The sequence below is a fragment of the Phytoamicus setariae genome (assembly GCF_016722925.1).
Classification (GTDB): domain Bacteria; phylum Pseudomonadota; class Alphaproteobacteria; order Rhizobiales; family Rhizobiaceae; genus Rhizobium_E; species Rhizobium_E setariae.
The window spans coordinates 1-41,404 of record NZ_JAEQNC010000024.1 but is presented as its reverse complement, the minus strand read 5'-3'; the positions used below and the strand labels follow the sequence as shown (position 1 = coordinate 41,404).

The following is a 41,404-nucleotide window of genomic DNA, read 5'->3' as shown; positions in this document are numbered from 1 at the left end:
GGCCGGCGTTTCATATTCGACGTGCGCCGTCGAAATGGTGATGCCGCGTGCCTTTTCTTCCGGAGCGGCGTCGATCTGGTCATACGCCTTGAACTCGCCGAAATACTTGGTGATCGCGGCCGTCAGCGACGTCTTGCCGTGGTCGACGTGACCGATCGTGCCAATGTTGACGTGCGGCTTGTTCCGCTCAAACTTGCTCTTTGCCATTGTGACTACTACCTCAAGATCAAAGGACGGGCTTTGCCGGCGCGTTGCGCTGCCGGTTTGCGCAGCCGTTTAGAGCTTTCGCCCGGGATGCGCAAGAGAAATTGTTTGAAAAACGGTAAACGCCATAGGGTAGAGCAGTTTCCCGTCATCTGAACGCGCCCCCGAAATCGCAGCCGCAGCGGTAAAAGAGGGTTTCCTAATTTATAGACAAGCGGTTATTACCATTATTTAAGAACTTTCTTGAGGATCTTGCACATGGCTTTCGGAGGTTGCGATCGCTGCGAGTGTTGCCTTGCCCGGCAGATTGACGGCGCGGCTTGTCCTCACGTCAGCGAGATTGGCCGCATGATTCCTGTTTGCCGCGGCAGGACTGCCCGGCGCGCCGTTTGGGGTCGCGATGCCCCCCCACAAAGAACTGCTCGAATCGATGGAGGCTGCATGTTTGACGAAATCATAAGTCAAATATAGGGTTCATGACTTAGACTGGCAGAGCCAGCATTCTCCTCCTTTTTACTTTGCTGCAGAGGCGTTTCAGCTACAGAATGCAACCGAGGGATTGACTAACGCAATCTTCTGTCGGTGAATTGCATAAATGACCGGATGGCGGCGCCGGACAACGGGGGGAATTGCAGCTAGGGCTTCCAAAGCGTTCCAATTTGCTGGAAGTTCCAGTTGCTTGAGAGCATGATGTTTCCGGCGGGAGTTCCTTCTCCGGTGGGGACTTCCGGGAGCAGGTCCGGGTAGTGAGTGTTGGTTCGAGCGGCATATGTATCCGATACTTCCAAGGCGACGATGGCAAGCTGTTGATCTTGAAGGTTCCGGGTCAAAGCATCAGGGGGCGAATGATTTGTCTGAAGAAGCATTTAAAGCTACGTCTGATTTGCCGGAGGAACAACCGCAGATCCAGAAGGGAAATCCACTCCGGGGAATAGCGTTTTCCGTACTCATCATAACGGCGCTGCTGTTCGCGCTTTCCGTTTTCATGGAGCGCAGGACGCCGATCACGTCGCAGGCGACCATACAGGCCTATGTCGTTGGCATTGCGCCGGAAGTGAACGGCCGGGTTGTCGACGTACCCGTGAGTGACAACAGCAGGGTGAAAGCGGGCCAGGTGCTCTTTCGTATCGATCCCGAACAATTCGAGATAGCCGTGCGGGAAGCCGAATCCCGTCTTGGGCGCGTTGGACAGGAGATCGGCGTTTCGACAGCCAATGTCGATGCTGCACAAGCGAGGCTGGTAGAGGCCAACGCCACGCTGGACAATACCCGTGAACAGGCGAACCGTTCCGCGGAACTGCTCAAGAAAGGCGCGGTTACGGCCCAGAGAGCTGAATTAGACGCAACCCGCCTCAAAGAGATGCAAGCAACCGTGCTCGCCGCCGAAGCCGACCTGCGACGCGCGCGCGAAGAGCTAGGTCCCGCTGGCAATGACAATCCGCAGATACAGGAAGCCCTTGCAGCGCTCGGCCGCGCCCAACTGGACGTCATCCGTTCGACCGTCAAGGCGCCATCTGACGGTGTTGTGACTAACCTCCAGTTGTCGATCGGCAGTTTTGCTACCGCCGGCAAGAATGCGATCACTTTCATCGACACCCAAACCCTGTGGATCACTGCAGCATTCAAGGAAAACAGCCTCGAGAACGTCGCCCCCGGCAACAAGGCCGAAATCTTGTTCGACGCGCTTCCGGGCAAGTTGTACCCGGCTACGGTAGAAAGTGTCGGCTTGGGGGTCGCGCAAGGCAGCGTCGACCCAGAGACCGGACTGCCGAAAGTTTCAAACGAGAACGGCTGGATTCGGACACCGCAGAGTTTCCCCGTGCGCCTTATCCTGCAAGGTGAGCGGCCGAAGGGCGTTCGCTATGGAGCGCAGGCTCATGTGGTCATTTACACCGGTGAGCATCCGGTGACGAATCTGGTGGGCCAAGTCTGGATGAACGTTCTAAAGTATCTGACCTATCTCAACTAGACCGGACTGATATAGCGGGGCAAAATGACCAAATCGGCTTCCGGCGAGAAGATTGCAGGATATGCTTGGAATTCCGATGAAGGTCGGAAGGGCCTCCGGGCTGCTTTTGCTGCTGCCCTTGGCTTTACCGTAGCCGTTGCGGTGGGCTCCATCCTGCCATTTCTCGGGCCTTTGTTTGCCGCGCAGTTCCTCCTGTCGAGCAACCGCCCGATGCCGCTTGCGACGGCTATCGGAATGATCGTTCTGATTGTCGGGCTGGGTACATCGCTGGAATATCTTGTGGCGATTGCCGGTCAACGCCCGTTGGTGATCATGCCGTTGCTCGGCGGGCTGTATTTCTGCTGCTTTTACATTCAAGCGTCAGGAAAAGGCGGCACAGTGGCGTTGCTTGCCCTTATGGTCGGGGTCATGGTGCCGCTTTTCGGCATCCTGAACCGCGACCTTGGCGAGTCCATCCTGTCACTGTTGCTCAAGGGCGTGATAACAGGCCTGTTGCTGATGTGGCTTGCACATGCGCTATTGCCGGCGCGGGCGGAAAAAGATGTCACACCTGTTCCGTCGCCGAAATCACCTCGCCCCGTCGCTCATGCGCTGGCAAACACCACAATTCTACTGCTTGTCGTGCTGCTCTGCCTGACGAACGATCGGTTTTCCACCGCGATGGTGATCCCGCTCACCGTCGCATCGCTGCTGATGCAACTCGATGTCGCCGCAAGCGGAAAGGCTGCGACCGGCTTGATGCTTGTCAACTTTCTCGGCGGACTGGCCGCCTGCATCGCCTTCAGCTTCCTGGAAATGCGGCCGACACTGCCGTTTTTGTTTCTCACGGTGCTGACTGCCGGCCTCACGTTTGGAGGCCACGCCGCAAGGAACATTCCCGCGGCAAAAGTATTTGCCGGGGCGTTCACCATCTTCCTGCTGATATTGGGCATAGCCATTTCACCGATACCGGGGACAGCTGGGGAAACTTTTTCCACCCGGATATTCAGCATTGTGCTGGCAATCCTGATCGTACTTACACTGGCCCCGATCTTATGGCCAAGACATCGTCCGGAAGCGATGGCAGCCGAAGAGGATGCCGAGCATCCGGAGCTATCGAATTCATGACGTGAAAGTTACCCAAAACCAGGGTGCGTTTACCCAGATCTTGCCTACCAGTAACAGAGATCGCCACTTTCGCGGCGACCTCAATCTCTTACAGCGGCATCCACCTGCTTTTTTGGGTCAGCGCGCGCCCCAGGTGTCGGTCAACCGGTAGCCCTCGGGCCAGGGGTCGGACGGGTCGAGCATGTGCTGGTGTGTCCCGGTAATCCAGGCTCGGCCGGAGATTTCCGGCAGGATCGCCGGGCGGTCACCGACTGCAGTCGTACCAAGGATGCGACCCGAAAACGTCGAGCCGATCAACGATACTGCGGTTAGCCGGTCTTCCATGTTCATCTGTCCGCGCGCGTGCAGCACTGCCATACGGGCCGAAAGCGCTGTACCCGTCGGCGAACGGTCGACCTTGCCAGGCTGGATTGCAACTGCCGCACCTGCGCGCAAACCTTCGGCGGTACGCTCGACAGGACCAGCGAACAGGCAGAAGGAGAAATGCTTCCAGTCTGGATTTTCCGGATGGTGGAATCCCAGCGCAGCGTTAGCTGCATTGGTGATCCGAACGCCGAGACGCGCGATATCATGCGCCTCGTCCGGCTTCAGGCTGAAACCCATCGCGGCGGCATCGACAATCACGAAGCTGTCGCCGCCATAGGCGGTATCGACAGTCAAAGTCCCCAACCCCTCCACTTCGAGCTTCGCATCCAGCCGTTCGGCAAAGCTCGGCAGGTTCTGTACGAAGATCCGCTCGGCTTTGCCGTTGCGGCATTCGGCCCGCACGCGAACGAGACCGCCAGGGGCCTCAAGTGTAATTTCGGTTACCGGCTCCGTCATCGGCAGAATGCCACTGTCCAGCAGCACGGTGGAGACGCAAATCGAGTTCGATCCCGACATCGGCGGCGTATCTTCCGGCTCCATGATGATGAAGGCAGCATCGGCGTCCGGGTGCTTGGGTGGCACCAGCAGGTTGACATGGCGGAAGACCCCGCCGCGCGGCTCGTTCAAGACGAAATTGCGCAGGGTATTGTCCTTGGCGATCCAGCGGCTCTGTTCCCAGATCGTTTCTCCGGGTGGCGGCTTCACACCGCCGACGATGACGTCGCCGACCTCGCCTTCCGCATGCGCGGAAATCACATGAATGGTCTTGGTACTACGCATAGAAAGTTCCTCACGAAAGCCAGTCTGGGAGGCGAACCGGAACCCGGCCGGTCAACGCCGCAGTGACGCAGTCGGCAAGGTTGCCGAAGCGGACGGCACGGCCGGATAGGCCGGGACCGTAGTGGGCGTATTTGCCCGAATTTGTCATCAAGGCGCGGGTTTTTGTCGGAAACACCGGCTCGGAGATCGAGCACCAGCAGAGGTCTGGCAGCACTTGGACGCCGCATTCCTGCAACAGGGCCAAGGTGCCCTCGCCTTTTGCATCGGCAATAACCTGTTGCCCGGCAGTGACGATTACAGCGACATCCGGATGGCGCCGGCGTCCGGCCAAAGCACTCGCCAATCCGCGACACTCGGCCAACGAAGCGTGGGGGCTGCCGATCGCGACCAGTTCCACGTCCTCGGGCCCTTCGTTCAACACGGTCCATGCCGCGGCCATGTCTGAGCGGGAAATGGTCGCGTGGTCGGCAGTCTCGCCGATCGCGCCATCGGCCTCCGTGGTCACCCCTTCAATATGCAACATCGGCGCGGCAGAAGTGGTGCCGAAGGCCGCACAGAGCGCCTTGAGGTCGTCACGCGACGGCTGCGCCGAAGCAAGCCCGCGCAGAAGCGGAATACAGTCGGGCGCCGCACGTCCTGCGAGATAGCCTATCAGCGGCCAGAAGGCATCGTCCACACCCTCAGGCAGTTCCACGTCAATGACACGGCGCGCTTTGCGATGCTTGTCGAGATAGACTCCGGACAGCGGCGCACGTGCGGTCAGCGCGATGCAGAGATCCAGAAAATCGGGGTGCTTGGCCGTCCGCGCTCCGAGCACGGTATTGGCGAAAATCACTGCATTGGATTCCGCCCATGCGATGGATTCGCCCGCCGTGGGCGCAGTGTCGAGCAGATAGGGTGAGCAGGTAAAGGTCGGGCGGCATCCCATGCGGACATAGGCGTCGGCCAGACGCGCGGCCGGGTTGCCGAACGAGGCCGGCACGCCCTGTGCCTGCCAATTGGCGCGGTCCACGGAGATGGCGTTCATCGTCGCGGGCACACGGACGCGTGCTCCCATCTCGGCCATTTTCTCAGCAAAGGTCAGGTTCGCGGGGCTCGCATAGATACAGCCGTCGATATGCGCCTGTGTCACATCCACGAGTCCCAACGCGCCCTGTTGAGCAGCCATCGCGCAGATGATGCGCATGGCCTGCTGCACTGCGACGCCCTCGCGTCCGTCCAGCATGGCGCGGTCGGCCTCGGTGAGCTGGAGCGCGGTGGTGGCAGGCGGTGTGACAGGAATCGTCAAGCCCTCGGCCTCGATCGCTGTCTCGCTGATGCGAGCCGCCGTCGCACGCGACAGCGCCGCGAAAGCCTCCGGCGCCAGGCGCAGCACAGGCAAAGGCTTGTCGAACATTTCAGCCGCAATCAGCGCGCCAAGGGTCAGCACGTCTTCGGCTTCGGAAAACACCAGCGCCGCCGGCGCACGCCCCGTCAGCACGAGATCCAGAAGCACGCCCGAACCGGTGCAGGATCCGCGGCTCGACGGCATCAGCAGGATGCCGCCGGTAAGACAGACCCCATGTAGCGGATGGTGCACGTCAATCACGCATCCGGTGGCGGGATCGACCCCGCCCCAGAAGCTCAGGGCTTCCCGGGCGGCAATGATGGGACCATTGGCCGTGCCGCCAAGGATACTGCGAGCGGGCGCTAGGTGGCTCATTTCACAACAAAGCCATGCGCGAAGGGATCGCGGTCATCAATGAAGATCGTGTTGTAGCCGGTCATCCGCGCCCATCCTGCGATCGAAGGGATGATCGCGTCGCGATCGGCGACCTTCGTCGCTGCTTCGACGCGGCCCTTGAACAACGAGCCAATGATTGATTCATGCACAAACTCGTCGCCCACCTTCAGCTTGCCCTTGGCGGCTAACTGGGCCATGCGTGCAGACGTCCCGGTTCCGCAGGGCGAGCGGTCGATGGCTTTTTCGCCATAGAACACCGCATTGCGGGCGTGCGCCTCTGCTTGCGTGGGTTTACCCGTCCACTGGATGTGGCTGAGGCCACGGATTTCCGGATGCTCGGGATGGACAAACTCGTACTTGGCGTTCAGTGCGGCGCGAAGCTTCGGGCTCCAACCCACCAGTTCACCAGCAGTATGGTCGGCCATGTCGCGGAAATTCTTCTGCGGCTCGACGATGGCGTAGAAATTGCCGCCATAGGCAACGTCAACCACGATTTCTCCGAGACCTTCGACCTCGGCCGTCAGCCCTTCCGCATAGAGGAAGCCCGGAACGTTGGTCAGGCGGACTTCCTCGACGAAACGGCCCTCCTGACGGTAGGTGATGTCCACCTTGCCCGCAGGAGCGTCGATCGACAGCTTGCCGGGTTCGCGCGGGTTGATAAGTCCGTTTTCGATCGCCATCGTGATCGTGCCGATGGTCCCGTGTCCGCACATCGGCAAGCAGCCGGATGTCTCGATGAACAGCACCGCCACGTCACAGTCGGGCCGTGTCGGGGGATAGAGGATCGAGCCCGACATCATGTCATGCCCGCGCGGTTCGAACATGAGACCGGTGCGGATCCAGTCGAACTCCCGCAGGAAATGCGCCCGCTTTTCCAGCATGTTGTTGCCTTCGAGAAGCGGGCCGCCGCCCGAAACGAGGCGAACGGGGTTCCCGCAGGTGTGTCCGTCGATGCAGGAGAAGGTATGATTGGCCATGGTCGAAACCTTTGTCAGAATCTTTGAGGCGAGAAAGAAGCGATGTCGATGGCGGGGGTCTGGCCGGTCAAGAGATCGGCGACGATCCGGGCCGTGCCCGCCGATTGGGTCAGGCCGAGATGGCCGTGACCGAAAGCGTAAACCACCCGTGGAGTGGCGCGCGCGCGGCCGATGGCCGGCAGGCTGTCGGGCAGCGAGGGGCGGAAGCCCATCCACTGCACCCCGCCCTGGGATTTCAGCCCCGGCAGGAAGGCCTGCGCCTTCTGCAGCATGGCCTCCGACCGGCGGAAGTTCGGCGGCAATTTGAGCCCACCAAGTTCCACCGCCCCGCCGACGCGAATTCCGGTCGACAGGCGGGTGATGACGAAGCCGTGGCCGCCGAAGGTGACCTGCGTGCGCAGATCGAAAGCATCGGACGGAAGTGTCGTATTATAACCCCGTTCGGTCTCCAGCGGAATGCTCTCGCCGATGGTCCGGGAGATCTGGTGCGAAAATGCGCCTGCAGACAGTACAACCTGCGCGGCGCGGCGCACTTTGCCCTCAGCCGTCACGACGTCGACGCCACCCTCGACGGGACGCAATGCCGTCACTTCAGCGCGATCGATCTCGCCACCTGTGGCCTGGAATCGTTCCGCCAGGGCCAGAGTGTAGAGTTTCGGATCAGCGATGGAGAACCAGCCGGGGGTAAAGGTACCATGCGTGAAGCGCGGTGCGAGTCCGGGCTGAATTGCAGCCATGCCGGCGGCATCCAGGTGACGGAACTCGATCCCGTGCATCTCCCGCACCTTCCAGCCTGCGAGCGAGGCCTTGAACTCTGCCTCGCCTTCATAGACCTGAAGGTTGCCTTCCTTGCGCAGCATTGAAGCCGTTCCAGTTCGTTGCAGGAAGGGTTCCAGCTCCGCCTTCGATAGATCCATCAGTGCGGTTTGCGCCGACGTCGAGGCGGCAACGCGACCGGGCGAGCAGGCCCGCCAGAAACGGAGCATCCAGGGCGCGATCTGCAGCGCATAGGCGGGCGGCACCGACAGCGGCCCGAGCGGGTCGAGCAGCCACTTCGGCGCCTTTCTCAGGATACCCGGCGAAGCAAGCGGCTGAATATCGGTGAAGGCGAAAGCACCGGCATTGCCCGCCGATGCACCAGCGGCCGGACCTTCTCGGTCCAGCACCGTAACGGAAAGTCCCCGTGCCTGTAGGGCCAATGCCGCGGAAAGTCCCACGACACCGGCACCGATGACGATGACATCGGGCTGCGTCTTGTTCTGCATCATGGCCTCAATGCGTTGCCGAGAGGAACTTTTTCGTCTCGGCGTGCTGCGGCGCGTCGAACAGTTGCTCCGGCGGAGCAATCTCTGCCATGACACCTTGATGGAAGAACGCCACGCGGTCAGACACTTCACGCGCGAACTTCATCTCATGCGTCACGCAGATCATCGTCATGCCCTCGGAAGCCAGCATCCGCAGGGTGTCGAGCACTTCGCCGACCAACATCGGGTCCAGCGCCGAAGTCACCTCGTCGAACAGCATGTATTCCGGCTGCATGGCAAGCGCCCGGGCAATCGCCATGCGCTGTTGCTGGCCACCCGACATCCGGTTCGGATAGACTGACAGTTTCTCGCTGAGACCAACATGGGTCAGTTGCTTCACTGCAATCTCCTCGGCCTTTTCCTTCGACATGCCAAGCACCTTGCGCGGCGCAAGCATGACGTTTTCCACCACGGTCAGGTGCGGAAAAGCGTTCCACTGCTGAAACACGATGCCAACTTTGGTGCGCAGTTTGTTGAGGTCGGTGGCTTTCGCATGAACCTCGGTGCCATCGATCTTGATCCGACCGGAATCAATGGGCTCAAGCCCGTTGATACAAGTCAGCAGCGTCGATTTGCCGGAGCCGGAGCCGCCGATAATGGTGACCACCTCGCCCTTTTTCACGGTGAGGTCGATTCCTTTTAGAACCTGCAATGCACCGAAGGATTTATGGACGTTTTCAATCTCAATCATTGGGGGACCACCGTTTTTCGAGATACCCGCCAAGCCGGGCGACGGGGAAGCTGATGAGGAAGTAGACGGTACCGCAGATCAACAGGATGAACAGCGGCTCCTGCAGTCGGGTAACAAGGATCTGCGAGGCGCGCAGAAGCTCGATCAGGCCGAGCCAGAGCACGAGCGCGGAATCCTTCATGACGCCAAGCGTCAATCCGATCCAGGTCGGAAGCGACACGCGGGTGGCCAGAGGCGCTACGATATAGCGCATGTCCTGCCACCAGGTCATGCCGAGCGAGCGAGCCGCACGGCGGGTGGTCGGCGGCACCGAAGAAATGCCGCCACGCACGATCTCGGTGCAGTAAGCCGCCGTGTAGAGGGACAGCACCACGCAGGAGGTGGTAAAGGGGGCCCAGCCCAGCTTCAAGATGGACTGGAGGGCATTGCCGAGCACCAACTGGATCAACAGCGGTACCGAGCGGAACACGTCGAGCACGAAAGTCAGCGGCAGGGTCCAGTAGGACGGGAACTGGAATCGGATGACGCCGAAGAGTATCCCGAGGACAGTGCCGGCGGCCACAGAAACGGCAGTGACCGCAAGCGTCATCCCCGCGCCATGCGCAAGGAAAGCAAGATCGCTCCAGCTGAGGGCGGTATTGAACATCTCTCACCTCTCTCAGTAGCGGAACATACGCGAGGCGAGTGCCCGCGCTGCCAGCGTGACGGCTTTGGCGATGAGATAGTATATCACAGCGGCCAAAGCGAAGAATTCAAAGGTGCGGAAAGAGCGCGCATTCAGCTCCTGCGTAACACCGGCGAGGTCGGTATTCATGCCGACGGTGACACCCAGCGAAGTCATCAGGATCGCCCAGACCATCTGATTGATTATCGGCAGGAAGGCCACGCGCAACATCTGCGGAAGGACGATCAGCCGGAAAGCTTGCAGGGAGGTCATGCCGAGCGAACGGCCGGCCCGGGCCTGGGTGTCGGGGATGGCCTTGAGTGCGCCGCGGAAGTTCTCGGCCAGATAGCCAGCATTGTTGAAGGCAATACCGATCAGCAGCGAGGTGAACGGGCTCAGGTGAATGCCGAAATTGCCGAGGCCGAAATGGGCCATGTAGATCTGGAAGAGCGCTGGCGTGTTTCGCGCGACCTCGACCCAGGCTGTGGCGAAACCGCCGAGGATGCGGTTGCCTGACAGCCGAAACAAGGTCAAGGCCATGGCGCAAGCCAGTCCGATGGCCATGGATAGCAGCGCAATCTGCAGCGTGACCAGCGCTCCATCGAGCATCTGCGGCAGCGCCTTCAGTGCCTGGTTCCAGTGGAAGGTGTAGTTGAACATTGCCGTTTCACCTATCGGAAGGGGGACCAACGGCGCGAGAGGTTGTCTCGCGCCGTCAGGGAAACGGTTACATTAGCGGTAAACGCCGTTCACCGACAGAGCCGGCAGCTCGCCGCCAACCCATTTCTCGTAGAGTTCAGCATAACGGCCGGTGCGGACCTGCTGATTGATGAACAGGTTAAGGTAGTTGATGAAGCCGTATTCTTCGCGGTTGGTGAAGAGGGCCACATAGTCGATGTCAAACGGCGCCTTGCCGACGACCGAGACGCCGGGGAACTTGCCGGTCTTCACATTGGCCTGAGCAACGGTCGAGGTGGAGACGGTGGCATCGATCTGCCCCTGGCTCAGCGCCAGGAACACGTCAGCCTGCGTCTGATAAGGACGGAACTCGCCCGCACCCCATTCCTTGACCTGCTTTTCCAGCGCGATGGCTTCGAAGGTTCCGGCGGTGGCGCCCACGACCTTGCCCTTCATGTCTTCGAAAGTCTTGATACCCGTCTTGTCATTGGAAGTGACCGCCATTTCGAAGGCGAAGTACGGAATCGTCATGCCGACGGTCTTGGCGCGCTCAAGCGTGTCGGAGGTCGACGCGACGCCCACATCCACGCGACCCGACATCAGCGCGGGAATACGCTCGGGGAACGGGGTTTCCACAATCTCGGCAGTGACACCGAGTGACTTGGCCAGATCGTTGCAGTAATCCACGTCGAAGCCGACCGGATTGTTGTTCGCATCACGCGAGCCCATGGGCGGGAAGTCGAGCACCACGGCGCAACGCAGCGTGCCCGAGGAGATGACATCATCCAGCTTATCGGCGTAAGCCGTGCTGGTCAGTGCGGTGGCGGCAACGAGGCCGAATACGAATACCGAGGTTTTCATTTGTCTCTCTCCCAAAATTGGTCTTTCGTTTCACGACGGCATCACTATTCCGCTTTGGAAAGCACAAATCAACAGAAAAATACAAACAGTATACAAAAGGTATATAACAAAAAGGAATTATTCCTCCGTGGGAGGGCCTTACCCTGTGGAAAGCCCTCCCCAAATTAGCCGATAGAGAGATCAGCCGAGGAAATCCTCAGGCAGAAGACCTTCCGGCATGTTCTGATATGCCACGGGACGAAGGAAACGTCGAATCGACATCGTGCCGACGCTCGTTGCGCCGAAATTGGTCGAGGCCGGGTACGGCCCGCCATGCACCATTGAATCCACCACCTCAACGCCGGTTGGGAAGCCGTTAACAAGCACCCGGCCCGCCTTGCGTTCCAGCACCGGACGCAAGCGGCGTGCGGCTTCCAGATCGGCCGCGTCCATATGGATAGTCGCGGTCAGCTGACCCTCGAACCCGCGCGCGAGTTGCTCCATTTCGTCAAGCGAACCCACCCGGACCACGAGTCCGAGCGGCCCGAAGACTTCTTCGCCCAGCGCATGGTCGGAAAGGAACTGTGCACCTGTCGTTTCGAACAGGTTCGGGCTGGCAGCCCGACCAGAGGATTCAGTGACCAGCAGCGGCTTGAGTGTGTTGCGGGTGGCAAAGCGCGCCTGCCCAGCCTGATAGGCCTTGGCAATGCCATCCGTCAGCATTGTCTGCGGCGCCACCTTGCCCAGGGCCTCGACCGTGGCTGCGGTAAAGCGGTCGGCGGCTTCGCCTTCTACCACGACGGCGATGCCGGGATTGGTGCAGAACTGCCCCGCGCCCATGACGAGCGAACCGGCCCATCCCTGCCCCAGCGCCACGGAGCGCGCCTCAAGGGCCTCAGGCAACAGGAACATCGGATTGACCGAGCCAAGTTCACCGAAGAACGGGATCGGCTCCGGCCGAGCGGCACAAAGATCGAAGAGTGCACGGCCTCCGGCAAGCGATCCGGTAAAGCCAACTGCTTTGATGCGTGGATGCTGCACCAGTGCATGGCCGACCTCGCGATTGCCACCCTGGATCAGCGAGAAGACTCCCGGATGAACGCCGGTCTTGCGGATGGCGGCCTCAATGGCCTGCGCCACGATCTCGCCGGTGCCGGGATGAGCAGAATGCCCTTTCACCACCACCGGGCAGCCGGCAGCCAGTGCCGCCGCAGTGTCGCCACCCGCCGTCGAGAACGCGAGTGGGAAATTCGAGGCGCCGAAGACTGCCACGGGGCCAATCGGCCGCTGAATGAGCCGGATCTCCGGCCGGGCAGCCGGCTGGCGATCTGGCAGCGCGGCGTCAAAACGGCGATCGAGGTGTTCACCCTTCTCTATATGGTCGGCAAAGAGCCGCAGCTGGCCGGTCGTGCGGCCTCGCTCGCCCTGAAGCCGCGCCTCCGGCAGGCCGGTTTCCTGACTGCCGATTTCAGTAATCGCCTCTGCCCGGGATTCGATCTCATCGGCGATGGCACGCAGGAATGCGGCGCGCTCCGCGCGGGACGTATTGCCATAGCTCCAGGAGGCGTCCTCGGCGGCTTCACAGGCGCGCGCCACCAGATTCACGGTTCCGACAGCGAATTGATGCACAGGACCGTGCGCTGGGGCGGAAGCGAATGTTCCTGCCCCTTCGAGCCACTCGCCCGCGACGAGGTGTTTTCCATTGGGGATGAAGGCCATTTGACTTTCCTTTCTCTCGAACCCGGGGCGCACTTCGGTCAGAATAGACCCACGGGTGATTTGCACTCTTCGTATTTTTGTATACTCTATGTATGCAAAACATCAACCACCTTGGCCATTCGGCCAGGATGAGACGTGAGAGAATTTACAATGACACAAACCACGACCCTGACAATCACCGCGCTGCAGGAACGCGTTGAGGCAATTTTCCTCAAGGGCGGGCTGAACGCTGTTCAGGCCGGTGCCATTTCGCGGGTGATCGTGGCCGGTGAACGTGATGCCTGCAAATCGCATGGCATCTACCGAATTGAGGGCGCCCTGCGCACGGTGAAGGCTGGCAAGGTCAATCCGGATGCCGTGCCGGAACTTCTGCCGCAGGAAAACTCGGCCATCGTCAAGGTGAATGCCAAGGGCGGCTTCGCCAATCCGGCCTTCGAGCTCGGCCTTCCTGTGCTGGCGGATCGCGCCCGGTCCTGCGGCCTCGCCGCGCTGGTGATCAACGACTGCACCCATTTCTCGGCACTCTGGCCGGAGGTAGAAGGCGTCACGGACCAGGGCCTCGCCGCGCTGGTGATGTGTCCGAGCTACTCGACCGTTGCGCCCGCTGGCGGCAACAAGCCGCTGCTAGGCACCAATCCCTTCGCCTTCGGCTGGCCGCGCACTGGCAACCCGCCTTACGTCTTCGACTTCGCAACTTCCGTCGCTGCCCGAGGCGAAATCGAACTGCATCGCCGCGCCGGCAAACAGTTGCCAGAAGGCTGGGCGATCGACGCGGAAGGCAATCCGACGACCGATCCGGACGCTGCGCTCGCCGGGGCCATGCTGCCGTTCGGCAGTCATAAGGGTTCGGCCATCGGCACCATGATCGAACTGCTGGCGGGCATCATGATCGGCGACCTGACCAGCCCTGAAGTGCTTGACTATCTCGGCACCACGACGCTGGCGCCTTTCCACGGCGAACTCATTATCGCCTTTTCGCCGGAAGCTTTCGCCGCCGGACGGCCGGGCAATCCGTTCGCACGCGCCGAGGTGCTGTTCGAGGCAATCGTCGGCCAGGGTGCGCGCCTGCCCTCGCAACGCCGCTTTGTCGCCCGTCGCAAATCGGAAACGGAAGGCGTCACTCTGACAGCCGCAGAGATTGAACAGCTCGACCGTCTTCTCGCGCTCGGACTGGACGCGGTCGCCTGACGGATCCAATCCGACTTGCCGTGGCGAAGTGTTCGCCGCGGCCCTCAGCCCTTTTGCAAAGCGAGATGGGCACCAAGGCCGATCAGGATCGTTCCGCCCGCCTTGCGCACCAGTCTTTGCACCCCGCCAGACTGTTTCAGCCGTGAAAGGATTAGATCCGCGAGTAGCACTGAGACAACATCGGCCAAGGTGAAGATGAGGTTCACCACCGTTCCCAGAATAGCAAGTTGTACCCAGATCGGCAGACCGGCGCCGTCCTTCGCGAACTGCGGCAGGAAGGCGAGGAAGAAAATCGCCGTTTTGGGATTGAGGACTTCTACGGTGACGCTTTGCAGGAAAGCCCGCCGCCGATCCTTCGGCGCGTTGCCCACTGCGCTTTCCAAGCTTACATCCTTAGAACGGAAGAGCGAGAAACCAAGCCAGACGAGGTAGGCTGCGCCAGCGAACTTGACGACGGTATAGGCGACCGGCACGGCATGGAACAGCGCCGAAAGACCGGCAGCTGCCGCGATGATATGCGCATAGGCACCGAGATGGATGCCGAGGACGGCCATCAGGCCTGCTGAGCGACCGCCAGCCATCGTCCTGGCTGCGGCGTAGAGCATGGCGGGACCCGGAATGAAGGCGAAGATCGCCGTAGTGATGGCGAAGGCAAGCAGCACATTCAGGGAGGCCATCTCGATTTCTCTCGTTCCGGTTTACCGCGACACTCGCAAAATCGGACCGTTGCGGCAATGGCAAAAGAACGCCGCCCGCGGCATTGGCTACGGGCGGCGCAAATACTTCAAACTGGAAAGTCGGGCGTCAGGCCGTTAGGCCTTGCACTTCTGTACCGCGCCCGGCAGCTTGCTCCATTCGGCATACCAGGTGTCGAAGAGCTTGAGCTGGGCTTCGACGTAACCGCGCTGGCTGTCGGACAGTGCATCGGTCTCGTAGAAGTGCAGCGTGTATTCCTTGTCGCCCTTCAGCACCATCATGTGCTTGAAGTAGAGAACCAGATCCGGGCCTTCGTCGAAGGAGGAGAGAACGCCAAGCGCCTGCTCCAGTTCCAGCGCGCGCTGGCGGGCATCTGCATCGCCGGCACCGGCAGCCCGCGCCAGGTTGCACATATGCAGGACTTCCTTCGGCAGAACGCAGCCAATGCCCGTGATCGCGCCGGTCGCACCGCAATCGACGAAACCGGTGAAGACGCAGGTATCGACGCCGATCATCAGCGACACGTCGTCATCGCGGCTGGTGATGTTCTCGGCCGCATAGCGCATGTCAGCCGCGCCACCGAATTCCTTGAAGCCGATGAGGTTCGGATGCTCGGCGCGGAGTGCGAAGAACAGGTCCGCACGCGTGGCGAAGCCGTAATACGGGCTGTTGTAGATGACCGCCGGGAGGTCCGGGGCAGCAGCCAGAATTGCTTTGAAGTGGTTCTTCTGGGCAGCAATGACGGACGCACGCGACAGAACGCGCGGAATGACCATGAGGCCCTGAGCGCCAACCTTCTGGGCATGGGCAGCATGAGCCACTGCCGAAGCAGTGTTGACGGCGCCTGTACCGACGATAACCGGCACACCGGCCTTCACCAGACGTTCTACGCCTTCCATACGCTGCGCGTCGGTCAGAAGCGGCCAATCACCCATCGAGCCGCAATAGACAACCGCCGACATACCCTGGGCAATCAGTTCCTTACCCTTGCGGACAAGCGCATCGAAATCAGGGGTACGGTCTTCCTTGCATGGGGTCATCAGCGCGGGAATTACGCCGGAAAAAATCTGGGCTTTCATCACAAACTCCTATTGACCTATCGAACGGCCGGAGATCGCCACGCCTTCATAGACGGCAAATCCGTGCCTTCGTGAACTATAATACACCTTGCATTTTATTTGTCGACAAGAAATCGACAGAGATTCACGCAGAAATTCACAATGCGATATCCAACCGCTGCTCGCGGGTGAAAAGTTTTTGTATCTGGTGGACGATCTGCTCGGCGTGCGTCTTCGCCAAACGGTCGGCCGCCTCAGTATCGCGGGCGGCGATGACGGCGATTATCTCCTCATGCTCGTCGACATACTGTTGCGGCAGCCGGTCTTCATAAGACTGGTAGTAGAGCCGCAGGATTCGCCGCCCCTCATCGAGAATGCGGTTGAAGAGTGCGACAAAGTAAGGATTGCGGCCCGCCTCGGCGATCGCCGAATGGAAAGCGGCATTTGTGGCGATCATCGCCAACGCATCCTGCGCCTGGACTGCCGCAGCAAACTCGGCCTGATGAGCGCGGATCACCTGCAAATCCTCCGGGCGGTGGTACTGGGCCGCCAGACGTGTCGTAACGCGGTACATTAGCACCAACGCATCGAAGAAGGTATGCATATTCAGGAAGTCGATATTCGCCACCATGGTCGATCGATTGGGCAAGGTGTCAATCAGCCCCTCGCCCGCCAAACGCACCAGCGCCTCGCGGATGGGCGTGCGCGACATCTTGAAGCGTTCGGCCAGTTGGACCTCATCGATCGGGCTGCCTGGAGGGAGAACCAGATCGAGAATCTCGTCACGCAGAAGGTCGTAGACCATCTTCACGCCGGAGCCGCGCTTGCGTTCGGGGACGGAATTGGTTTCGGTGTCGGTCATTTGGAAATCCTCTTGTCGACAAGAGAAATACTTCCCTATGCCAATTAGATCAATAGCTTCCGCGATCTGGCGCGGCCAGAGATTAGAAAAATCCGCGCACAAGCGTCTCACAACGACACGCTCTGCCAATTTGAGCACGAACCGAACCACCTCTACGAACTACTTTGGCTGCCACATCTGTTCTTGCGTTGAGGCCGGGCAAACCAAGCTGAGCTTGATTCGCGGCAGTTATCAAGCGGACTTGCGAAGTTAAGAAAATCCTCACGCACCGTTATACGAAGGCTCGTTGGAACAGACACTACCCGCGACCCATCTGTACCATCCCGGTGCGCGACCCGTGTTACGGGCCGATCTGTCACGCATATCCGGTGCCGCCGTTTCCTAAGCAGTATCAACCTAAGCCGGGTCGTGAGGCCCAACTCGACCCAAGCGCGATGTATGACGCGCCATTTTTATCCGGGCTCGGCAAACTTGAGAACAAGGTGGCAATCATTACAGGCGGCGTTCCCGGTAACCGACTGAAAGAAATGTTACCGTGCTAGTTTGGAGCAACGCCCACTTTCCTTTATAATCCTCTGTCTCGGGTTCAGGCGCGAAAGAACCGACCGGCCGAAAGGCAATGGAACATTTCTGTGCGCTGGCTGGTTATCCGCAAGGCTGGAGGAATCGGACCGTGTCACCAAGGGCGAATTGGAAAGGCTATCTCAAAGTCGGCGAGCTCACCTGCGCAGTAGCGCTCTATACGGCAGCCTCCACATCCGACCGCGTTTCCTTCCATATGGTCAATCGCAAGACAGGAAACCGCCTCAATCGGGAGTTCGTCGATGTTCAGACGGGTACGATCGTACCGCACGACGAACAGGTGAAGGGCTACGAGGTGGCCGATGGCCGCTATGTCGAAATCGAGCCGGAAGAGATCGCCGCGGCGGTTCCGGAAAGCGATAAGACGTTGGACATCGACGTTTTTGTCGCCTGTTCGGATGTTGATGACACTTTTTTTGACAAGCCATACTACCTCGCGCCCGCCGACAGACAATCCATCGAGGTGTTCGCGTTAATCCGCGACCGGCTGTCCAAGGATAAAATGACGGCCATCGCCAGTACCGTTCTCTTTCGGCGTTTTCGCACCCTCCTGATCCGTGCTCTTGGAAACGGCCTCGTCGCGAGCACTTTGCACTACAATTACGAGATCCGAAGTGCCATCGAGGTCTTCCACGGCATTCCGAAGCTGAAGCTCGAAAAAGAGATGCTGGATCTGGCGGGACATATCATCCAGACAAAGATGGGTCACTTCGATCCAGCAAAGTTCGACGACCGTTATGAAGCGGCGCTCGCCGAACTCGTCAAGGCAAAGATCGAGGGCCGTAAGGTCGTCAAGATGAATCAGCCGAAAGAAACCAGGTCCGCCGACCTCCTCGAGGCCTTGCGGCGCAGCGCCAAGAGCCCTGAAAAGCCGGCCGTAGGCCGCAAAGGGGCAGGTTCGACGCGGAAGGCGGGCTGATCTATGGCGCTGGACGTCTACCACGCAAAACGCGACTTTAGCCGGACGCGAGAGCCACGCGGCCGAGTGGCCGTGCGCAAAAAGGGCCACGACAGTTTTGTCATCCAGCAACATGCAGCCACCCGTCTGCACTATGACTTCCGCCTGGAAATGGGCGGCGTGTTGAAAAGTTGGGCGGTGACACGCGGTCCCAGCCTCGTCCCCGGTGAGCGTCGTCTTGCGGTCCATGTGGAGGACCACCCGCTGGAATATGGCGGTTTCGAAGGAACAATCCCGAAGGGCGAATATGGCGGCGGCGAGGTCATTGTCTGGGATCGCGGCACCTGGACGCCGGTCGGCGATCTGGAAAAGGGCTACAAGAAAGGCCACCTCGAATTCGAGCTCCATGGCGAGAAGCTGCGCGGCCGCTGGCATCTGGTCCGCATGCAGACCAAGCCGCGGGAGAAGCACGAGAACTGGTTGTTGATCAAGGCCGATGACGAAGAGGCACGCTCGGAGGACGAACCGGACATTCTCGATGAGCGGCCGGAATCGGTTCTGTCAGGGCGAACGATCAAGGATCTGAAAGGCGAGGATCCCGGTTGGTCCTCCAAGAAAGGTGGACCGATCGGCATGAGTGGACGGAAAGCTGTCCAGCGCGCCAAGGGCAAAGCTCTCCAAGCTCCCTACACCGACATCTCCAGCCATAAAATGGCGCGCCGCGCCGCGCTGCCCGAATTCGTCGAACCACAACTTGCGACTCTCGCCGACAAGCCGCCAATGGGCGAGAGATGGATCCATGAGATCAAGTTCGACGGCTACCGGCTGCAGGCCCGTATCGCGAAGGGACGGGCGACGCTCAGAACCCGCAACGGCCTCGACTGGACGAAGCGCTTCGGCAAGGTGTTGACGGACGCGCTCGCTGCTCTACCCGTCAAGGACGCATTGATCGACGGAGAACTGGTGGTGGAAAACAGTGCCGGAAGCTCGGATTTCTCCACTTTGCAAGCAGACCTTAGCGTGGGACGAAATGACCGCTTCGTTTATTACGGCTTCGATATTCTGCACCTAGACGGCAATGACCTGAGGAACGTAGCGCTGCTCGAGAGAAAGCGGGTACTGAGAGGTCTGCTGAGGGGCGGCTCCAACCTCCGTTTCAGTGAACATTATGACGACCCGGGCCCTGTTGTGTTCGAACACGCCTGCCGCCTGTCGCTTGAAGGTATTATCTCCAAACTCGCCGAGGCTCCCTACCGGCATGGCCGCAGCAAAGACTGGCTGAAATCGAAATGTTCGGCACGCCAGGAATTCGTCATTGCGGGCTATGTGCCCTCTAGCGCGACCGCGAATTCCATCGGCTCGCTGGTAATGGGCGTCTTCGAAAAGGGAGAGCTCCAGCATGTGGGTCGCGTCGGCACGGGCTATAGTGCCGACATGGCGCGGGCGCTGTTTCGGACGTTGCAGGCACTGCGAACGGACGAAAGTCCCTTCGACGAGAAGCTCAAGGGGGTGGCTGCCCGTGACGTCGCCTATGTTCGGCCGGAACTCGTGGCGGAAGTGGAATTTGCGGCCTGGACGGCGGACGGCAAATTGCGACACGCTGCGTTCCGTGGGCTGCGGGAGGACAAGGTGGCGAAAGATATCAAGCGTGAGTCCGCCCTCTCCGGCGGGACTGCAAAGCCTGAGGTGGGCAAAGTGAAACTGACTCATCCCGACCGCATCTATTGGCCGGATGCCGGTGTCACAAAAGAGGGCCTGGCGGACTATTACGCCGAAGTGTGGCCCAAGATCGCACCTTTCGTGGCCGGGCGTCCGTTGGCACTCCTACGCGCGCCCGAGGGCATAGATGGCCAGACCTTCTTTCAAAAGCACGGCTGGAAGGGCATGAGCAAGGAGATCAAACTCCTCCAGGACCCCAGCGACCCGACAGACGAGCTCATCGTTATCGAAGACCTCGACGGGCTACTTGCCCTGGTGCAGTCGGCGGCACTGGAAATCCATCCCTGGGGGGTGACAACGAAAAACCTCGAAAAACCTGACATGATCATCATGGATCTTGATCCTGGAGAAGGCGTCTCATGGGCACAGATCATAAATGCCGCGTACGAAGTCAGGCGGCGGTTGGAAGCCGCAGGGCTCCCCGTTTTTGTCAAGACCTCGGGCGGCAAGGGTTTGCATGTGGTGACGCCGCTCAAGCCATCCGCCGGCTGGGAAGCGGTAAAGGCCTTCGCCAAGGGCATTGCCGACGACATGGCGGAGGATGAGCCCGACCGCTACGTCTCGACGATCACCAAGTCCAAACGCAAGGGCAAGATCCTTGTCGACTATCTGCGCAACGGTCGCGGCGCGACTGCGGTGGCCGCCTATTCCTCGCGTGCCCGCAAAGGCGCGCCGGTCTCCATGCCGCTCGACTGGGATGAGCTTTCGGGTGCGATCGGTCCGGCCTATTTTACCGTGCTCAATGCGACCCAGCGCCTTGCCGCCCTTGCGAACGACCCGTGGGAGACCTTCCGTTCATCCGAAAAGCCGTTGCCGAAGAATACCGGTCGCTAACCTGTCATTTCTTGCGGGTTCTGGCGAGACTCTCCTTCAAGGCGTCCATGATATTGATGACGTTACCGGGCGGCTCCGCTTTCGGCTTGGCCGGACGGCCTTTTTGCTTCTTTTTCCTGGATTCGATGATTTCAAGAAGCCGCTCCTGCACAGGATCTTCTGCTAGCGAAGAGTCCCATTTGCGCGTGTGCGCCTTGATATATTTGTTCATCAGCGAAAGCTGCCCAGCTTCAGGAGCGCCGTTGTCGAGACCCGCAAAATAATCGTCGGCGTTGCGCACTTCATCGCCGTATCTGAGCGTCCACAGTACGATGCCACCATCACGCGGCTCGAGGAGCACCGCTCGCTCCCGGCGATACATGACCAGCCGTGAAATACCGGCCACCTTGCTGGCGGACATGGCCTCGCGGATCACAGCGAAGGCTTCCTCGCCGATCTTGTCATCCGGCACCAGGTAGTGTGGCTTGTCGTACCAGATCCAGCCGATCTCGTCGGCCGGCACGAACATCTCGATGTCGATCGTACGCGTACTTTCGAGCGCCACGTCCTCGATGTCTTCGTCCTCCAGCAGGACATAGTCGTCTTCGTCGCGCTGATAGCCACGCACCTCGTCAGCTTCATCCACCAGCGTGCGCGTCACACTATCGACGTAGCGTGAAACGACGCGGTTGCCGGTCTTGCGGTTCAGCGTATGAAACCGCACCTTCCCGGACTCGCTCGTCGCCGGCATCATCGTGACGGGGCAAGTGACAAGCGAGAGCTTGAGATAGCCTTTCCAAAAACTGCGTGGCGCCATGTGGACCTTCCCAAGCATCGCCTGATGCGAAAACTGGCAGCAGGCAGTTTTGTTCCCGTCCCTTGTGGTTCCTTAGATAAAAAGTGCGACCGGCAACCAATGCATGCCCGGATGGCACCTTTGATGAAAATGGCAGGCTCAACTACCAGTTTAACTCAGCCGGGGCTGTGCGAATTTCGCGAATGTCCGTTCTGCTCGATGCTAAACGGTCACGCTTTGCAGAGGTTTCCGGTCTGTCACCAGTATGCTTCGAGAGTGGCCCGCGATTGACGACTCTGTTGGCTAGCGAGCGAAAGGCTTCGCCCCTGGTGCCGGGGTGCTTTTACTTTTAGCATGTACAGGCGACCCAGCTCGAGGACGGCTTGGATGATTTCTTGCCTTTCCCAGCCAGCCCTCGTCGCATCATCAGAAATCTCGGCCAAAATGTGCTCGAGATCAATGAATGCCGTTGTTGCATTTTCGATGGCACGGGTGAATGCGTTCTGAAGTGCCTCCTCGCACTCCAGTCCACGGTCTGGATGGTCGAAATTGTGACGCGGCGATGCAATTTCCATAGTGTATCCTCCTATGGCGTGCCCCCGCGCCTATTATTCGGGCAGGCACTTTGCGAGCGATTGGGTGCAGAGTCAACACATAGTCTCAATGGTCGACATGGCATTCATTTTGCGAATACCGCGCCCCTTATGGTGCTCGACGGCACGCTCCGTCGCGTCTCAGCGAATCTGCACAACGTCCAGGGATTTGATTTTTTTGGGGAAGTTTCGATTCTGTCGCGTTTGGCGATGTGAGCGAAATGGACCGGTACCCGCCTGATACAATGCCACCGATTCCCGTATCGGGTCTGGCGCGGTAGTTTCTGTTCTAGACCTCATGGTCAACAGCACCGTCGGTGGGACAATTTGTACTTCAAAAACTACGAAAACTTCAATAGGCAAGGTCAGCAGATGCGAAAATGCTATTTGATTTCAAATACTAAGGCGAAACCAAACTGGAGCGGGTAACGGGAATCGAACCCGTGTATTCAGCTTGGAAGGCTGCTGCTCTACCATTGAGCTATACCCGCTTCGTTCGATCCGATGACGAATGGTGGAGAGAGTTGGATTTGAACCAACGTAGGCTGAGCCAACGGATTTACAGTCCGTCCCCTTTAACCACTCGGGCATCTCTCCATTCTTTCGTCCGGATCAAGCGACCAAGTACTTCGAACCGCTGTTTGTTGCAGCGATGGCGGCTATATGACCGGCCAATTCTTTCCTGTCAACACGGTCCCGTGAAAAAAATCCAGCTTCCACAGCCCGACTTACGACTTGCCCCATGACAACCGCCCGCCGAAGGAATAAAGCAATTTCATGAGCAAAGACAGCAAGACACCCAAAGACACCCATTACGCCAACCTCCGCCGCGCCCATCGCGACCAGAAGCGCGAGCGTGGCGAGTTGCCTCCAGCCAGTCCCTTCAGGAAAAAGCCCGCCGGAGACTGGAAGGCGCCGCCCCAGCCGACCGACACGGTCTGGCTTTACGGCATCCACACCATCAAGGCGACCGTTGCCAATCCCGCCCGCAAGATCCTGCGGCTGATGGTGACGCAGAACGCGCTTGCAAGACTGGAACTGGGAGAGACGGACGGGCTGCCCTTCCCGGTCGAAATCGTGGCGCCGCATGATATCGACAAACTGGTCGGCCCGGACGCCATCCATCAGGGAGCATTGGTCGAGGCCCGCCCCTTGCCCGTACGAAAGCTCGATTCGCTCAAGGACAAGCCGCTCATCCTGGTGCTCGATCAGGTCACCGACCCGCATAATGTCGGGGCGATTCTGCGTTCAGCCGTGGCGTTCGACGCCGGCGCCCTTGTCACCACAGAGAGACACTCGCCAACAGAATCGGGCGTGATGGCAAAATCCGCATCCGGCGCTCTGGAACTCATTCCCTATATCCAGATTACCAATCTCGCCGATGCGCTCGAAGAGCTCCATCAACTGGGTTTCCAGACGATCGGCCTTGATTCGGAAGGACCTGAACCGCTGGAGCAGACATTCAGCGGCAGCAAGATTGCCCTGGTGCTGGGTGCGGAAGGCAAAGGCCTGCGCCAGAAGACGCGCGCGACCTGCAAGGCGCTCGCACGTCTCGACATGCCCGGCGCAATCAAATCGCTGAACGTCTCGAATGCAGCGGCAATTGCGCTGTATGCGGCGCGCAGCCATATCAAGGCCTAGCCGGGAATCACCCGCGAATCATCTGGGTGATCGGACATTCGTCCTGGATTTTCGTCCAGGACGATACATTGAGCTTCATCTCGCACCGTGCGAGATAGCTTGTCCCATCGACATGCAGGCAGGAAAGCTGCCCGAGTTCGAACATCACGCCGCGATTGCGGCAGCGGCAATTGTGCGCCCATGCCGCATCGCCTGCAGCCAAACACAGCACAAGAACAACAAAAAACGTTCGGAACGACGGCATTGGCGTGCTCCCGTCCAGGAAGTTTACGCCTGTTGCCCGATATCGTAAAGCGGCGCTCAAGCGCGCGCGATCACGCCTTCTTCAGAAATTCGGTGCGCAGGACCAGTCCCTTGATCTTGGCATGGCGGCACTCGACTTCGTCGGGATTGTCGGTGAGATGGATACCCTTAATCATCGTGCCGCGCTTCAGCGTCTCGGAGGTGCCCTTCACCTTCAAGTCCTTGACCAGCGTAACATTGTCGCCCTCGGCGAGAATCGTGCCGTTCGAATCCCTGACGTCCATATTCCTGCTCCTTCGTTCAAAACCGTGGCCCGGGCGCTATCATGACATCCTCTGGCTGTCGATAGCGCCCGGTGAGCAGCTCAGCTTGGAACGCTGCAGGCGGTTTCGCCCTCTAGAGCTTTCACGTTGACCTTGCCGCCGCTGAAATTCAGCTCCGCCTGATAGGAAATCACGCTCGGTAGCTGTTCAATTTCCTTGGCATAGTCAGGCGTACGCTTCTTCTCGGCATCATAGGCTGGACCACAATCCGGCAACGGCGCCACAAGGCCTAGCCCGGTCGCGTTCTTCACGGCAGCGCCGCATGCGTTGCGATCGAGATAAAGCGAGCAATCGGCCGTATAGACGCGACGGAAAGTCAGCGTCAGGTTCGAACCGTCACCCGTGATAGAATCGAAGTCCTCTCCGGCCAGATTATCCTCGAAAAGCCGTTTGGCCGTGGTGGCGTCATAGACTACGAACGGCAGCCCGCCATTCGATTGGTCCGGCGCCTGGAAAAACACAAGGTTTCCCTTGGCACCCAGGAAATAGCCGGCGGATTCATCGCTGATGACCTTCTCGTCCTTGCCTGCGTCCTTTTTGCAGGCCGCATTCTGCGGCGTGATCGCAAGCTTTTCGGCGCCCTTTTCGCCCAGATCGACTTCTTTCACCATGAAGCCCGGGAACCGGTAGCAGTTGACTTGCGGCTGGGCATCGGGATTGGCCTTGTTGGCGGCAAGGGGGTCGGCGTCGATGGCAATAGGCGAATCGAAGGCCGATGGCTGGCTGTCGTCCTTCATCTCGCAGGCGATCGGCACTTTCCTGCCCACCGTCCATTTCGCGCCGGCATCGTCGCCGCTGAGCGTGAATTTGCCGTTGGTGTAGGAATAGCCCTTGTCGTCGTCACGCTCCAGCTTGAGATTGACTTTCTGTCCGTCGGTCAGTGTCACCTCGACGCCTTCTTCCGTGAACTGCGCGAGCAACTCGGTGCCATCGTTGCAGGAGACGCTGACGCCATCCTGCTCATCCATCGGCTCTCCATCCTGTGCCGATGCCGCGTTGGCAACACCGAACACCAAGAAAGCCGCGACAAGGCTGGAAATGCGCCTCCGGCTCGCCGAACATGCTCCGGATGTCTCATTTCGATACAGCGGCACCATTCAATCTCCTCCAAGAAACTTCGCCGCAACCATCCCGATCAGAAGCGGTTGCGCAATAGCCAAAACCATATTCCTATTCGAACATCCAAAGCCATATCGCAAACCGGAAAGGTTGAACATGGGTTTCCAGCTCTTCAAGGTCGTGACAGCACAGTGCATGACGGCCGCTGTCGTCCTCTCCCTATTTGCAACCGCGCCGGCCAGTTTGGCGGCGTCTGCCAATCCGCTGTTCGATTTTCAGTCCGATCCACTGACAACCGAATTCAGGGGAGCCTATTCCGGCGTCAGCGGAGCAACAGTCAATGTCGATGTCCCTTACGGCCTCGACGACGCGCAGAAGTATGACGTCTATATGCCGGAAAACCGCTCCAACGCGCCGGTGATCGTCATGGTCCATGGCGGCGACTGGAAGAGCGGCGACAAGCAGGACTCAGGCGTGGCAGCCGACAAGGCCGGCTACTGGGTGGCGAAGGGTTACATCTTCATCTCCCTCAACTACCGCCTGCTGCCGAAGAAGGATCCACTCATTCAGGCTGCCGACGTCGCGCTTGCCATAGCCAACATCCAGAAGAGCGCATCAAACTGGAGCGCCAACAAAAGCAAGATCGTGCTGATGGGCGCCGGAGCCGGTGGCCACCTCGTGGCGCTACTGTCCTCCAATCCGTCGCTGGCATCCGACCAGGGCGCTTCGGTTTGGGCCGGCGCAGTCGTTCTGGAAACGCCCGCCCTGAATATTCCGGCGATCATGTCGTCCGAGCACGCCTCGATTTACGACACGGCTTTCGGCAGCAATGTGGAGTTCTGGGAGGATTCGTCGCCGAGTCACCTCGTGGCATCCTCCGGCCTGCCGATGATGGTTGTTTGCGCGACCGAGAGCTCGTCCAACACATGTGCCAGGGCCAATGCCTTTGCCCAGGCGGCAGGCAATGCCGGCGTCACGATCAACGTCTCGCAGCAACCGATTTCTTCGGGTGAAGTCAATTCCAAGCTGGGCCTGGCCTCAAGCTACACAAACACCGTGGCCAGCTTCGTCGATTCGCTGCTCTGAGCGATCAAAGGTGCCTTTTCTTCGCCGGCGGCATGTCCCCGCCGGCGTTTTCATAGGCTCAACACACTGCAACAGACCGGATGTGACGATCTGCGTAATTTTCGCTTTACAGCGGCTGAAAATATGCTAATTCCCACCCCGGAAATGCCCTTATAGCTCAGTTGGTAGAGCACCTGATTTGTAATCAGGGGGTCGCGCGTTCGAGTCGTGCTGGGGGCACCACAAATTCTCAAGCAAACTCAATATCTTCCCGTTGGAGAGCCTTGAATAACAAGGCCAACCTTGTTGCATCATGTTGCAACGGGATTCCCTTGACTTCCAATGGGTTCCTTGAGCTGACGGCGAATGCATGCAACATGGATGCAACATGGAATCGCAGGCCCGAGCGTCCTTGGCGCGGCTAGCAGCTTGACATCATTCTCGCTGAAGGGTTGCCATGAATAACGCGAGAAAGCGCGCAAGTGGCGTCGTTTTACGCGGGTCCTGTCATGGCCCGAGCTTGTCCGGCTTTATAGGCTGGCGGAATCCCCACCCCGACATAACATCGAGCCGCGTTCGTCTGGACAAAAATGAGTGGCAAATAGTTGACGACGGGCCGCTGGGGCTGGTGCGGTTTAGGACGGCTTAAGTGACGAACTCGGAAGGTGGGAACAGTTTGCGCTTAAATAGGTTTCATTAGTCGGTACGAACAAGGAGAACCGAAAATGGACCACTCAAATCACGAACGTCTCGCTTCCACCGAACTCACGTCGGGAGTCCTAGAAGGCGCGACCGTATACGGACCCGATGACGATACGATTGGTACCGTTGATCATATCCACAGCGAAAGCGGGGCCGCGATCATCGACGTTGGCGGTTTCCTAGGAATCGGGTCGAAACCAGTCGCCGTCCCGCTCGCGGATCTCGACTTCATGCGCGATGAGGACGGAGATGTCCACGCGGTCACGACGTGGACCAAGGATCAGCTCGACGAAATGCCCGAGCATCTCGACTGAGTTGAAACCTCCAACCTAGCCTGGCCTTTGTGCCAGGCTTTGGCTGTTGGCGCTGATTTGCGCGACCCATGAGGAGGTCTCCATGTGCGGCCGGTTCACCCAATTCTTACCCTGGTCCGAGCTAGTCAAACTCTATCGCCTGACCGATCCCTATATCGGTCGCAACACTCCTCCCCGTTACAATATCGCGCCGACGCAAACGGTACCGTTCGTCAGACTCGACAAGGAAGGCAATCAGGTTGTCGACGATGGTCGTTGGGGGCTGGTGCCCTTCTACGTGAAGGATAAGGTCCCACCTTACGCCACGTTCAACGCGCGCATCGAGACAGTCAACATCTCGGGTACTTTCAAGCATAGCTTCGCCGGCAAGCGCTGCCTGATACCGGCAGACGGGTTCTATGAATGGACGGAAGCGGAGGACAAGGCGAAAGATCCGTGGTTCATCCATTTACCCGAGACGAAGCCCTTTTCCTTTGCCGGCCTGTGGGCCTATAACGACGCGCTCGACATCACCAGTTGCACCATAATCACCGCGCAGGCGATCGAGCCTATGACTATGTTGCACGGTCGAATGCCGGTCATCCTCAATCCGGAAGTCTATGACGCCTGGCTGTCACCCGATACCGAAGACGGTGAGCTAAAGACCCTGCTGCTGCGACACAACATCGATCACCAGCTAGAATTTCACCGCGTCTCGCGTGACGTCAACTCCTCGCGTTTCGCCGGCGATCCGGGCGTGACGGCTGCGGCATGACATTGAACCGCAAGAGCCTTGCCGTCGCACTGATGCCAGGGCTACCGTGCTGGGTGTTGCGGTCTTTCGCGCTCAAGCGGCGAGCAGTTGGCTACCTGACGACACGCAGCACTATCCGGCGTCCTCAGCCGTCAGCTTCGACGATCAGGCATGGACTGTCGGCATCTCGGGCCGTTTGTGAACATTTGGAACAGAAACAGGCTCAAGGATCCTCTGCGGGTCCTACCAAACGAAAATAGTTTCGCAACAAATGTTTTGAAAGCGCGCGTGCGAGGCGTCAGGTCGCGGTGCATGCAATTTGACCGACCATGCGCCCATCCTTCGCACCTTCTCCCGGCCGTAATGATAAATACTCAGCCTGTGAAAGGGCGCCGCAAGGTATGCAGCGCCAATTGGTGGGGTATGTGCTGCCGAGCATTTTGCTCGACACTAGCAGCAAGTTAACAAGCTTACTTGCTGCTACCTCATTTTATCACCTCGCTAGAAGACCGCCTATATGCAGTATTCACGAATCTTGAACAGCTCCGACGGCGTACAAACCGGGCCATCCGTAACCTATGAAATGCGCCATGCTTCAATGCTGGAAGCGTTCCACAAGCAGTTTGACGCGAAGCTTTTTCATTGAGCGATCCATCCTTCGCTCTGCGCGTTCAACTGCAGCCGACCTGCTAAGCGACTCCTTCATACGACGGCGGATGCGCAGGACAACCGGAGTTCGTGCCTTGCTCAAGACCTCCCAGCGCTGAAGAATACCCATCACTCAATACTCCAACTATCCACTCTGGAGAGTCAACGTGGCCGCGCGCGACTGGTTCCGCTCGTGGTAACCCGCCGACCACGTCTTGGCCCAAAACCGAATTGTCGAGGTTTTCGCTCGTGATTCGCTTCGCGCCAGAAGCAGGCGCGCCGGGCGCCTGAGTGCACTACAACAGTCTCTCGCGATGCCGTTAGATTTCCTCTCTATGATCTGAACTTTATTCGCTCCTACGCGTTTAATGGCGCAGACGAACCGAAATCACCTATTCCCGCACCGTCACCACTGCGCTCTAGCACTGCATGTAAGCGTCTGGGTATGAGGAGTTGCTGGATGCAAGAAAGGCTTAGAGACAAGGCTAAGACGGGCGTGGCTGGTCTTGATGAGATTCTGGTTGGCGGGTTGGCGCGCAGCCGGTTCTTCTTGTTGGAAGGCAGCCCCGGCTCGGGGAAAACGACGATTGCACTGCAGTTCCTGATTGAGGGTGCCAAACTTGGAGAAAAATGCCTCTTCGTGACCCTTTCGGAGACGGAGGAGGAATTAAGAGAGGGTGCAGCTTCGCACGGCATGCAGCTCGATAATAATATCGAAGTATTCGAACTCGTGCCTCCGGAAAGCCTGCTAGACGCGAGTCAACAGCAGAGCCTTCTCTATTCCTCCGATCTCGAGCTTGGTGAAACAACGAAGCTGATTTTTGACGCAGTTGAGCGCGTCAAGCCGACACGCATCGTTCTCGACAGCCTGTCCGAAATACGGCTGCTTGCGCAAAGCTCTCTGCGCTACCGCAGGCAGATTCTCGCCCTCAAGCATTATTTCGCACGCCAGTCGGCCACGGTCCTACTTTTGGATGACATGACAACGGAACTGAACGACAAGACGGTTCACAGTGTGGTGCACGGGGTTATCCATCTCGAGGAGCTTGCACCAACCTACGGCTCGGAGCGCCGGAGGTTGCGTATCCTCAAATACCGGGGCCAAGCCTTTCGCGGCGGCTATCATGATTTCACAATACGAACTGGTGGTGTCGTTGTGTTCCCCCGTCTTATTGCAGGCGAACACAAGACCTCATTTGACCGCGATCGTGTCGAGAGCGGAATTCCGGAAATTGATGAGCTGCTAGGGGGTGGCATCGAGCGTGGCTCTAGCACCCTGGTTCTGGGTCCTGCGGGAACGGGAAAGAGCACGTGGGTTATGCAGTACTTGGCAGCCGCCATCAGCCGCGGAGAAAAAGTGGCGGCGTTCATTTTCGACGAAGAGTTGGGATTGCTTTTCGCTCGCATGAAGCAGATGGGCATCGACCTCGAAGCGATGAAAGACAGGGGCAGCCTCCACATCGAGCAGCTCGATGCTGCGGAACTGTCGCCCGGGGAATTTGCGCACAGAGTTCGTTCGCGGGTGGACAGTGCGGGCGCAAAAACCGTCATCATCGATAGCATTAACGGATACCAGGTATCGATGCCCGACGAGCAGTCGCTGATTCTTCACATGCACGAGCTACTTCAGTACCTCAATCGTCAAGGTGCGAATACATTTCTTACGGTCGCTCAGCATGGATTGGTGGGCGAGATGAAATCTCCTGTGGACGTGACCTATCTTGCAGACACTGTCATCCTGCTGCGGTACTTTGAGGCGCCTGGAAAGGTCCGACGCGCCGTGTCGGTAATCAAGAAGCGTACTGGGAACCACGAGCACACAATCCGAGAATTCCAGATTTCTAATAGAGGCCTTGAGTTAGGAAAACCGTTGTCAGATTTCCAAGGCGTTCTTCGCGGTGTGCCCAATCTGGTCGGCGGCTCTCTGGTGGCGACGGAGGGCGTAGAAAATTCCTAATACCGCTCATCCAATCGCACTTATATGTGCGCCTGAAGGCCGGGACGCCGAGATCGCGATCTCGCTTCTTCGAGAGAGCGGCGTTGCGTCATTTTCAAAATCTGATTTGGCATCCGTCGTCTCGTCCATCAATGATACCACCGCCTTCGTCGTGTTGACCGAGGAATCCGCGCGCACGGGCGATCTGCACGCGTTATCGGCGTGGCTTCTGAAACAACCTACGTGGTCCGATCTCCCGTTTATTGTTTTTACCCAGAGAGGTGGGCCCCCCGAACAAAATCCGGTGGCGGCGCGGCTGTCCGAAACTCTCGGAAATGTCACGTTCGTCGAGAGACCGTTTCACGCAACGACCTTCATCAGCGTCGCCCGATCCGCGCTGAAGGGTCGACACAGACAATTTGAGGCGCGCGCCAGCCTTGATGAGATCAGTCGTCTCAATGCGACCCTGGAAGAACGTGTCCTCCAACGTACCAACGAGCTGGAGAAGGCCCACAGCTTTCTTGTCGACCAAATTGCCCAGCGCGAGCGAGCCGAGGATCAGCTGCGCCAGGTCCAAAAACTTGAGGCGATAGGCCAGCTCACTGGCAGTATCGCTCATGATTTCAACAACCTACTCATGGCGGTTCTGGGAAATCTCGAACTCCTCGCCAAACACTTTGTCGATAATCCTAAAGCAAGTCGACTTCTCGACGGGGCAATAAGCGGCGCAAGGCGCGGCGCAGCACTCACCCAGCGCCTTTTAGCCTTTGGGCGGCGACAAGACCTGACTGTAAAGCCCGTCGACTTGCCGGGGTTGGTCAACGGCATGGACGAGCTCCTCGCGAGGTCAATTGATCCAAATATCCGGATTGAAAAACGACTGACCGCTGGCCTCTCGATGGCGATGGCGGACTCCAATCAGGTGGAACTCGCGCTTCTCAACCTGGCGATTAACGCACGTGACGCGATGCCTGAAGGTGGCACTCTCTCGATATTCGTGCGGGAGGAAACTCTCAACAATTCATCCAAAGAGCTGGAGCGCGGCAAATACCTCGTGCTCGGAGTCTCAGACACCGGACATGGAATGAACAAGGAAACTTTGGAAAAAGCGATCGAACCCTTTTTCTCGACCAAGGAGTTGGGAAAAGGCACGGGCCTCGGCCTTTCCATGACTCATGGCCTCGCTGTCCAGCTTCACGGCACGTTGAAGCTCTCTAGTGCTTATGGAATAGGAACCACGGCGGAGTTGTGGTTACCAGCCACGGCCCGGGTTGTTGAGGAGGTCAAGGGCCAAGCTCCACCGAAAATGCTCGGTAGTACGGCGCAGCTGCGGGTTCTTATGGTGGACGATGACGCTTTGATCGCCATGAGTTCCGTCGACATGCTCGAAGACCTCGGTCATGTAGTGACGGAAGCCAATTCAGGCGCCGCTGCACTAGCCCTCCTTGAGACAGGACATGAGTTCGATCTGATGATTACCGATTATTCGATGCCCGGCATGAATGGGGCTGAACTCGGACGTGCGGCGAGGAAGCTCCACCCCAAACTGCCTATCCTCGTAGCCTCAGGGTATGCCGAACTACCCTCAGGATCAGGAATCGACCTTCCGCGAATAGGAAAGCCTTATAGCCAATCGCAACTCGCGACAGAAATTGAGAAGCTTTTCTCGAAGACGGGTTAATGCCAAATGCGGCCAAAACCAGCGTTTTGGCGGGTTTTTCCGTCTCGACATCACAACCGTTAACCTACTCGGGCATCGGGTCAAGCCTCGTTGATCGTCGTTAGCTTCATCGCACTCGCGGGTCGCGGGCAAGCAGAAGCCTGCTACCCGATTTCGGAACCATGCTCCGGCTCAAGCATTTGCCTTTGGAGGCTGGCGATCATGTCAACCGGACGTGACAGGGATGGAGAACACGTGGATTTTTCCGGTTTCTCCCCGTGGCCAACGAAATGGCAGGCGAGCTCCCAACCTGTCTGAATTGCCGCCTCATCCGCAAAGGAGAAATCGATGGACAACTATGCCAAATCGCGCGAACGTGACCGCGCTCCGGGTTGTGCATCTGACCGTTGATGTGCCGAGGCTGTCAAGTCCGCAACAACATATTTCCGGCTATTGCGATCACGGGGCACAGCGATGGCGATTCACAAACTTGTTCTGCTGGGACGGCCGAGTTGGCTGAATGCAGCTTTCGCCATGGGCACGCGGGGGAAACCTGCATCTTCGCATTACTTTAACATCTTTTGAGCGGGATAGTTCCCAGCTAAATTGCAACCGTCCCCCGGCTGACTGCTCCGTGAGAAATCCGGGTGCACCGGAGGACGGCCGTGCGAGATCCACGTAGATCGATCCCGCAGAATAATAACAACCTGGAGTGGCAAGACGTTCCACAATTTTCCGTATTTTTTTCCGGCACCTACAAGCGCATGATGCCACATTGTCAGCCATCGAGACCGGGCGCTGACGACAGGAAGATGACTGCTTCCGTTCGGTGAGTGGAGGCGGCGCGTGGCCAAAGACAATAAGCCTAAGCCAACATATGCCCCTGACACGCGCCTGAAGTTTGTTAGTGAGCGGCTACAATACCGGTCGACCGCCGGAGAAGACAATTCGACGTCGCATCATCGTTACCCACTCGATCGGGTGATCCGACCAGTAATACTTCATTTACCCCCTTCTAATATTATAATTCCCTAAGAAGCAGATTACAAAGGAGAGTGACTTGAACAGATTTTCCTTAGCCGTGCTTGCTGTGTTTGTTGCGTCGCCTGCAGTTGCGGCGGACATCGCTACTGAGCCAACACCATCGCCTATCGTCGAGGAAGCGACTGCGTATGACTGGACCGGTGCCTATATTGGTATCCATAAGGGCGGCGGCTGGCTTAACGGTGATTTCAGCATCCCCGGAGCGAGCGCATCGGAAAACTTCAACGGCTTTCTCATGGGGACGTTCGGCGGCTACAATTTCACGTTCGATAACTTCGTAATCGGCGTCGAAGGTGATGTGAGTTACAACTGGAACGACAACAGGTATCACGCCTTCGGAACCCATGGTGACATCGGCACCGATTGGGCCGGCTCCCTGCGGGGACGTGTCGGCTATGCGTTCGATCAAACGCTTATCTACGCCACGGGCGGCTGGGCGGCGACCAGGGGCGTCATCGACACTCCGTTCGGCGACGAGGACCGCACGTTCAACGGCTGGACGGCCGGCGCCGGCATCGATTGGGCTGTTACCCAGAACATCTTCGTCCGTGGGGAGTATCGGTTTAGCGATTACGACAACAAGACGGTCCGCGGCGTCGATGTCGAGCTGGACCAGCACCAGGCCACGATCGGCGTCGCCTACAAATTCTGAACAGTCCTGAGTATAATCCTTACACCGAGTAACCTCGCAGCCTTTGGCAGCGGGGTTTTAGGGTTTTGTCCTTGGTAACCCCCAGCAGATTCTCATCATGCCCAAACACAATTGAACAAGCCTGGAAGGAGCGAAGCGATGGACCGCCCGACACGCCTGATTTTGTGGAACCAGTTGGAAATTCTGAAGGAGCACAATCCGGGCAAAGTAGCCGATCTGCAGGCTCAGCAAGAGATTCTGGCCTCCGGGGACACGTCCCGCTATTCCGAATTATACCACATGTTCAACGATGAGGAGGCGTCTGAAGAAATGCAGAAGGAGGTCTACGATGTCCTGGAAATGTTCCGTGCGCTGGGAAGCGCAAAGCAAAATGGATGGACGCCGTCCAATGAAAAGGCATCCAAATTCGAGGGCTTCGATGCCAACAACGATCCGCATTTTGCGTTCGCCAAATACCTTATTGATCAATGCAGGCTCTACCCGGAATCTGCTCCCAACAGGAATTCGCATAGCATAAGTACGTTGCCAGGCTATCGGCGCATGCTGAGGATTTGGCGGAAAGCTGCGAACAAATATGAATTGAGCGAAGCCGAAGCCGAGGCGATCATTCACGCTTCATAACCGGTCCTGCGGGGCGGGGGGACATGGCCGCCGCCGGGGATTGCCATCCAGGGGGCGGGGTTCGACCGAACCATCGAAAACGAAGATGCCTGCCGGAAATTGGTCATCGCATGGCAGGGCTTGCGGCAGCTCGACGATACCGTGTGGATGGCTTCCTCCTTGACAACGCGGTTTATGGGAAAGCATTCGAGGTTTCGGATTGCCACGGCACAACCGCAGTGACGATTTCCTTCATTTAAGCGCGGCAAAGTGACTGCTGAACAGTCGCAGAACTCTCGAGTTTGCCCGTGCGATCTGGTTGTCGGAATGTCTCCGATACTCTTTCGACAGTCGTTCCACCGATTCATCGAGGTAAAGTGTAGCGGCAGCAGCCCGATCTGACATTCGACGCGTACGGGGAGCATCGCGACAACACGATCCTCCCCGTCGATGCCATGGACTTTACTTGGCGATATGCCACATCCCGCCTACACCATCTCCCTTTGTCTCGCCGGCCTTGTCGTCGGCGTACATGTAGAGCGGCTTGCCTTCATAGGCCCACATCTTCTTGCCATCAGCAGCCTTGACTAAAGACCATTCGCCTTCTGCTTTGGCCTTGGAGTTCGCATGGAAAGCCGGCCAGGTCTTCAGACATGTCTTGTCGCAATTCGACTTGCCCATCGTGTCCTTGTCGAAGGTATAGAGGACCATCCCCTGTTCTGTGGCCATGGCCTTGCCCATCTTCGTGTCAATCATCTTGCCCGGATCAGCAGCGGAAGCTGATACGGCTGTGACTGCCAATAGGCTGATCGCAATCAGTATCGATTTCATGATTCTTACTCCGGTCCGAGAGTGCAGGCGGAATGCATGCAACACCGGGCCCAAGCTCACCCAACGTATTGCCAGTTGAATCGTTCCGATCCAGGTTAGTCGTCTGTTGCAAACCTTGCGCTTCACGCGCCAGCGGCTTCAAAGGTTCGTGCCGGCTGGGCGGAGCTACAGGTGACCGTCTTCCGGCTGACTGCTCCTAAGAAATCCGGATGCACCGGAAGACGGTCGGCGAGATCGCTTAGTCCGATCCCGCCGATTTCAAACCGCAGGGAAACGCAATGGTTCCGCAAATGTCGAGAATTGTTTTAGCGACTACGCAGAACACGTGAATGTTCGCAAGTTCTCCTATGACGTGGCTCCGGAGACCAATGCCCTGGCCCCAGCTGTTTTCGTTTACCGGCAAGCGGCCCTCATAAGCTTGCCGGAACCAATATCGAGCCCGACGTGTTAAACGCTTGGCAGCATACCGGAGAAAGCCAATGTCCTCGCTCCATACATTCATGGTCAAGCATTTCGCCAACGGTTTTTTGCTTGGATCCGCAGCAGCCTTGATGCTCATCTATCTTAACCTGACGCGCCTGGTTCGCGCCTCGCCGGGGACAGCTTAGCGGGTCTTTTTCTAGTGGTTTATTCACTCGGGGGCCCTTTTGGCGCTGGATCACTTGCATCCGCTCTCTGGATAAATAGCGAGTAACGGAAGAAACAAAATATGCGCAAAGTCAGGTCCTCCCTGACGCCACATCAAACAATCGGCTATGCCTGACAAAAGTCGGCTTCCAGTTGCAATAGCGCTCACCTGCCGAGATTTTTAAGTTAGAAGACTAAAATGCCGCCAAACGTGACCGTCCCCCGGCGGGCTTGTTCTGTCAGGGGAGAACGCCGGAGAACGGCCAAGTGTACGTCGACGATGGCGTTCGCCCTAAAGGCGCGGGGGGCACCAATGTCTTCGCGTCTTCTCAACGCCCGATGATCAATATGGTTCCCCAGTCTGAACTCCCGAAGCAGAGAGGGCCGTTCTTCGGGCCTGATGTGGAGAAAAACCAAAGAACGGCCAATTTGCGCGGAGCGAACGAGCAATGCTCCGCATCGTGGGATAACGCACCATAGCATCCGGAGTTCCCTCTCAGAGCCTCAAAAAGCGAAGTGTACGTGGACACTGGCATTCGCCATAAGGGCTCGGGGCATCAATGAGTTCGCGTGGCAACGGGATTCTTTCAATTCCCGGCAATCAGCGAGAGTAGTCTCCGGGAATTGTAACAAGAACGTTAATTGTGCACTTCGGAACACTGTCTACAGTTTGACGGAAGGCTCGCGCCCCCGAACCCGGAGTTTCCCGAGTTTCTGGATGAATACGGCGATGCAGTCTTCGTCCGGCAGTTCCCTTCGTCCAATGTGTCCGCAATGCCCACCTTCTCCATTAAAAGCATGGCTTCGTTGACGTAGCCGCGTTCCCTGAAAAAGGAACGTTGTCGAGCGGTGCGCGTTTACCCTGCACGAACCCAACCGGATTCGCTAACGAGGAAATCCCATGAAAATGATTTTGATCGCAGCGGCGCTGCTCAGCGCAGCGTCTATGCACGCCGTCGCTCAGACGTCGCAAACCACCGCCGACATCAAGACCCCGGCAGTCGTCAACCCCGACACCGTGAGCGCAAACGCGCCGGTGGAAGGCGAAAACTCGTTCACCGAGGCACAGGCGAAGGACCGCATCACTCAAGGCGGTTATTCCGACGTACGGGCCCTCAAGCTCGATGACAAAGGTGTTTGGCGCGGCACCGCAATGAAGGATGGCCAGTCAATGGCCGTTGGCCTGGACTATCAAGGCAATGTCGTCGCGCAATAACCCGCATTCTATAACCAAGGAGTACTCCCATGAAAACAGTTACCGGTCTTTTCGACACCTATGAAGATGCGACTGACGCCGTCGCCAACCTCAGAAGCGCGGGCATTTCTGATAATGACATCAGCATTGTCTCCAACAACGGCGACGGGCACTATAACGAATCGAATGCCGCTGAGGACGCGAGCACCGGCGCAGGCGTCGGTGCAGTGGTGGGCGGTGCAGGCGGTCTGCTCGCAGGCTTGGGTATTCTCGCTATTCCCGGCATCGGGCCGGTCGTTGCAGCAGGATGGCTTGCTGCTCTGGCTGTCGGCGCTGTCGGCGGGGCTGCAGTGGGTGGTGCGACGGGTGGCCTTATCGGTGCTCTGACAAGCTCCGGCGTTCCCGAGGAAGATGCGCATATCTATGCCGAGGGGGTGCGCCGTGGTGGATCGCTCGTGACTGCAAGAGTTGACGAAAGCCGCTATGCCGAGGCCGAGAGCATTCTCAAGGGTGCGAACTGGGTAGACCCAATTGCTCGGCGCAATGCCTACGAGCAACAGGGTTGGAAAGGCTTCGACCCGGAGCTCTCTCCCTACCAGACTGACCAGATCCAACAGGAGCGCGCCCGCTATCCGCGCGCAGATTGACTGATGCCGGCGATCTTACGATCGCCGGCATTTTTTCCCAACATTCGGATTATCGCGTCAACCCCGCAGCGCGCAGCGCGTCGTTTATGACCTTGCTGACGCCTTGAGTGGTATGTCCCTGGAACTGGGATTGTTCGGTAAACGCCGTTGATTTCGCGTATCCCATTGCCTTCGCCATGACAGCCTCAATACCCTCCAGAATCGGTTCGTGTTGATTGCCTGACCTGACCACGCCCTCGGCGTCGCTGACATCGTTGTCTTTGGCAAGACCCCAGTACCGGGCAATTCGAGCGGTGGACGAAATCCCAGCCTCGAGCATGAACGGTCCGGTATTTCCCAAGGGGACCTTTGCGCCCGATGACAAGGGCACGCCGTGCGCCATTCCGCTGATTAGATAGATTTCGACGGCTTCTTTGCCGTTCTTGTCTAGCCAGGTCTTCCGGGTGTGGCCGTTGACCGCCTCCACCGTGCCCGGCGTGCCGGACAAACCATGAATGCCAAGCCACTGGCTTGCTGTGTGTTCAGCATTAATCTGCCTGACGGTTTGATCGTGCGTCCCGTGCCAGACTGAAATTTTCGGCAATTGGGCTCGTTTTGATGACGCAGTTGCCAGAGCCGACCGCAGTTGCGTGACACTCGGTGGGTTACGGCCCTGCATTCGTTCGAACGCCTGACCGACGTTTGAAGCCACCCCGTAGGGAAGCCCACCGATAATCGCGCCGCCCGCAAAGACCTCTGGGTATGTGGCCAGCATAACATTTGCCATGGCCCCTCCGGCCGACAGTCCGGTTATGAACACCCTGCTCGCATCCATCCCATGCGAGAGGATGCAATGACCTATCATCTCCCGTATAGACAGAGCTTCTCCCGCACCGCATTGGGTATCGCCGGGCTCGAACCAGTTGAAGCACAGGTTTGCGTTGTTGGCGCGCTGCTGCTCCGGGAAAAGCACCGCGAATCCCTTCTCTTCTGCCAACTGGCTCCAGCCGGAACCAAGATCAAATGCGGCCGCATTCTGAGCGCATCCATGCATTACGACTACGAGAGGTGTTTTTGGGGCTAGTATGGTGGGCAGGTAGAGCCAGCACTTGAGCACGCCGGGATTAGACCCGAAGTTTGTAAGCTCAACCAATCTGCGTGAATCTTGGTCTCGGCGCACATCAATCTCCTATGCCCGTGATGGGCATGAAGCTAACAAGTGGGTATTTATGTTGCGATGCACAAATATATTTAGCGGGAATTTTTCTTAGGCGGTTATCGATGGAACGGCCGAACGCCCGTGGGCGCTGGAGAGGCTGACAATGCATCCTAGTCAGGTCCATCATTGGACAGCCTGTGGAAAAACATTCGCGTCCAACGTCACGCCCAAAGCGCCGTGGGAAGAATCCCACCTATGATTGTTTTCAAGCCCGCGCTTTAGGGTTGGCGGCTGTCCTGCTTGGCTCCAGGAATCAAGTCCAGCCTACTCTCAAGCAACAATGCCTGCCTACCTGCCGTGGATCACGCCTTTCGATCGGCCGCGAGGTGAGCGGATAATCATCAACCCGCAAGGGGGGGCTAGGTCGCTTTGCCATCCGGGTACTCCGGCACAGAATTGCAAAATAGTGGAGCAGCAAAAGTCCGTCGTGAGGCGCAGAGGTGCGGTGCGCAACTTATTTGATACTGCCACGTTTCCTCGTTATGGAAATCTGCCCGCCCAAGAAACCCGGCCAATACACTCGCCGCATCGTGGATTGTCGCGATGCAGTTGAATCCGAGTGGCGAAAGCAAGAAGAGCTCTACGCGGGCCCCCAACGTTCGACAGAGGAATTCAAAACTCGCTTGATTGAAGCGGGAAAGGCCGCCGGATGGGGCCAAGTCGAAATCATTGTCGCACTGTGGATGGTAGCAAACGCTCACCCCCCCTCCAAAATGCTTCGACTCCCAACTTGACGACACCGGCAGCTCCAAGTGTATAGCTGCCTTGCTAATGTACAGGCTCAAGCGCATACTGCGCGCATCGTCAGCCATAGATATCGGGCGCAGACGACGGGGAGATGGCTGCTTCCGCTCGATGAGCTTGAGGCAGTTACTTATGTACAATGGAACGATTTTGACACCACTAGAGATGTTGTTATTGCGTGATCTGTACGAGAAATTAACAGCAGAAACCGTCTGTGAACCAGACATCGAAAAATGTAACAGGCTCGCGCAATTGCTCTTGCGTGGCTATCAGGCAGGCCTCCGAGACACCCGGGGTCTGTTGGATTATTGTCGAGCTGGCGCTATGGACGGGTTTTGGAGCACGAGACACTGACGCATCTAGCGAGCTCAAAACGAGACCGCCCCTCCTGTTCTGGTCAAAAGGAGCGGCCAAGTTCGCGAGACAACTAGTAAGGTTGGGTAGTCTCGCTTTGAGGTAACAATCTCTCGCCCGAAAAGGTTCCGTGCCTACCCGTTGCCTTTCAGTAAATGGGCGAGGTCTCCTAACGCCGGTCAACATTTGCACCCGACCCTTCGTTCCCCGCCGTGACTTCCCCACGCGCCAGCTACCTCTTACGGGACCTGAAATCCGCCCGCCACAAGGAAGCCGACAACAGCCACGATAAGTGTGCTGCCGATCAGCCAGACAATCCGCGACAGGTTGCTCTTGATCGAGTTCAGGTCGGCCTTGATCCCGAGAAACTGCTCGTCGCGACGAGCCTGATCGATATCGAGCTTTTGCTTCCACTCGTCCAGCCTTGTCAATTTTTCGCCATGGATGATGACCGTCTTCTCGACGTCCCGCATTCGGCTCCGCAGTGATATGATTGGATCTTCCATCTCATCTACCTGGCTCATTTGGTCTCTTTCATGCCTACGATGCGGAAATGGTAATGCGGCGTGGATCAGGTGCGCCAGCCGAGGCGCTTGGCGATGACATAGAAGCCTTCGACGCCGGCACCCACCACGACAGCAGCTAGGCCGACAAGTTCCGGATCGTTCGCGAGCATGTCGGTGATGTCCTTCGGCAGAAGCGAGTAACCGGCGAGTGCGCCAGCACCGTAGCGGAGAGCGATGCGGAGAAATACGGGGTTGATAGTGCGCTTCATAGGATATCCTTTCAGGCTTCATTGCCATCGGTCGGCTTTGCGTTGCCGCCGGTCGTGATCGTCTCGATTTTGAGAGCAGTTTTCGGCCACCTGCAGCCAAGCAAGCGGTGCTTTGGCATCTGGCGGATATTGACCGCGTCGGACTGGTTGCCGCCGAGGATGTCGATTGACGTGCTGGTCTGGCCG

The 41,404-nt window shown here is 58.3% G+C and carries 38 protein-coding genes and 3 tRNA genes; 17 read left to right on the top strand and 24 right to left on the bottom strand.

From position 1 onward, the window contains the following. Positions 1 to 207: GTP-binding protein (locus tag JJB09_RS25885; RefSeq protein WP_246748990.1), on the bottom strand; the 207-nt coding region annotated here is incomplete at its 3' end. Positions 208 to 1,054: 847 nt separating this feature from the next. On the opposite strand from JJB09_RS25885, the gene JJB09_RS25880 reads away from it, so the two are divergent. Together JJB09_RS25880 and JJB09_RS25875 are read left to right on the top strand one after the other, a co-directional pair. Further along, on the top strand, positions 1,055 to 2,173 hold the full coding sequence (locus JJB09_RS25880; RefSeq protein WP_425523771.1) for an HlyD family secretion protein: 1,119 nt from the start codon (positions 1,055 to 1,057) through the stop codon (positions 2,171 to 2,173). 24 nt (positions 2,174 to 2,197) lie between these two features. Then, on the top strand, positions 2,198 to 3,280 hold the full coding sequence (locus JJB09_RS25875) for a DUF2955 domain-containing protein (RefSeq protein ID WP_201663985.1): 1,083 nt from the start codon (positions 2,198 to 2,200) through the stop codon (positions 3,278 to 3,280). Positions 3,281 to 3,397: 117 nt separating this feature from the next. Here JJB09_RS25875 and JJB09_RS25870 read toward each other — a convergent pair whose 3' ends face one another. The 9 genes from JJB09_RS25870 to JJB09_RS25830 all read right to left on the bottom strand — a co-directional run bounded on the left by JJB09_RS25870 (position 3,398) and on the right by JJB09_RS25830 (position 13,022). Beyond that, positions 3,398 to 4,426 (bottom strand): trans-3-hydroxy-L-proline dehydratase, encoded by a 1,029-nt coding sequence (locus JJB09_RS25870; RefSeq protein WP_201663984.1) that lies wholly within the window; start codon positions 4,424 to 4,426, stop codon positions 3,398 to 3,400. A gap of 10 nt (positions 4,427 to 4,436) precedes the next feature. Beyond that, entirely contained in the window at positions 4,437 to 6,128 is a 1,692-nt protein-coding gene (gene lhpI / locus JJB09_RS25865; RefSeq protein ID WP_201663983.1) for a cis-3-hydroxy-L-proline dehydratase, read from the bottom strand. Beyond that, on the bottom strand, positions 6,125 to 7,126 hold the full coding sequence (locus tag JJB09_RS25860; RefSeq protein WP_201663982.1) for a 4-hydroxyproline epimerase: 1,002 nt from the start codon (positions 7,124 to 7,126) through the stop codon (positions 6,125 to 6,127). Before JJB09_RS25860 ends, lhpI begins: the two co-directional genes overlap by 4 nt. A 14-nt stretch (positions 7,127 to 7,140) precedes the next feature. Beyond that, positions 7,141 to 8,391: an NAD(P)/FAD-dependent oxidoreductase gene (locus tag JJB09_RS25855; RefSeq protein ID WP_201663981.1), complete on the bottom strand. Its 1,251-nt coding sequence runs from the start codon at positions 8,389 to 8,391 to the stop codon at positions 7,141 to 7,143. Positions 8,392 to 8,398: 7 nt separating this feature from the next. Beyond that, complete coding sequence (locus JJB09_RS25850) at positions 8,399 to 9,121, bottom strand: amino acid ABC transporter ATP-binding protein (RefSeq protein WP_201663980.1); 723 nt, start codon at positions 9,119 to 9,121, stop codon at positions 8,399 to 8,401. Further along, positions 9,114 to 9,767 carry an amino acid ABC transporter permease gene (locus JJB09_RS25845; protein WP_201663979.1) on the bottom strand — a complete coding sequence of 218 codons (654 nt, stop codon included), beginning with the start codon at positions 9,765 to 9,767 and terminating at the stop codon, positions 9,114 to 9,116. The genes JJB09_RS25850 and JJB09_RS25845 overlap by 8 nt, the downstream gene beginning before the upstream one ends. 12 nt (positions 9,768 to 9,779) lie before the next feature. Continuing rightward, positions 9,780 to 10,445 (bottom strand): amino acid ABC transporter permease, encoded by a 666-nt coding sequence (locus tag JJB09_RS25840; protein ID WP_201663978.1) that lies wholly within the window; start codon positions 10,443 to 10,445, stop codon positions 9,780 to 9,782. A gap of 72 nt (positions 10,446 to 10,517) precedes the next feature. Continuing rightward, entirely contained in the window at positions 10,518 to 11,324 is an 807-nt protein-coding gene (locus JJB09_RS25835) for an ABC transporter substrate-binding protein (protein WP_201663977.1), read from the bottom strand. A 180-nt stretch (positions 11,325 to 11,504) separates the two neighbouring features. Further along, a complete protein-coding gene (locus JJB09_RS25830) occupies positions 11,505 to 13,022 on the bottom strand; it encodes an aldehyde dehydrogenase (NADP(+)) (RefSeq protein ID WP_201663976.1) in 1,518 nt (505 codons plus the stop codon). Positions 13,023 to 13,172: 150 nt separating this feature from the next. Between JJB09_RS25830 and JJB09_RS25825 the strand changes: the two genes are divergently transcribed. Next, positions 13,173 to 14,210, top strand: a complete 1,038-nt coding sequence (locus JJB09_RS25825; RefSeq protein ID WP_201663975.1) for an Ldh family oxidoreductase — start codon at positions 13,173 to 13,175, stop codon at positions 14,208 to 14,210. Between the two features lie 44 nt (positions 14,211 to 14,254). On the opposite strand, the gene JJB09_RS25820 is transcribed toward JJB09_RS25825, so the two are convergent. From JJB09_RS25820 to JJB09_RS25810, 3 genes are all read right to left on the bottom strand, one after another. Then, the gene (locus JJB09_RS25820; RefSeq protein ID WP_201663974.1) at positions 14,255 to 14,887 is read right to left on the bottom strand and encodes a LysE family translocator; all 633 of its coding nucleotides are present in this window, start codon (positions 14,885 to 14,887) and stop codon (positions 14,255 to 14,257) included. A gap of 135 nt (positions 14,888 to 15,022) precedes the next feature. Beyond that, on the bottom strand, positions 15,023 to 15,985 hold the full coding sequence (locus JJB09_RS25815; protein WP_201663973.1) for a dihydrodipicolinate synthase family protein: 963 nt from the start codon (positions 15,983 to 15,985) through the stop codon (positions 15,023 to 15,025). Positions 15,986 to 16,121: 136 nt separating this feature from the next. Further along, positions 16,122 to 16,826 carry a GntR family transcriptional regulator gene (locus JJB09_RS25810; protein WP_201663972.1) on the bottom strand — a complete coding sequence of 235 codons (705 nt, stop codon included), beginning with the start codon at positions 16,824 to 16,826 and terminating at the stop codon, positions 16,122 to 16,124. A gap of 673 nt (positions 16,827 to 17,499) precedes the next feature. Here JJB09_RS25810 and ku (JJB09_RS25805) point away from each other — a divergent pair. Both ku (JJB09_RS25805) and ligD read left to right on the top strand, forming a co-directional pair. After that, a complete protein-coding gene (ku, locus tag JJB09_RS25805; protein ID WP_201663971.1) occupies positions 17,500 to 18,327 on the top strand; it encodes a non-homologous end joining protein Ku in 828 nt (275 codons plus the stop codon). A gap of 3 nt (positions 18,328 to 18,330) precedes the next feature. Beyond that, a complete protein-coding gene (gene ligD, locus JJB09_RS25800) occupies positions 18,331 to 20,859 on the top strand; it encodes a DNA ligase D (RefSeq protein ID WP_201663970.1) in 2,529 nt (842 codons plus the stop codon). Between the two features lie 4 nt (positions 20,860 to 20,863). Here the strand turns inward: ligD and ku (JJB09_RS25795) are convergent, their stop codons facing one another. The 4 genes from ku (JJB09_RS25795) to JJB09_RS25780 all read right to left on the bottom strand — a co-directional run bounded on the left by ku (JJB09_RS25795) (position 20,864) and on the right by JJB09_RS25780 (position 22,824). After that, positions 20,864 to 21,655, bottom strand: coding sequence for a non-homologous end joining protein Ku (gene ku, locus JJB09_RS25795; protein WP_201663969.1), 792 nt, complete (start codon positions 21,653 to 21,655; stop codon positions 20,864 to 20,866). 236 nt (positions 21,656 to 21,891) lie between these two features. After that, positions 21,892 to 22,209 (bottom strand): hypothetical protein, encoded by a 318-nt coding sequence (locus JJB09_RS25790; RefSeq protein WP_201663968.1) that lies wholly within the window; start codon positions 22,207 to 22,209, stop codon positions 21,892 to 21,894. A gap of 435 nt (positions 22,210 to 22,644) precedes the next feature. After that, positions 22,645 to 22,718 (bottom strand) — tRNA-Gly (locus tag JJB09_RS25785). Positions 22,719 to 22,739: 21 nt separating this feature from the next. Further along, positions 22,740 to 22,824: transfer RNA gene (locus tag JJB09_RS25780), tRNA-Tyr, on the bottom strand. A 180-nt stretch (positions 22,825 to 23,004) separates the two neighbouring features. On the opposite strand from JJB09_RS25780, the gene JJB09_RS25775 reads away from it, so the two are divergent. Beyond that, positions 23,005 to 23,868 carry a TrmH family RNA methyltransferase gene (locus JJB09_RS25775; protein WP_201663967.1) on the top strand — a complete coding sequence of 288 codons (864 nt, stop codon included), beginning with the start codon at positions 23,005 to 23,007 and terminating at the stop codon, positions 23,866 to 23,868. 7 nt (positions 23,869 to 23,875) lie between these two features. On the opposite strand, the gene JJB09_RS25770 is transcribed toward JJB09_RS25775, so the two are convergent. The 3 genes from JJB09_RS25770 to JJB09_RS25760 all read right to left on the bottom strand — a co-directional run bounded on the left by JJB09_RS25770 (position 23,876) and on the right by JJB09_RS25760 (position 25,531). Next, a complete protein-coding gene (locus tag JJB09_RS25770) occupies positions 23,876 to 24,112 on the bottom strand; it encodes a hypothetical protein (RefSeq protein ID WP_246748988.1) in 237 nt (78 codons plus the stop codon). Between the two features lie 70 nt (positions 24,113 to 24,182). Next, a complete protein-coding gene (locus JJB09_RS25765) occupies positions 24,183 to 24,395 on the bottom strand; it encodes an alkylphosphonate utilization protein (protein ID WP_201663966.1) in 213 nt (70 codons plus the stop codon). A gap of 80 nt (positions 24,396 to 24,475) precedes the next feature. After that, positions 24,476 to 25,531: a hypothetical protein gene (locus JJB09_RS25760; protein WP_201663965.1), complete on the bottom strand. Its 1,056-nt coding sequence runs from the start codon at positions 25,529 to 25,531 to the stop codon at positions 24,476 to 24,478. A 118-nt stretch (positions 25,532 to 25,649) separates the two neighbouring features. On the opposite strand from JJB09_RS25760, the gene JJB09_RS25755 reads away from it, so the two are divergent. The 8 genes from JJB09_RS25755 to JJB09_RS25720 all read left to right on the top strand — a co-directional run bounded on the left by JJB09_RS25755 (position 25,650) and on the right by JJB09_RS25720 (position 34,868). Beyond that, positions 25,650 to 26,579 (top strand): alpha/beta hydrolase, encoded by a 930-nt coding sequence (locus tag JJB09_RS25755; protein ID WP_201663964.1) that lies wholly within the window; start codon positions 25,650 to 25,652, stop codon positions 26,577 to 26,579. 146 nt (positions 26,580 to 26,725) lie between these two features. Continuing rightward, positions 26,726 to 26,801: transfer RNA gene (locus JJB09_RS25750), tRNA-Thr, on the top strand. 482 nt (positions 26,802 to 27,283) lie between these two features. After that, on the top strand, positions 27,284 to 27,574 hold the full coding sequence (locus tag JJB09_RS25745; protein WP_201663963.1) for a PRC-barrel domain-containing protein: 291 nt from the start codon (positions 27,284 to 27,286) through the stop codon (positions 27,572 to 27,574). An 82-nt stretch (positions 27,575 to 27,656) separates the two neighbouring features. Then, positions 27,657 to 28,328 (top strand): SOS response-associated peptidase, encoded by a 672-nt coding sequence (locus JJB09_RS25740; RefSeq protein WP_201663962.1) that lies wholly within the window; start codon positions 27,657 to 27,659, stop codon positions 28,326 to 28,328. 1,087 nt (positions 28,329 to 29,415) lie between these two features. Next, entirely contained in the window at positions 29,416 to 30,912 is a 1,497-nt protein-coding gene (locus tag JJB09_RS25735) for an ATPase domain-containing protein (protein WP_201663961.1), read from the top strand. After that, positions 30,905 to 32,572: an ATP-binding protein gene (locus JJB09_RS25730; protein ID WP_201663986.1), complete on the top strand. Its 1,668-nt coding sequence runs from the start codon at positions 30,905 to 30,907 to the stop codon at positions 32,570 to 32,572. Before JJB09_RS25735 ends, JJB09_RS25730 begins: the two co-directional genes overlap by 8 nt. A 1,039-nt stretch (positions 32,573 to 33,611) precedes the next feature. After that, positions 33,612 to 34,247 carry an outer membrane protein gene (locus JJB09_RS25725; RefSeq protein WP_201663960.1) on the top strand — a complete coding sequence of 212 codons (636 nt, stop codon included), beginning with the start codon at positions 33,612 to 33,614 and terminating at the stop codon, positions 34,245 to 34,247. Between the two features lie 138 nt (positions 34,248 to 34,385). Then, complete coding sequence (locus JJB09_RS25720) at positions 34,386 to 34,868, top strand: YfbU family protein (protein WP_201663959.1); 483 nt, start codon at positions 34,386 to 34,388, stop codon at positions 34,866 to 34,868. A 441-nt stretch (positions 34,869 to 35,309) separates the two neighbouring features. Here the strand turns inward: JJB09_RS25720 and JJB09_RS25715 are convergent, their stop codons facing one another. Beyond that, positions 35,310 to 35,678: a COG4315 family predicted lipoprotein gene (locus JJB09_RS25715; protein WP_201663958.1), complete on the bottom strand. Its 369-nt coding sequence runs from the start codon at positions 35,676 to 35,678 to the stop codon at positions 35,310 to 35,312. Positions 35,679 to 36,157: 479 nt separating this feature from the next. Here JJB09_RS25715 and JJB09_RS27000 point away from each other — a divergent pair, with 479 nt between their 5' ends. From JJB09_RS27000 to JJB09_RS25705, 3 genes are all read left to right on the top strand, one after another. Next, positions 36,158 to 36,286 (top strand): hypothetical protein, encoded by a 129-nt coding sequence (locus JJB09_RS27000; RefSeq protein WP_281431866.1) that lies wholly within the window; start codon positions 36,158 to 36,160, stop codon positions 36,284 to 36,286. 920 nt (positions 36,287 to 37,206) lie between these two features. Then, positions 37,207 to 37,521 (top strand): PepSY domain-containing protein, encoded by a 315-nt coding sequence (locus tag JJB09_RS25710; protein ID WP_201663957.1) that lies wholly within the window; start codon positions 37,207 to 37,209, stop codon positions 37,519 to 37,521. Positions 37,522 to 37,550: 29 nt separating this feature from the next. Beyond that, positions 37,551 to 38,147 (top strand): general stress protein, encoded by a 597-nt coding sequence (locus JJB09_RS25705; RefSeq protein ID WP_201663956.1) that lies wholly within the window; start codon positions 37,551 to 37,553, stop codon positions 38,145 to 38,147. A 49-nt stretch (positions 38,148 to 38,196) separates the two neighbouring features. Here JJB09_RS25705 and JJB09_RS25700 read toward each other — a convergent pair whose 3' ends face one another. The 3 genes from JJB09_RS25700 to JJB09_RS25690 all read right to left on the bottom strand — a co-directional run bounded on the left by JJB09_RS25700 (position 38,197) and on the right by JJB09_RS25690 (position 41,218). Beyond that, positions 38,197 to 39,306 (bottom strand): extracellular catalytic domain type 1 short-chain-length polyhydroxyalkanoate depolymerase, encoded by a 1,110-nt coding sequence (locus JJB09_RS25700; RefSeq protein ID WP_201663955.1) that lies wholly within the window; start codon positions 39,304 to 39,306, stop codon positions 38,197 to 38,199. Positions 39,307 to 40,682: 1,376 nt separating this feature from the next. Next, entirely contained in the window at positions 40,683 to 40,967 is a 285-nt protein-coding gene (locus tag JJB09_RS25695) for a hypothetical protein (RefSeq protein WP_201663954.1), read from the bottom strand. Positions 40,968 to 41,014: 47 nt separating this feature from the next. Further along, positions 41,015 to 41,218, bottom strand: a complete 204-nt coding sequence (locus JJB09_RS25690) for a hypothetical protein (RefSeq protein ID WP_201663953.1) — start codon at positions 41,216 to 41,218, stop codon at positions 41,015 to 41,017. Positions 41,219 to 41,404: the final 186 nt, after the last annotated feature.

Excerpts from the sequence above, each read along its gene's own strand:
- JJB09_RS25820 (WP_201663974.1), bottom strand. The coding sequence starts at position 14,887 with ATGGCCTCCCTGAATGTGCTGCTTGCCTTCGCCATCACTACGGCGATC.
- JJB09_RS25705 (WP_201663956.1), top strand. The coding sequence starts at position 37,551 with ATGAAAACAGTTACCGGTCTTTTCGACACCTATGAAGATGCGACTGAC.
- JJB09_RS25875 (WP_201663985.1), top strand. The coding sequence starts at position 2,198 with ATGACCAAATCGGCTTCCGGCGAGAAGATTGCAGGATATGCTTGGAAT.
- JJB09_RS25810 (WP_201663972.1), bottom strand. The coding sequence starts at position 16,826 with ATGACCGACACCGAAACCAATTCCGTCCCCGAACGCAAGCGCGGCTCC.
- ligD (WP_201663970.1), top strand. The coding sequence starts at position 18,331 with ATGGCGCTGGACGTCTACCACGCAAAACGCGACTTTAGCCGGACGCGA.
- JJB09_RS25695 (WP_201663954.1), bottom strand. The coding sequence starts at position 40,967 with ATGAGCCAGGTAGATGAGATGGAAGATCCAATCATATCACTGCGGAGC.
- JJB09_RS25735 (WP_201663961.1), top strand. The coding sequence starts at position 29,416 with ATGCAAGAAAGGCTTAGAGACAAGGCTAAGACGGGCGTGGCTGGTCTT.
- JJB09_RS25740 (WP_201663962.1), top strand. The coding sequence starts at position 27,657 with ATGTGCGGCCGGTTCACCCAATTCTTACCCTGGTCCGAGCTAGTCAAA.
- JJB09_RS25860 (WP_201663982.1), bottom strand. The coding sequence starts at position 7,126 with ATGGCCAATCATACCTTCTCCTGCATCGACGGACACACCTGCGGGAAC.
- JJB09_RS25830 (WP_201663976.1), bottom strand. The coding sequence starts at position 13,022 with ATGGCCTTCATCCCCAATGGAAAACACCTCGTCGCGGGCGAGTGGCTC.
- JJB09_RS25715 (WP_201663958.1), bottom strand. The coding sequence starts at position 35,678 with ATGAAATCGATACTGATTGCGATCAGCCTATTGGCAGTCACAGCCGTA.
- JJB09_RS25720 (WP_201663959.1), top strand. The coding sequence starts at position 34,386 with ATGGACCGCCCGACACGCCTGATTTTGTGGAACCAGTTGGAAATTCTG.
- lhpI (WP_201663983.1), bottom strand. The coding sequence starts at position 6,128 with ATGAGCCACCTAGCGCCCGCTCGCAGTATCCTTGGCGGCACGGCCAAT.
- JJB09_RS25825 (WP_201663975.1), top strand. The coding sequence starts at position 13,173 with ATGACACAAACCACGACCCTGACAATCACCGCGCTGCAGGAACGCGTT.
- JJB09_RS25870 (WP_201663984.1), bottom strand. The coding sequence starts at position 4,426 with ATGCGTAGTACCAAGACCATTCATGTGATTTCCGCGCATGCGGAAGGC.
- JJB09_RS25855 (WP_201663981.1), bottom strand. The coding sequence starts at position 8,391 with ATGCAGAACAAGACGCAGCCCGATGTCATCGTCATCGGTGCCGGTGTC.
- JJB09_RS25815 (WP_201663973.1), bottom strand. The coding sequence starts at position 15,985 with ATGAAAGCCCAGATTTTTTCCGGCGTAATTCCCGCGCTGATGACCCCA.
- JJB09_RS25835 (WP_201663977.1), bottom strand. The coding sequence starts at position 11,324 with ATGAAAACCTCGGTATTCGTATTCGGCCTCGTTGCCGCCACCGCACTG.
- JJB09_RS25760 (WP_201663965.1), bottom strand. The coding sequence starts at position 25,531 with ATGGTGCCGCTGTATCGAAATGAGACATCCGGAGCATGTTCGGCGAGC.
- JJB09_RS25850 (WP_201663980.1), bottom strand. The coding sequence starts at position 9,121 with ATGATTGAGATTGAAAACGTCCATAAATCCTTCGGTGCATTGCAGGTT.
- JJB09_RS25745 (WP_201663963.1), top strand. The coding sequence starts at position 27,284 with ATGGACCACTCAAATCACGAACGTCTCGCTTCCACCGAACTCACGTCG.
- JJB09_RS25765 (WP_201663966.1), bottom strand. The coding sequence starts at position 24,395 with ATGGACGTCAGGGATTCGAACGGCACGATTCTCGCCGAGGGCGACAAT.
- JJB09_RS25775 (WP_201663967.1), top strand. The coding sequence starts at position 23,005 with ATGAGCAAAGACAGCAAGACACCCAAAGACACCCATTACGCCAACCTC.
- JJB09_RS25710 (WP_201663957.1), top strand. The coding sequence starts at position 37,207 with ATGAAAATGATTTTGATCGCAGCGGCGCTGCTCAGCGCAGCGTCTATG.
- JJB09_RS25690 (WP_201663953.1), bottom strand. The coding sequence starts at position 41,218 with ATGAAGCGCACTATCAACCCCGTATTTCTCCGCATCGCTCTCCGCTAC.
- JJB09_RS25840 (WP_201663978.1), bottom strand. The coding sequence starts at position 10,445 with ATGTTCAACTACACCTTCCACTGGAACCAGGCACTGAAGGCGCTGCCG.
- JJB09_RS25845 (WP_201663979.1), bottom strand. The coding sequence starts at position 9,767 with ATGTTCAATACCGCCCTCAGCTGGAGCGATCTTGCTTTCCTTGCGCAT.
- JJB09_RS25755 (WP_201663964.1), top strand. The coding sequence starts at position 25,650 with ATGGGTTTCCAGCTCTTCAAGGTCGTGACAGCACAGTGCATGACGGCC.
- ku (WP_201663969.1), bottom strand. The coding sequence starts at position 21,655 with ATGGCGCCACGCAGTTTTTGGAAAGGCTATCTCAAGCTCTCGCTTGTC.
- JJB09_RS25790 (WP_201663968.1), bottom strand. The coding sequence starts at position 22,209 with ATGGAAATTGCATCGCCGCGTCACAATTTCGACCATCCAGACCGTGGA.
- JJB09_RS25770 (WP_246748988.1), bottom strand. The coding sequence starts at position 24,112 with ATGCCGTCGTTCCGAACGTTTTTTGTTGTTCTTGTGCTGTGTTTGGCT.
- JJB09_RS27000 (WP_281431866.1), top strand. The coding sequence starts at position 36,158 with ATGTCCTCGCTCCATACATTCATGGTCAAGCATTTCGCCAACGGTTTT.